Genomic DNA, 54797 nt, shown 5'->3' on the forward strand with positions numbered 1-54797 from the left:
TCCGCTTCATCTGTCCGTCCCTTTGTCGGGTCGGACTCTAGCTCCAACTGGAGGAAAAAGCGGGGGTCACGTCACCGCGGCTGTCATAGCTCAACTGCTCATAGTCGGACGAACTGCTGCCGCCGCCAGAGGTGTTGGGAAAGCGCGTCTTCGACAGGCGGTCGAAGCCATCATATTCGTATGTCGTCACATGGCTCTCGCCGTCGGTCAGCGTCGCCTGCTTGCCGTTGACGGAATAAGTGGTGGCGGCGAGGACGCGTTGATAGGTCATGCCATAGGCGGAGATCTCTGACAGCGCGGGTGCGCAGGAGATCGTGTCCGCGATCCGCCGGCGCTGGCCATGGCTGAAGCACCTGTTCGGCGACGGCGCCTACAACCGCACCAAGCTGCTTGGATGCGGCCGCTCTGCGCGACTTCACCGTTGAGATCATCCGGCGGTCGGATGACGTGTCCGGCTTCAAGGCGCTGCCCCGGCGCTGGATGGTCGAGCGGACCTTCCGCCGGATGACGCGCTGGCGACGGCTGGTCCGCGACTATGAGAAGCGCCTAGACGTGTCAGAGGCGATGATCCATCTAGCAACCTGCTCCGGCGGCTCACCCCTTGAACGGACGTGCCATGCAGAAGCCTGAGGTCGCCACCACCGATAACGGCTTCGCGATCGTCACGGCCAAGGGAGCCGATGCAATGTCCTTCGCCGAGGTGAGCGCGATCGTCGCCTACAAGCTCGACGAACTCACGACCGATCTGGTCTGCTGCGGGTCTGCTGCGACATCGTAACGGGCGCAGGCGACGGCACGCAAATACGCACCATCCACGAAGAACTGCTCGGCTTCGATGCCGTCATGAAGGCTTTTGAGGCTCTGCCCGGCTTTGATCGCCAATGGCGCGACGCGGTGGTTCTCCCACCCTTCGCTACGAACCGGACCGTCGCCTACGACCGCGATGCCTGCGCCTGACCCATTCTCAAACGAACTCTCAGAAAAATTTTCTAAAAATCACGGCAGCAAGAAAAACGATTGATATCGATAGCAATATGGAAGCCAATCGCCCTGTAAATTCACTTAATGATAAATATGAAATCCAGAACAATGCAACACTGATAAAATATAAAAAGAATTTTGTCAATGACAAGATCCTTCTCCTTTGTATCCTTGGTATCCATTTACGGCGCCAGTGAAAAGTATTCCAACAGCGAATCCGATACCGCTGAATTTATAGTTACCAATTCTTGACATTGCATAATTTACACTTCTGGCTGAATATCCTGCTTCTGCAACTGCTGGGGCCAATGAGCCTGCGATTCCGGCGGCGCTTGTAAAACCATCGGCGAAAGCATTAATAATGACAATTCCGCAAAGGTAGTTTTTTGACTGCTGCATTCTTCTCTTTATTTCTTCTATTTCTTTTTGACGACGTTTCTTTTCATTCGCATCGTCACTCTTATTTGCATCGTAGGATCCCGGCCCTGAACCGCTATCTCCGCCTGGCCCGGGGCCTGCGCCGGTGACCATGCCCGGGTTTCTGTCTAGGAGCCCGTCTGCATTGTCCGCCCCGTAATTGTGCCTTCTCGCCGTGACGCATATGTCCCCGACCGGGCAAACCGCTTGAACATGCCCGCGATCGCCAAATACTTCAAACAAGCCTGTCGGATCGGTAAAGTTCACTGGATCGCCACCCACATATCCGTACATGTTCGTTCCGGGCCCATATCCGATGGGATCAGTCTGCATAAATCGACCGAGCGTGGGCGAATACATTCGCGCTTTGTAATAGTAGAGTCCGATCTCGGGAAGCCAAGCCTGCCCGGTATATTGGAACCGGCCCATATTACCTGCGCCTGGCACACCATATTCGTCGTAGGTGTTGGTGCCAACCACGTTGCCGCTACCGTCGGTCACCGCATTCACGCTTCCGCGCTCATCGGCATGGAGCCAATATTTCTGACTGGTGCCAGCGCCCTCATACCAGACGATCGGCTCGTCCTCGCCGGGGCCGTAAACATAGCGGCGCTGGATCGCACCTGTCGCGGTTTCAGTTTCCGCTGCCAGCTGCGCTCCATCATAATAGAAGCGCATCGAAAGGCTGGTGTCATACTGGGCGAGCCGTCCGACAGGATCCATGTGCATCGTCGCACCGGGCGAAGCCACCTTGAGCTGATTTTCGGTCCAGTAGGCATAAGTCGTAGTGCCCGAGCTGGTCAGATTGCCGCGCCCGTCATAGCCCATCGACACGGCGCCGGCAGAGGTCATCTGGTTGAGGCCGTTGTGAGCATATGTGCGGTTAGCGTCATAAGCGCCGCTCCAGGCATAGGCATCGTTCGAGCGGGTGTTGGACGCAATCTGGCTTGCGGGATTGTATGAGAAACCGAGCGTCTGATCGTAGGTGGTTCCACCGAGATCCTGCTGCAGGCTCGTCAGCCGCGAGGCCGCATCCCAGCCGTAAGCGGTCGTGGTTCCGTTGCCGCGTGACAGGGACGTGCGCCGACCGAGATTATCGTATCCGTAGGTCGCCAGCACGCCGCTCCCGGATGTCGCGCCATTCTCGCGGATCGCAGTGACCTCGCCGGTCACCAGATATTCGTAGTTGATCGTCAGCCCATCGCCATGCGTGAGGCTCGTCCTGCGTCCAGCCAGATCGTAGCCCGAACTGATGCTGCCGAACAGTTGCGACTCCAGCGTTAATCGCCCAAGGGCGTCGTAGCTGTAAGTCAGCGTGCCGGCGAATGGCCAAGGCTGATTGATCGATACGACGTGCCCGAGATTGTCGTAACCATAGTTGATCGCGCCTTCAGGCGAAGGTAGCGTTTTTACCGTCAGCCGCGAAAGGTTGTCATAACTGTAGGAAATCGTTTGACTGTCGCGTAGCTGGCGCTGCGTCACGTTGCCGCGGCTGTCGTAGCTCAGCTGCTCATAGTCGGACGAACTGCTGCCGCCGCCAGAGGTGTTGGGAAAGCGCGTCTTCGACAGGCGGTCGAAGCCATCATATTCGTAAGTCGTCACATGGCTCTCGCCGTCGGTCAGCGTCGCCTGCTTGCCGTTGGCGGAATAAGTGGCGGCGGCGAGGACGCGTTGATAGGTCATGCCATAGGCGGAGATAGTCTGGGTCGGCCGGCTCGCTGCATCATAGCTGTTGCGAATGATGCGATCGGGGCCGAACGACCCTTCGGAACCGAGCGTGCAGGCACCGGGCAGTGACGAGAAGGTCGCGGGGTTCATCCGCGTCGTGGCGCAATCCAATCGTCCAAGCGCATCGTAGCTATATTGCGCGTAGGACTGGGTCGTGCCGCCGGCGATGAACTGGCTCGATGTTTTGCGTTTGGCGGCGTCATAGCCCGTATATTGCGACTGGAGCGTTGTGAACGACCCAAGATCGGTCGCTCCGCTCGGCACGGTCCCGATTTCGACCCAGCTCACATCGCCATCGGCGTCGTACGTGATCTTCCGCGCGCGCGGGACCAATGTTCCTGAACCGTCAGGATCGGGCCCGATGGTCCCAACCACCTGCCGGTCTGCATTGTAGATTGCGCGGTTCGTATCGTTGCTCCCAGGCAAGGGGCCGTCCACGGCCGTGACATTGCCGATCGCATCATAATAGGCGGTCGTGGTAGCTGCGAGCGCACCGTCGCCCGAGCCTTTGGTGACGCTGACCGGCGAAAGATTGTTCGCGGTGCCGGCCGATTGCGGGCCATAGCTGATCGTCGATTTGACCTCGCTCGCCGTGCCCGTGCAGCTGCTGCCTGTCATGCAGGCGGATGTGCTGGTGAGCTGATAGGTCGGATAGCCCGAGGCGACGATCGATCCGCTGCCGTCCTTATAATAGGCCTCGTAAGCGGTGTAGCCCAAGCGGGTCTGTGGTCGCGCCGCACCCGAGCTGGGCGCGGGCGCGGTGATCGTCAGCGCGCCGCCATGCGTGGCGTCATAGGTGTAATCCGTGACATTGCCGCCGGCATCGGTCGTGCTTGTCGGCTTGTTGCAGGTGATCGCCGATGTGCAGGTTGCGGGATAGCTCGCCGAGGTGGTGATGTTGGCGAGCCCCGAGCCGGCCTTGGCGACGAACGTGGTCTGCGTGACGTTGCCGCGCGTGTCATAGGCATATTGGGTCTTGTTGCCTTCGGGCGCGACGATTTCGCTCACGCGGCCATTGGCGTCGTAGGAATAGCTGGTCGTATTGCCCAGCTCGTCCTGGAACGAAGACAGCAGATTGGTGCCTGTGTCGCCCACATAGATGCGATGATTGCCGTTGGGATCGGTCACCGTCGTCGTGCGCGTCGTGCCCGAATCCACATAGCTGTAGCTGTAGGTCACGCCATCGTTGGTGACGGTCGCGACGTCGACGGTGCCTCCCGTGACGACAAGATTGTCCGTCGAAGAACTCGGGCGCCGCACCCGAAGGTCGCCATAGCCGGCGCCTTTCCAGTAGCGCGTGGTGCGCCCGGCGGGGTCGGTTACCAGCGTGGTCTCGTCACCCGTGCCGGACACCGAATAGCTGTAGGTCGCGGTCGGCCAGCTGCCGCTGAGCGTGCAGCTGTCGGCGTCCATATCGCAATATTCGACGGCGCTGTTGATCGCCTTGACGGCCGTGATCCGGTTCCAGTCGTCATAGTTGACGCCATCGAGCGTGGTCGCATTGCTGGCGTAGGTGAATTTCAGCGCATAGCCGTTGCTATTGTCGATGCCTTGCAGGCGGACGGCATAATAGGTCGGCGACTGACAGACGAGCTGAGCTGCCGGGTCGGGGATGGTGAGGCCATCCGCAGATGCCTCGCCCTCGGTCGCGGATTGGTCGGAGGCGCCGGTCTTCGCACTGCCTCCGCCAAACTCATATCCACCGGGGCAGTAGGTCTGGATCTTGTAGTAGAAATAGGTGACCGTGCCGTCCGGCGTCTCGATCGACTGCACACGTGCGACATTGGCGTTGTAGACGTTGTAATAATAACCAGAGTTGTTCGCAAAATGGACCCGTGTTCCGTCGCGGCCCGTGTACGTATAGATCGATCCGACTTTGGTCAGCGATGCGCCATTGGCTTCGGTCGGCGTGTAAGGACCGGTGAGACCGGACGATGTAAAGCTGTCCGACTGGCCGCCGACCGTCACGATATAGGTCGAGCCGACACTGACGATCGTCGCGACCGCGTCGCTGCTCCAGCCCGTACCCGTATTGACCCTCGTGTAGGACAATCCCTTGCCCTTCGGCCCGATCGACACGTCGGTCGCGCTCATGTTGAAGGTCTTGCGGAGCACATCGACACCATGCTCGTCGACCGACTGGCGCACAGGCGGCGGCTGGACCGAAGCGGTTTGAGCGCCGAGAGGCGCGGCCAGGCCGCTACACAGCGCCGTGGTGGTGATGGCGAGCTTGAGGGTTCGCGCGCGCGCCGTGGCGCGCTGCGGGAATGGCATCCGCATAGAAATCTCCAGATCGAAAAGGTCGCGCTATCGTCGGGTGAGGCCGCGCCTCAGGGGCTGTGCCTCATGTGCAGCTCCCCGAATTGACCACGGTGACGGTGATCGTGCCCGTCGCCGTGGCGCCGAGGCTGTCCTGGACGACATAGGTCGCGGTCTTGGAGCCCGTCGATGTCGTGCTTTCCAACTGAACCGAGGTGCTGCTTGCGACATAGGCGTTGATGCCGGCGCTTCCGGACGCGCTGATCACGGTCAACGGATAATTGCCGTCGGGATCGGTGTCGTTCGCGGTGACGTTGATCGTCTTGAAGCTGCACCTGTTCATCGAGCCTGCATTGTCGGCATTGGCGACAGGCGGTGAGTTCGGTGTGGGCGTTGGGGTCGGAGTGGGTGTCGGAGTCGGTGTGGGCGTAGGTGTCGGAGTTGGCGTGGGCGTTGGGGTAGGCGTCGGTGTCGGTGTTGGCGTTGGGGTAGGCGTCGGAGTTGGCGTGGGTGTTGGTGCTGGCGTCGGAGTGGGGGTAGGCGTCGGCGTACCGGTAACCGTCATGTTGGTCCGGTTGTTCGCACGGTCGAAGCTATACTGAGCGCTCAGGCCATTGTTGACCGAGCCGCTGTGATCGACCTTCGTGAGCCTTCCATCGGCGTCGTAAGTATAGGTGATCGTCTCTGTTGCGTGAGCCGTGCTCGACAAAAGACAACAAACCAGCGTGGCACCGAAACGGCGCATTTTGCCCCCTGTTCCGTCGGCTCGAATCCTCTCCCGACTTCATGAGGCTGGATCAATTCCGGATCATCGGTCAAGGCTGTAATTAATTGTATTGAATATATAATTGGTTCAAAATGGAGTAACCATTCCACAGTGAAATTATGCTTCCGAACGACGCGATTTTATCTAAGGTCGGCGGCATGGGGGCATCGATCGCAAAGCGCGAAAAGGCGATTTCAGCGTCGGCGACGGTGCTGGTGCATGCGCTGATCGCGCTGGCCCTGCTATTATCCTGGCGCGCACCGATCAGCGGTTCCCGGCACATCGGTGACGGCGGGCTTGCGACATTCGACCTTGGGAGGAGCAGCTTCGCCGCGGAGGACGCCGACGATGTCGGCGGACCAGTCGATGCGGCACCACCTTCACTGCCTCCGCCGCCATCGGTCGAAACGGACAACCCGGACCAGATCGAGGCGCGCCAGCCGCTTCCCGGTCGCGCCGAGGTGGATGCAGGCGGCAAGGCCGGCTCTGCAGCCGGGGGTGACGATCCATATGCCTATGCGTCTTTGCGGAATGTCGCCTCGACCAGCCCAGGCTCTGCCGAACCGACTCCGCTCATTGCGGCAATCGCTGCAGCTTTTGAGCGGGCAAGTGCAGGCCCATCCGGTCTGGCGAGCATTACCGTCGAGGTTGACGATCGTGGGCAGGTCGTCGCTGCTCGTTATGAAAGCGGCGGGATCGGCTCGGTGCGCGGCGCGAGGCTTGCCGGCTATTTTATGGGCTGCCCTGTCGGCGGTCCGGCTGGCGAGCGACATCTCGCGCTCCAACTCCCGTCGGACGCGGACCAGATGCCGCCCGACCAACTGATGATCGACGAGAAAGGGTGCCACATATGAAAATGTCGCGATGGGCCATCATCACTGCGATCGTCGCGATCGGTTTTGCGGTGGCGATCTTCTATCAGCGCCAGGCGGAAACGAAGCGTCAGGCAGAAGCGCTCAAGGCCGATCCCTATGCCGGTGCGAGCCTGCCATCCCGCCCTTTCAAGGGCGTGCCTTCGTCGCCAGCGCCATCAAAATAGCGAATGGTCGGCGAATGAGGCCGATGCCGACCCAGCGGCGCAAGAGAGTCCGATAAAGTGGATGGCTGACTGGGGGGCAGCGCCCCTCTGAATCCCGGCCGTCGGCAGAAAACGCAATGTTTTTGCTTGACGATGGTGACCCCTACGAGAATCGAACTCGTGTTTCAGCCGTGAGAGGGCCGCGTCCTAACCGCTAGACGAAGGGGCCGTCGCGGGGAGGACGCGCACTTATGGTGTGCGCGCCCTCCCGTCAAGCGTCAGCCTGCATCAATTACCGCGCGGGCCGCGTCGAGGCGCCTAGCATAGCGATCGAGCGCATCGGCGGTCAGCCCGGCATAGACGTTGGCGTCGTCGAAGCGGCGATCCTCGATCGCCTCACGCACGCCGGGCAGGGTCTTGGCGCCATAGCCGGTGAGGCGGCCGGGGGCGTAGACGGCGTTGCGGAACCACGGCCGGCCGGGCAGCCCGCGCTCGATGATCAGCGTCTGATCGATGTCGCGGAGCAGGGCGTTGAGCTTCGTCCGCGCGGCAGGCGACAGCGTCGCGCCCTTGGCGGCATAGGCAGCATCATAGGCCTTGGCCGAGGCCTTCAGCCGATCGACGGCATTGGCGAGCGCGGCAAGCTCGATATGCGGCGTGGTCTGCACCTTGTCGGGCGGGGCCACGGGCTTCAGGGGATCGCTGGCGATCTTGAAGCTGCCGTCGGCGATCAGCGCGTCGCGCTTCTCGTCGCCCTCGCGGCGATTGGCCGCAAGCTTCTGCACATCGTCGAAATAGCGGCCGACCGTGCCCGCGAAATCACCGAAGCGCACGGGCGGTGTGTCCGATTCGGACGTGCGCAGCACGATGCGTCCGACCGTCTTCGACAGCGCGGCGCCATATTTCAGGCCCGGATCGTCGAAGCGCGTCATGTGATCGAAGCCGTCGTAGATCGAGTGATAGACGCCGCCGCTCTCATCCTCGCCGCCGAAGCCGATGTTGAGCGAGGGAATGGCGAGGTGCTGGATGAAGACCGTATAGTCCGAACCCGAACCGAGCGGCCCCATCGGGAGGTCGGCCCCGGACTCGGCGGCGGCAAGCTCGGTCGGCGTCGCATGGCCGCCATCGGCATCGTCGGCCTTGATCTCGGCCGCGGCGCGCGCTGCGACGGTGGCGCCGGTTTCAGGGTCGATCACGTCGGCAGCCACGCTGTTCACCAGATGCTGCCAGTTGTGCGAGCCTTGCGCGCCGAGGAAGCCGCGGCCGTTGCCATCGGTGTTGATGTAGAGCACGGCCTTCTTCTGGAGTTCCTCCGCGTGTTCCTCGCCCCATTCGGTCGAGCCGAGCAGGCCGGGCTCCTCGCCGTCCCAGCTGGCATAGACGATCGTGCGCTGAGGTCGCCAGCCCGACTTGACGAGCTGGCCGAGCGCCTTGGCCTCCGACAGCATCGCGACGTCGCCCGAAAGCGGATCGGACGCGCCGAACACCCAGCCGTCGTGATGATTGCCGCGCACGATCCACTCGTCGGGATATTTGCTGCCCTTGAGCATCGCGACCACGTCGTGGACGGGGCGGAGCTGCCAGTCCGACTTCACGGCGAGATGGACCTGCGTCTTGCCGTCGCCGCCATAATGATAAGTGAAGGGCAGCGCGCCGCGCTCGGAACCCGTGGCGACCGGGCCGCCGAGATGCGCGAGAATCTTCTGCGCGTCGCCATAGGACATGGGGATGGCGGGGATTTTGAGGATGGTCTTGGCGGTCTCGCGCGTCAGGCGCTTGGCCTTCTCGGTCGCGCCGACGCCGGGGGTAAGCGGATCGCCTGGATAGATGGGCATGTCGAGCACCGATCCGCGCTGGACGCCTGCGGGCGGGCGGGCGCCGCCTTCGGGATAGATGTCGCCGATGCCGTAACCGTCCTGCGCGGGATCGGAGTAGATAATGCAGCCGATCGCGCCGTGCTGCTGGGCGAGCAGCGGCTTCAGGCCGCGCCAGCCGACGCCGTAGCGCGCGATGACGATCTTGCCCTTCACGTCGATGCCGAGCCGCTTCAGCCGCTCATAATCCTCGGGCATGCCGAAATTGACGTAGACGACGTCGCCCGTGACATCGCCGTCGCCCTGATAGGCGACATAGGGCGGCAGCGCGTCCTTGGTGTTCGACGAGGTCGCATCTCCTGCGACCGCCGGTTCCTGGCCGCCGAGCACGATTTTTTCGGGCGCGACCAGCTCGACGGTGGTGCTGATCGGGGTGGGATAGAGGACCTGGAAGGTCTCGATCCGCGCGTCCCAGCCCCATGACTTGAACTGTGCAAGCAGGAATTCGGCATTTTCACGGTCATGCGGGCTGCCGACATGATTGGGGGCGGAGGACATCCGCTTCATCCATTCGAGTTGATCGGCCGAACTGACCGCAGTGTCGAAGCGCGTTTCGAGCGCCTTGGTGTCGGCGGCGCCGGCGGCGGTCGCCACGAGTGCGAGGAGAGGAAGAGCAAGCAGAGACGAACGAACGGCCATCGACTGAAACCCCCAGACGAAAGGATGAGACGCCAAGCTATATGGCTGCCCGCCTGCCGCGTCCATGGATCGCTGAGGTCCTCCGTGCAGGCGCTGGCCCAAGCTGAAGATCAGCTGGCGTCGTCGAGGAAGCGGGCGACCTCGGCAAGATCGATCTGTTTGTCGACATAGGTCTGGCCGATCCCGCGCGCGAGCAGGAAGGGCAGGCGACCCGCCGCCATCTTCTTGTCGTGCGCCATATGCGCGACGAGCGTTTCGCCGCTTGCCGAGACGCCCGCTTCGGCAAGCGATGCGGGCAGGCCCGACGCGCGCAGATGCGCGGCGACGCGATCGGCATCCTCGGGCGGGCACAGGCCCTGCCGCGCCGAGAAGGCGAAGGCGAGCGCCATCCCCGCCGCCACCGCCTCGCCGTGGAGCAGGCGATCCGAGAAGCCTGTCTCGGCCTCCAGCGCGTGGCCGAAAGTGTGGCCGAGGTTGAGCAGTGCGCGCTTGTCCGCCGTTTCGCGCTCGTCGGCGGCGACGATCGCGGCCTTGGCGGCAACGCTTTTCGCAATGGCGTGCGCACGGGCCTGCGCGTCTCCGGCGAGAAGGGCAGCGCCATTGGCCTCGCACCAGGCGAAGAAGCTGGCGTCGTCGATCAGCCCATATTTGACCACCTCGGCATAGCCGGCGCGGACCTCGCGCGCGGGCAGCGTATCGAGTACGCCGGGATCGATCAGCACGAAGCTCGGCTGGTGGAAGCTGCCGATGAGGTTCTTGCCGGCACGCGCGTTGATCGCGGTCTTGCCGCCGACCGAACTGTCGACCTGCGCGAGCAAGGTCGTCGGCACCTGCACGAAGCCGCAGCCGCGCTTGAGAATCGCCGCCGCGAAACCGACGAGATCGCCGATCACGCCGCCGCCGAGCGCGACGATATGGTCGCCGCGCTCGACCCCGCGATCGAGCAGCGCATCGAGCAGGGCCTCGAGCTGAGCCCAGCTCTTGGTGCCTTCGCCGGCGGGCAGGACGATCGGATCGATGTCGAGCGTCGCGGCGAGGCGAGGCAACTGCGCGTCGGCGACATGCGTGTCGGTGACGACGATGGCGCGGCCGCGCAGGAAGGGCGCGAGCAGATCGCCGGCGCGATCGAGCGCACCGTCCTCGATCAGGATGTCGTAGCTGCGGTCGCCCAGCGCGACCGGGACAATTGTCATTGGCGAAGCGCCTCGAGGATGGTGTTCACCGTCGCCTCGTGCGGCGCCGGCTCGCTGCGGACATGGATGTGCGCCAGCGCATAGACGGGGTTCCGCACCTTGGCCAGTTCGGCAAGCACTTCGCGCGGATCGCGGTTGCGGAGCAGCGGGCGGGTGTCGCGACGGCCGACGCGCTCCGCAAGCACGCGCACATCGGCATCGAGCCAGATCGCGATCGCCTGATCGAGAATCAGCGCGCGCGTCGCATCGTTCATGAAGGCGCCGCCGCCCGTCGCGATCACCTTGGGCATACCGTCGACCAGCCGGGCGATCACGCGCCGCTCCCCGTCGCGGAAATGCGCCTCGCCATAGCGCTCGAACATCTCGGCGATCGTCATGTCCGCCGCTTCCTCGATCGCGTGATCGGCATCGACGAAAGGCAGCGAAAGCCGCTGCGCGAGTCGGCGGCCGATGGTCGATTTACCGACGCCCATCAGCCCGACGAGCACGATGGGGCGGTCGGGCGAGGGCAGGGGATGGGTGAGCGGTGCTGTCATATTCCTTGCGGGGCTATACAGAATGGTCCGGCGTCGGGCAAAAGGCCCTCGCGACGTCGCCGTCGCCAATTGTGCAGAAGGTTTGCCCAAGGCTTATGTCCCGTTTTCTCCTCGTCCTCATCCTGCTCGTCCTGATCGTGTTCGGCGCATTGTTCGCGCTGTCGCGGATGAACAGCGAAAAGCCGCTGACCAAGGTCGAGAAGGTGGTGCCGAATGAAAAGCTCGCGCACTAAGCGCGCTTCGCCTCCGGCGGATGCGGCGCCAGCCCGCTCCCCCACCCGGCCTCCCAACGACAGTATCCTGAATGGGAGGCCGGGTGGGGGAGCGGGCTGGCGCCGTGTGCGAGCGACACGCGTAGCCGCAGCACTTCTGGTAGCGAGCGGGCTGGCGATCGCCATCCCCGCGATCGGCCAGAAGCAGACGCCCGAATCACTGCTGCCACCGGGCTTTGGCGATCCGGTGCCGTCGCCGGCGCCGAGCCAGGCCGCGCCTGCGCAATCCGCTCCGTCGCAGCCGGCCCCGGCTGCCGGGCAGCCGACGAGCCTGTTGCCACCTTCGCTTGCGACCGACCTCGGCAACGCGGCGGCGGGCGACGATCTGGCGCTGGGCAACGAGACCGAAGGCAACAGCGCCGATCCATATGACCTGCCGCCCGAAGCGCGCCGCGATGCGCGCAGGGTGGGCGTGCTCAGCGTCGACGAAGGCAGCCTTGGCGAACAGGCCTGGGGCGGCACCGACGGGCAGTTTCTCGCCCGGCTGATGCGCAGCATGCATGCGCCGGTCGCGTCGCGCTGGGCCTCGATCCTGCTGCGTCGGGCGCTGCTCAGCCGCACCGAGGCGCCACGCGGTGTCGACGGCGCGGACTGGACGGCCGAACGCGCCTGGCTGCTGCTGCGCATGGGCGAGGCCGATCCGGCAAGGATGCTGATTGCCGGGATCGACGTCGATCGCTTCAATTCGCGCCTGTTCGACATTGCGATGCAGACTGCGCTGGCGACGGGCGATCCCGCCGCGCTCTGCCCGCTGACCCAGCCCGTCGGCCCTTACAGCAAGCTCGTGTCGTGGGATCTCGCGCGCGCCATGTGCTCGGCGATGCAGGCCGATCCGGGCTCGGCGAGCGCGGTGATCGACGCGGTGCGGCGCAGCGGCGCCGCGCGCGGCGTCGATCTGCTGCTTGCGGAGAAGGTCGTCGGCGCGGGAGCCAATGGCCGGCGCGCGATCAACATCCAGTGGGACGGGGTGAACCAGCTGACGGCATGGCGCTTCGGCCTCGCCAATGCGACCGGGGTCGCGATCCCCGATCCGTTGTTCGACACCGTAGGCCCGCATGTCCGCGCCTGGCAGGCACGGTCGCCGATGATCGATCCGGCGGCGCGGTTGCCCTATGCGTCATGGGCCGTAACGCTCGGTGTCTTCTCGAGCGCCGCCTATGCCGATCTCTATGGCTCGGTGTTCGACAGCGGCGACACGGGAACGCCCCTCGTCGCGACGGCCGAGACGCTGCGCCAGGCCTTCACGGCGGACGGCGCGGCGGCGCGCGTCGCGGCGATGCGCAGCCTGTGGGACGAACCGACCGACGCGCGCGAGCGCTTTGCCCGGCTGATCCTGACGGCGCGCGCGGCGGCCTATGTCGCGCCCGATTCGGCGCTGCAAGGCGATGTCGCGCGACTGATCGAATCGATGATGACTGCCGGCTACGACATCACGGCCGCGCGCTGGGGCGAGCAAGCCAATGCCGAGGGCGGTGACGCCTGGGCGCTGCTTGCTGTCGGCGCGCCGGGGCGCCCAGTGACGATCGACGGATCGCGCACGCGGTCCTATGCCGACGCGCAGGACGACGACCACAAGGCCAAGGGCCAGTTCCTGATCGCGGCGCTGGCCGGGCTCGGCCGGCTTTCCAACGGCGACATCGAGGCGCTTGCCGCCGATTATCGCGTTCCGGTGGGCCGCGTGGACAAGTGGACACAGGCGATCGATGCCGCCGCACGTGCCGGCCAGCCGGGGACGGTGGCGCTGCTCGTCGCGGTCGGCATGCAGACGCGCGAATGGAAATCGGTGCCGCCGGCCTACCTCTATCACATGGTCCGGGCGCTCAGGGCGGTAGGGCGCGAGCCCGAGGCGCGGATGATCGCTGCGGAGGCGATCACGCGGGCTTGAGATGAGCGAGGATGCCCTCCTCATCGGGCGTTTCCTCGAAATGCTCGCGGCCGAAGCCGGGGCGGCGGGCAATACCATCGCCGCCTATGGTACCGATCTGCGCGCGGCTTCGGCCTTGCTCGAGGGCATGCTGGGGCAGGCGGGCGAAGCCGAGCTGACAAAGCTGGGCGAGGCGTGGATGCCGCTGGCGCGATCGACCGTCGCGCGCAAGTCAGCGGCGCTCAGGCGCTTCTATGCGTTTCTCGCCGACGAGGGGCTGCGCGCCGACGATCCGGGCAAGGCGCTGCCGCGCCCGGCGTCGGCACGGCCGCTGCCCAAGATACTGAGCCACGCGGACGTCGACCGGCTGTTCGCCGAGATCGACGCGCGCACGGGCGTGGAGAAGCCCCGGCCGCTCGACCTGCGGCTCGCCGCGCTGGTCGAACTGCTCTACGGATCGGGGCTGCGCGCGACCGAGCTCGTTTCGCTCCCGCGCGTCGCGATCGCGCCCGATCGGCCGTTCCTGATCCTGAAAGGCAAGGGCGGCCGCGAGAGACTGGTGCCGATTTCGGACAAGGCGCGCGCGGCCGTGGCGCGCTGGCGCGATCATGTGCCGACCGAATCGCACTGGCTGTTCCCGTCGGGCGCGAAGCATCTCAGCCGGATCAGGCTCTACCAGATGCTGAAGAGCCTCGCCGCCGACGCGGGCGTGCCGCCTGACCGGGTGGGGCCGCATATCCTGCGCCATGCCTTCGCCACGCATCTGCTGGAAGGCGGCGCGGACCTGCGCGCGTTGCAGGCGATGCTCGGCCATGCCGACATCGCGACGACGCAAATCTACACGCATGTCGATGCCCGCCGGCTGGTCGAGCTGGTCAACGCGCGCCATCCGCTCGTTGACGCAGTGCGGCGTCGCGCCTAACCCCCTCGTCCAATGATGCACTATCTGGATTTTGAGAAGCCGATCGCCGAGCTTCAGGCCAAGATCGCCGAATTGAGCGAGAGCGCCGGCGCGGCCGATATCGCGCCCGAGGTGGCGAAGCTCCAGGCCAAGTCGGACAAGATGCTCCGCGATGCCTATGCGCGGCTGACACCCTGGCAGAAGACGCAGGTCGCCCGCCATCCGCAGCGGCCGCACTTCAAGGATTATGTCGCAGGGCTGATCGAGGATTTCATGCCGCTGGCGGGCGATCGCGCCTTTGCCGACGATCAGGCGATCCTCGGCGGGCTCGGCCGCCTCGGCGGGCGGCGCGTGCTGGTGATCGGCCATGAGAAGGGCGACGATACCGCCAGCCGCCTCAGGCACAATTTCGGCATGGGCAAGCCCGAGGGCTATCGCAAGGCGATCCGCCTGATGCAGCTTGCCGATCGCTTCGGCCTGCCGGTGGTCAGCCTCGTCGATACGTCGGGCGCGTTTCCGGGGGTTCAGGCCGAGGAGCGCGGCCAGGCGGAAGCGATCGCGCGGTCGACCGAGGCCTGCCTTGCGCTTGGCGTGCCGATGGTCGCCGCGATCGTGGGCGAGGGCGGATCGGGCGGCGCGGTGGGCATCGCCGCCGCCAATCGCGTGTTGATGTTCGAACATGCCATCTATTCGGTGATCTCGCCCGAAGGATCGGCCTCGATCCTGTGGCGCACCGCCGACAAGGCGGCCGACGCCGCCGAGGCGATGAAGGTGACGGCAGCCGATCTCGCACGCCTGAAGGTCATCGATCGCATCGTGCCTGAACCGGTGGGCGGCGCGCACCGCGATCCTGCCGCCGCGATCGCCGCGCTGGGCCTGGCGATCGGCGAGGAGCTGGATTCGCTGAAAGGGCTGAGCGCGGATCGGCTGCGGTCGGACCGGCGGAACAAGTTCCTCGCGATGGGCGATTTCTAGGCGCGACCCCGACGGCAGTGCGTCATTTGCTCCGGCCGCTGCCTCGTGCGCGCTGGGCGTTGGTGATGCTTTGAGTCGCGCGCGCCATCATGCTGAGGTCGCGCTGCTCGGAATCGGTGAGTCCGTCACGGGCGTAGCGTTCGCCGATCGCATCGACGCGGTTGGCGCTTCGCTTGAGGCTTTTCGCTTCGCGTTTCGAGAGTTCGCCATTCTTCACGCCCTGCCTGATGCTGTCGCGCGCCTGATCAAGGTCATGCGCGATGGCGGGGTGACGCGGATCGACGGTCACGGTGGCAATGGTCGGCGGGCGGGTGTCGCCGGAAGGCGCAATCTGGGCGCTGACGGAGACCGATGCGGTCAGAAGGAATGGAAAAGCCGCAATGGATCGCATGACCAACCCTCGCCCTATGAAGCCCGTCCATGAAAATCCGTCGATCGCGATGAACCGCGACTGAATCGCGCGTCAGCCGCGCCGCCGCTGGTTGAGCACTTCGTAGGCCATGACCGCCGTCGCCACGGCGGCGTTCAGGCTGTCGGCCTTGCCGAGCATCGGCATCTTCACGAGCAGATCGCATTGCTGCTCATAGGCTTCGGGCAGGCCCTGCGATTCATTGCCGACGAGGATGAAGGTCGGCGCGGCATAGCGCGGCGCCTGATAATCCGTGTCGGTGTTGAGGCTGGTGCCGATCAGCTGCCCCGGGCCGGCGCGCAGCCAGGCGACGAAATCGCTCCAGCGCGTCTGGGTGATCGACTGGGTGAAGAGCGCCCCCATGCTGGCGCGCACCGCCTCGACCGAGAAGGGATCGACGCTTTCGTCGAGCAGGATCAGCCCGCCCGCGCCGACGGCGTCGCCGGTGCGCAGGATCGTGCCGAGATTGCCGGGATCGCGCAGGCTTTGTGCCACGATCCAGATATCGGCCTTGCTGCGATCGAGCGCGGCGAGCGGGGTCAGGCGTTCGGGATAGACACCGATGACGGTCTGGGGGTTATCCTTGCCCGACAGCTTGTGGAGGATGTCGGGAACCGTCTCGATCACGTCGCCGCCGGCAGCCTCGGTCGCGGCGACGAGGCGGCGGACGATCGGGTGTGCAGCGCTGTCCCTGGCGTGGAACAGCATTTGCGGCAGCACGCCGGCTTCCTCGGCCTCGGCAAGTATGCGGAGCCCTTCGGCCAGGAACAGGCCTTCCTCGCGCCTATGCCTTTTGTCGCGCAGGCCGCGGACGCGCTTGATCAGCGGGTTCGAGAAAGCGGTGATTTCGCGCGCCACGGGGCTATTCTTCCCCGAACTTGTCCTCGACGAGCCTGGCGAGCTGGGCAACGGCATCGGCCGCGCCATCGCCTTCCGCGCTGATCGTCACGCTGTCGCCCATCGCCGCGCCCAGCATCATCAGCCCCATGATCGAAGTGCCGACCACGGCCGATCCGTCCTTCTCGACCTGGACGACGGCGGGAAGGCTGCTGGCGAGAGTCACGAAACGGGCGCTGGCGCGAGCATGAAGTCCGCGCTTGTTGGTGATCAATACGGTGCGCGTCACCGCGCTCATGCGGCCTCGCCCAGCACTTCGGATGCGACCGAGATATATTTGCGCCCGGCCTCGCGCGCGGCGGCGACGGCATCCTTGACGCCCATCGTCTTGCGCGCGCCTTCGAGGCGGATGAGCATCGGCAGGTTGATCCCGGCGATCACCTCGACCTTGCCCGGCTCCATCAGCGAAATGGCGAGGTTGGACGGCGTGCCGCCGAACAGGTCGGTCAGCAGGATGACGCCACGGCCTTTGTCGACCGCCTCGATCGCCTTGGCGATGTCGCCCCGGCGCAGTTCCATATCGTCCTCAGGCCCGATGCAGATCGCCTCGACCTCGCTTTGCGGGCCGACGACATGCTCCATCGCCGTCACGAACTCGGCGGCGAGCCGTCCGTGCGTCACCAGCACAAGTCCGATCATTTAGTCCTCTGGAAAATATGCATACCCGTTCAACGCCTGCTCTTGCGCCCGTCTTCTACCGCATCCTTGGGCGCGGTGGCGAGATCGCGATGCTGAACCGTGGGCGAAAAACCGGCCGCGCGCAAGCGCGCCGCGACCCGCTCGGCCACGTGGACCGACCGGTGTCTCCCCCCGGTACAGCCGAAAGCGACGCTTACATAGGACTTTCCCTCGGTCTCGTAGCGCGGGAGCAGAAGGAGAAGAAGCGATTCGATTTGTGACAGCGCTGGCTCATAGGCCACGTCTTCGGCGACATAGGCGCCGACTTCGGGATCGAGTCCCGTCAGCGGGCGCAGTTCGCGATCCCAGTGGGGATTGCGCAGGAAGCGCATGTCGAAGACCAGATCGGCGTTGCGCGGCAGGCCGCGCGCAAAGCCGAAGGACTGGACGACCAGCGTCGTCGTCGCGCCCTTATGTCCTGCAAAGCGCGCGCGGATGTCCTGCTGGAGATCGTTGCGGCTGAAGCTCGTCGTATCGAGGATATGATCGACGGCGATGCGTAAGGGGGCGAGCAGTTCACGCTCGCGCGCGATGCCATCGGCCGCCGGGCGATCGAGTGCTTGCGGGTGGCGTCGCCGCGTCTCCGAGTAGCGGCGCTCAAGCTCGGCGCCGGCCGCATCGAGGAAGAGCGTGACGACGTCGAGCCCCTGACGGCGCAGTGCCTCCACGCGCTGGATGATCGCCTCTGCATCGAAGCCGCGCGTGCGGCTGTCGATCCCGAAGGCGAGGGGGCGATCGTCCTCCGCACCCTCGGGCGCGGGTGTCCCGAGCAGGCGATCGAGCAGCGCGAGCGGGAGATTGTCGACCACTTCCCAGCCCATATCCTCGAGCGTGTCGAGTACGGTCGATTTCCCCGCGCCTGACATGCCGGTGATGATCAAGATCTTCCTGGGTTCGCTCATGCAGGCAGTCCGTGGAGGGAAAGGGCGAGCTCGACCTTGATCGGGGCCGAAGCCTCGAACGGGGCGAGCGCGACAACGGGAATGGCGATGCCGGCGATCGTGCGGCTGACGGGCGCATCCGGCATGCGATCGACCGTGCCGTCGAGGTTGACGATCAGCGCGACGGGCGACGATCCCATATGATCGCGCTCGACGATGCCGAGGCCGCGCACTTCCATCTTGCCGGCGATCGTCGCGGGTGGGGTAGCGATCAGACGGTCGCCGTCGCGGGTCAGCAAGGCCTGGTCGTCGGTGACGAGGGTCGCCCCGCGATCGATGAGGCGGAGCGCAAGGTCCGATTTGCCGGCTCCCGAAAACCCTTCGATCATCACGCCGCGTCCATCGATGGCGACGACGGTGGCATGGGCGCGCTCGGTCGAAACCGCACTCATTCGCTCGGCTCGTCGACGGCGGGCAGGCGGATGACGAAGCTGGCGCCGGGAAGGCCGTCGGCACGATCCTCGGCGGTGATAGTGCCGTCATGCCCCTCGATAATCGTGCGCGCGATGGCGAGGCCGAGGCCCGAATGGCGGCCAAAGCTCTCGTCGCTCGGGCGATCGCTGTGGAAGCGGCGGAAGATGATCTCGCGCTGGTCGGGCGGCACGCCCGGGCCTTCGTCCTCGACCTTGATGATGACTTCGTTGCCGACGCGCGTGGCGAGGACGCGCACCACGCCGCCTTCGTGCGAAAAGGATATCGCGTTGTCGATCAGATTCTCGAACACGCGGACGAGGCGCTGAGGCTCGCCCATCACCACAGCGACGCCCTTGCGCGGGCGGGCGAAGGCGATGCGCGCCCCGCCCGCGGGGTGGCGTTCTTCCCAGTTACGGATGATCTGTTCGATATGGCTGCCAAGGTCGATCGGCTCGAACTTGACGCGCGAAAGCTGGGCGTCAGTGCGCGCCGCCTCCGCGATGTCGGTGATCAGCCGGTCGAGGCGGCGGATATCGTCCTGGATAATCGCCATCAGCTGGTCCTGCGCCGCCGGATCCTTGACGCGCGCAAGCGTATCGGTGGCCGATCGCAGCGAGGCGAGGGGGTTTTTCAGCTCGTGCGTGACGTCGGCGGCGAAGGCTTCGGTCGCGTCGATGCGCTGGCGGAGCGCCTGGCTCATGTCGGATATGGCGCGGGCAAGCATGCCGATCTCGTCGCGGCGCGAGGGCAGGCGCGGCACCACCACCTCGCGCGCGCGCCCGAGCCGCACCCGGACGGCCGCGAAGGCCAGCCGGCGCAACGGGCGGACGATGGTGCGCGCGAGGAACAGCGACAGCAGCACCGAGACGATGATGATCAGCGCGAGGACCACGCCCAGCCGGAAGCGTTCGGCGCGGACCGAGCGCGTGATCGCGCGTTCGTTGGCGGTGACGAGCAGCGCGCCGCCATCGGGCAACGGGGCGGCGGCGGAGATCATCGGCGTGCGATCGGGGGCGAGCGAGATGGCGGCGTCGATCTGCTTGCGGTTCCGCGCCTGCATCACGATCGGCCAGCTTTGTGCGCGATCGATCGCGGGTTCGTCGAATTCGGGCGGCTCGTCGGCGCCGACCACGAAGTCGATCACGCGGTCGAGAAAGCGCGCGACATGGCGCTGCCACACCTCCTCGGCGGGATCGCGGAGGATATAGTTGGGAGGCGTCAGCCGCCAGCTGTCGATGATGAGCCGACCGTCGGGCGCATAGAGGCGCAGGCGGTTGCCGCTGTCGGAGATCAGGCGCGCGACCATCGCGGGGCGCTCATTTGGCTCCTCGGCGCCGATCGCCTCGGCCATCAGCCGCGTCTCGCGCTCGGCGCGGCTCAGGCGATAGTCGATTTGCCGCGAGCGATAGGAATCGAGATAGAAGAATCCGCCCGCCAGCATCGCGAGCGCGAAGATATTGACCGCGAGGATGCGCCACGCCAGCGACAGGCGCGACGTCCAGCGGACCGTGAGATCGCGGTCGTCAGTCATCCGAGAATCGATAGCCCGCGCCGTAGAGTGTCTCGATCGCGTCGAAATCGCCGTCGACCTGACGGAACTTGCGGCGCAGGCGCTTTATGTGGCTGTCGATCGTGCGATCGTCGACATAGACGTCGTCCTGATAGGCGGCGTCCATCAGCTGGTTGCGCGACTTGACCACGCCGGGGCGCTGCGCGAGCGATTCGAGGATCAGGAACTCGGTCACGGTCAGCGTCACGTCGCCGCCCTTCCACGTCACCTTGTGTCGAGCCGGATCCATTTCCAGCGCGCCGCGCACCAGCGGCTCGGCTGCTACGGCTTCGCTGTCGCCCGGTTGCTGGCGCGACAATTCGGTGCGGCGCAGGATGGCGCGGATGCGCGCGATGAGCAGGCGGAGCGAGAATGGCTTGGCGATATAATCGTCCGCGCCCATCGCAAGGCCTAGCGCCTCGTCCAGCTCGTCGTCCTTCGAGGTCAGGAAAATGACGGGCAGGTTCGATTTCTCGCGTAGCCGGCGCAGCAGTTCGAGCCCGTCCATGCGCGGCATCTTGATGTCGCACACGGCAAGGTCGGGCGGATTCTCGATCAGCGCCTTCAACGCGCTTTCGCCGTCCGAATAGAGCCGCGTAACGAAACCCTCCGCCTGGAGCGCGATCGAAACCGACGTGAGGATGTTGCGATCGTCGTCGACCAGCGCGATCGTTGCCGACATCCGGTTCTCCAGAAATGCGTCACGCGTCTGCTAGACCAAGCCGCGCCGTGCGGCAATCGGGCCGATTAAGGACGTTGGACGTTTGATCATGGCTTGTGCATGGACTAATGCCCCAATGCTATGAACGTTGATCTGCCCGACGGATGCGCAAGCCATTCGCGGGATGAGGAGAGAGAAGCCATGTCACTGCCCGTTCCCATCCATGATCTTGCGGCACAGGGGATCGCCACCCGCGCGACGCTCCACTGGAACCTGCTGCCGCCCCAGCTCGTCGAGCATGCGATTCGGCGGGGCGAGGGCATGATCGCCAAGGACGGGCCGTTAGTCGTCGCGACGGGCAAGCACACCGGCCGTTCGGCCAGCGACAAGTTTATCGTCCGCGATGCCGAGACCGAGAGCACGGTCTGGTGGGGCAAGACCAACAAGGGCATGACGCCGGAGCATTTCGCCGCGCTCAAGGCCGATTTCCTCGCTGCCGTCGCCGCCAGGGGCGAGCTGTTCGTGCAGGACCTTTTCGGTGGATCGCAGCCCGAGCATCGCGTCAAGGTGCGCGTGGTCACTGAGTTCGCCTGGCACAGCCAGTTCATCCGCACGATGCTGGTGCGCCCGGAAATCGCCGATCTGGCGGGATTCCTCCCCGATTATACGATCATCGACCTGCCGAGCTTCGCTGCCGACCCCGCGCGCCATGGCACGCGATCCGAAACGGTGATCGCGGTCAACCTGACCGAGAAGCTGATCCTGATCGGCGGCACCGCCTATGCCGGCGAGATGAAGAAGAGCGTCTTCGGCATCCTCAACTATCTGCTGCCCGCGCACGGCGTGATGCCGATGCACTGCTCCGCCAATATCGGGCCGAATGGCGATACCGCCGTCTTCTTCGGGCTTTCGGGCACGGGCAAGACCACGCTTTCGGCCGATGCCTCGCGCACGTTGATCGGCGACGACGAGCATGGCTGGTCGGACACGGCGGTCTTCAACTTCGAAGGCGGCTGCTACGCCAAGATGATTCGTCTTTCGCCCGAGGCCGAGCCCGAGATTTTCGCGACGACCAAGCGCTTCGGCACGATCCTCGAGAATGTCGTGATCGATCCCGATACGCGCGCGATCGACCTCGACGACGACAGCCTGGCCGAGAATAGTCGCGGCTCCTATCCGATCGATTTCATCCCCAATGCCTCGGCCGAGAATATGGGGCCGGTGCCGCGCAACGTGATCATGCTGACGGCGGATGCCTATGGGGTGCTGCCGCCGATCGCGAAGCTGACGCCAGAGCAGGCCATGTATCACTTCCTCTCGGGCTATACCGCGCGCGTCGCGGGGACCGAGATCGGCGTGACCGAGCCGACGGCGACCTTCTCGACCTGCTTCGGCGCGCCGTTCATGCCGCGCCACCCCTCGGTCTATGGCAATCTGCTGAAGGAGCGGATCGCGAAGGGCGGGGTGGATTGCTGGCTGGTCAACACCGGCTGGACAGGCGGCAGCTATGGCGCTGGCAGCCGGATGCCGATCAAGGTGACGCGCGCGCTGCTCAATGCGGCGCTCGACGGCAGCCTCAATGACGCCGAGTTCCGCGTCGATCCCAATTTCGGTTTCCGCGTACCGGTGAGCGTGCCGGGGGTCGACGACAAGATCCTCGATCCGCGCGAAACCTGGGCCGACAAGGCGGCCTATGACGCGACGGCTCGCAAACTCGTCCAGCAATTCATCGACAATTTCGCCGAATTTGCGGAGCATGTGGACGAAGGCGTCCGCCAATCCGCTCCCAAGGCAGCATAACAGGCCCGGCCATCGGTCGGGCGCTTCAGGAAAGCCCGACCGATGACCGAAGATCATTCTCCAAGACTGTTTGCCGACGCCGCCGCGGTTCGCCATGTGGGTGAGGGGCTGCTCGCGCGTACACTGCCGCGCGCCGAATGGACGCATGAGGCCCATCTCGCCGCGACCTTGTGGCTGGTGGTCGAACGGCCCGACATCGATCTCGATGCCGATCTGCGCGAGATCATCTCACGCTATAACGAGAGCGTCGGCGGGATAAACGACGAAACCCAGGGTTATCATCACAGCATCACCTGCTGCTTCCTTGCCGCAGTGCGCGATCACGCGGCCGAGACTACGGGCATGGAACTGGCTGCGCGCGCCAATGCGCTGCTGCTGTCGGAACGCGGCGGGCGCGGCTGGCCGCTTGGCCTCTACAGTCGCGGACGGCTCTTTTCGGTTGAGGCCCGGCTGAGCTATGTCGCGCCGGACCTCGCCTGAAACGGATCGTCAGTCGGTCAGCGCGGTGGGAACCTTGCCGCCATTTTTGGCAAGCTCGTTCATCACTGCCTTGTGCAGCCAGACGTTCATCTCGGCGCTGCCGCTGAGTTCGCCGGCATAGCCCAGCTCCTTGGCCAGCTCCTCGCGGTTGGCGAGGCTCGAATCGATCCCGACGAGCTTCATCAGATCGACGATCGAGGTGCGCCAGTTGAGATCCTTGCCGTCGGCCATCGTCGTCAGCACCGCTTCGACGTCGACCGGCTCGGCCGGCGTCGATGTGGCCACGGGGGCGAGGTTGGTCGGGTCGATGCCCGTCGTTTCGGGCGCGAAGATTGGCGGGCTGGAGTCGCCGGTGGCGTCAGGGGCCGTCTGCGCGGCGGGTTCCGCCTTCTTGCCGAAAATCGCGTCCTTGATCCGTCCGAAAATGCTCATGTCGATACTCCTTCCCGATGCACCGACACTACGCGTCCAATGTGACGCCCCGGCAATGGGCGCGAGTGCCATTTTACACTTGTTGACTGGGAGAGACGCGCCGGGTGGGGAAAGGGGCGAATGCGCTGTCGGCGGCCCCGGCTATGCGTTAGATTCGATGCGGTCGCCGAATCCGGCGCGCCGCCTGTGACGTAAAAGGAGCAGCTTCATGTCTCTACTCGACGGACTTCTTGGTCAGGCCGGGAATATCGATCTCGGCGCGCTTGCCGGACAGCTTGGGCTTTCGACAGACGAGTTGAAGGCCGGTGGCGAATCGATGCTGGGCAAGCTGGCGGGCGGCGGTGTCGATGCCGGTGGCGCTGCGGCCGACGCGGCGGCCGAAACCGGGATCGACGTATCGAAGCTTCAGGCGCTGCTGCCGGCGCTCGCCGCGCATTTCGGCGAGGCCGATGTCGAAGGCCTGCTCGGCAAGATCGGGCTGACCGGCGGCGACGGTATGATGGGCAAGCTGGGATCGATGCTGGATCGCGACGGCGACGGCAATCCGATCAACGACATCGCCGGCTTCGCCAAGGGGCTGTTCGGCAAGAGCTGAAATCAGCCCTGCGGCAAGGCGTTCTCGCGATCGACGAGGAGGACGCCTTGCTCGCAGCCGACGACGCGCAGCTGCGTGCCGACCGGGCAATCTGGGCCGTGCGCGGCCCAGCTGCCGTCGCCCACCTTCACGCGCCCCTGACCGCCCACGATTGCAGTCTCGACGGTCACGAGCTTGCCGAACAGGCGGGCGCCGCGATCGTTGAGCAGCGGATCGGCCGTCTCCACCGGATTGGCGATGTACCAGGCGCGGCCGGCGGCGACCGCGGCCACCGCGCTCGCGCCGAAGACCAGCAGCTGCATCGGGATCGACGGCTCGAAGATCAGCGTGGTCAGCCCCGCGACGATCGCGGCGGCGGCGAACCAGATCAGAAAGACGCCGGGTATGATCAGCTCGGCCACCGCGAGCAGCGCGGCGAGGATCAGCCAGAGCCAGTGCGGGCTGAGATCCATGGTCAGGCCTTGGGCTCGAAGGGGCTGATGCGCTTGGCGGCGGGCGCAGCTGGCGTCTTGTCGTCACCGCCCTTGATCGCCTCGCGCGCAAGCTCCCCGATGCCGCCGAGCGTACCGATGAGCTGGGTGGCCTCGACCGGGAAGAGGATCGTCTTGGCGTTGGGCGAGGTGGCGAACTGGCTGACCGCCTCGACATATTTCTGCGCGATGAAGTAGTTGATCGCCTGCGCGTTGCCGTCGGCGATCGCCTCCGACACCATCTGCGTCGCCTTCGCTTCGGCCTCAGCCTCGCGCTCGCGCGCCTCGGCGTCGCGGAACGCGGACTCGCGGCGGCCCTCGGCCTGCAGGATCTGCGACTGCTTCTGGCCTTCGGCGCGCAGGATTTCCGACGCGCGCAGGCCTTCTGCCTCGAGGATCGCCGCGCGCTTCTCGCGTTCGGCCTTCATCTGCCGGGCCATGGCGTTGACGATATCCGACGGCGGGCGGATGTCCTTCACCTCGACGCGGGTGATCTTCACGCCCCATGCCTCGGTGGCGTGATCGACGACGCCGAGCAGGCGGGCGTTGATCTCGTCGCGCTTGGACAGCGTCTCGTCGAGGTCCATCGATCCCATCACCGTGCGCAGGTTGGTGGTGACGAGGTTGAGGATCGCGACGTAAAGATCCGACACCTCATAGGCCGCCTTGGCCGCATCGAGGACCTGGAAGAAGACGACGCCGTCGGTCGAGACCATTGCGTTGTCACGCGTGATGATTTCTTGCCCGGGAATGTCGAGCACCTGCTCCATCATGTTCACGCGCCGGCCGACGCGGTAAAAGAAGGCGGGAAAGAAGTTGAAGCCCGGCCGCGCCACGCCGGTGAAGCGCCCGAAATGCTCGATCGTGTACTGATAGCCTTGGCGGACGATCTTCACGCTCGACCCCAGATAGAAAAGCACCATCAGAACAACGAACAACGCCGCAGTTGCAGCCATCGAAAATCTCCCTCCTCCAACCAATTCAGTCTAGGCGCATCATATCGCGCGCCCAAGCGGAATCGGGGCTGGCGCTCGGCCAGCGCAGTGATTACATGGCGCGCCTTACCTAAACCGGCGGTAAAGGCAGCAGGCAGCATATGGACATCGAACTCGGCCTCACTTTCGACGACGTCCTGCTGCGCCCGGCCGAATCCGAAGTCCTTCCCAGCCAGGCCGATACGCGGACGCGGGTGACGCGGGAGATCGCGCTCAACATCCCCGTCATGTCCTCCGCCATGGACACGGTGACCGAAGCCGACATGGCGATCGTGATGGCGCAGATGGGCGGGCTGGGCGTGCTCCACCGCAACCTTTCGATCGAGGAACAGGCCGCCGCGGTCCGCCAGGTCAAGCGCTTCGAATCGGGCATGGTCGTCAATCCGATCACGATCGCGCCGGGGCAGACGCTGGCCGAGGCGCAGGCGCTGATGGCGCATCATCGCATCTCGGGCATTCCCGTCGTCGAGGCGAGCGGCAGGCTGGTCGGCATCCTCACGCATCGAGACGTGCGCTTCGCCGAAAATCCGAACCAGCCGGTTTCCGAGCTGATGACCAGCCAGAATCTGGCGACGGCGCCCGCCGGCGTCAGCCAGGATGAGGCGCGCCGCCTGCTGCACCAGCGCCGGATCGAGAAGCTGCTGGTCGTCGACGACGCCTATCGCTGCGTCGGGCTGATCACGGTCAAGGACATCGAGAAGGCCGTCACCTATCCCAACGCGACCAAGGATGCATCGGGCCGCCTCCGCGTCGCCGCTGCGACGACGACGGGCGACGCGGGCTTCGCACGGACCGAGGCGCTGATCGATGCCGGCTGCGACCTGATCGTCGTCGATACCGCGCATGGCCATTCCAAGATGGTCTCGGCGGCGGTCGAGCGGATCAAGCGCCTGTCCAACGCCGTCCAGATCGTCGCCGGCAATGTCGCGACCGCCGAGGCGACGCGCGCGCTGATCGATGCGGGCGCCGACGGCATCAAGGTCGGCATCGGGCCGGGCTCGATCTGCACCACGCGCGTCGTCGCGGGCATTGGCGTGCCCCAGCTGACCGCAGTGCTCGAATCCGCTGCCGAGGCGCGCAAATCTGGCGTGCCGGTGATCGCGGACGGCGGCATCCGCACCTCGGGCGACGTCGCCAAGGCGCTGGCCGCAGGCGCGGGCAGCGTGATGATCGGGTCGATGCTGGCGGGTACCGAGGAAGCGCCGGGCGAGACCTTCCTCTATCAGGGCCGCGCCTATAAATCCTATCGCGGCATGGGCTCGGTCGGCGCGATGGCGCGCGGATCGGCCGACCGCTATTTCCAGCAGGACATCAAGGACCAGATGAAGCTGGTGCCCGAAGGCATTGAAGGCCAGGTGCCGTTCAAGGGCCCGGCCAAGGATGTCATCCACCAGCTGGTCGGCGGCGTGCGCGCTGCGATGGGCTATACCGGCGCGAAGACGATCGACGAGTTGCAGGAACGCGCGAAGTTCGTCCGCATCACCAATGCGGGCCTGCGCGAAAGCCATGTCCACGACGTCACCATCACGCGCGAGGCGCCCAATTATCCGACGCGCTGATCGGCCGAGCGCATGACGCCCGCCGCACGCATCCAGGCGGCGATCGAGCTGCTCGACGCGATCATCGTCGCCGCGCGCGACGGCGGAGCAGCGGCCGACACGCTCATCGCGCGCTATTTCAAGACGCGCCGCTATGCCGGGTCGAAGGATCGGCGCGCGGTGCGCGATCTCGTCTATGCCGCGATCCGGCGATCGGGCGACCGTCCGGCATCGGGGCGCGTCGCGATGATCGGCGTGGCGCGCGAGGACGAGACGGTGGCCGCCGGCTTCGACGGCTCGTCGCACGGCCCCGCGCCGATCGGGACAGGTGAGGCGGGCGCGGAGCGATCGGCGGTGCCGATATGGATCGCGCCGTCGCTCGCTGACTATGATGTGGCGGCGATGCTTGCGCGTGCGCCGCTCGACCTGCGCGTCAACGCGCTCAGGGCCGACCGCGAGGCGGTGCTGACCGCGCTTCCCGAAGCCGTGCCGACGCCGCATTCACCGCATGGCGTGCGCCTGCCCGAAGGTTTCGCGATCGAGGCGCATCCGCTGTGGGCGGAAGGCGCGATCGATATCCAGGACGAAGGCAGCCAGCTTATCGCGCTCGCCTGTGAAGCGCGGCCAGGCATGACGGTTGTCGATCTGTGCGCCGGCGCCGGGGGCAAGACGCTCGCGCTGGCGGCGGACATGCGCGGCGAGGGCAGGCTGATCGCCTGCGACACCAATCGCGACCGGCTTTCGCGCCTTGCGCCGCGTGCCGAACGCTCGGGCGCTGCCGGGATCGAGCAAAGGCTGCTTGATGCCGGGCGTGAGGCGCAGGCGATCGCCGATCTTGTCGGGCAAGCCGATATCGTCCTTGTCGATGCGCCCTGTTCTGGCACCGGCACCTGGCGGCGCAACCCCGAGGCGCGCTGGCGGCTGACGCCCGAGCGGATCGCGCGACTGACGGCGACGCAGGCATCGATCCTCGACCTCGCGGCGACGCTGGTGAAGCCGGGCGGCGCGCTTGTCTACGCCGTCTGCTCGCTGCTCGATGCCGAGGGGGCGGATCAGGTTGACAGATTCATGGGCGCGCGCGCAGATTGGCACGCCGAGGAGCCTTTCGGTCCCGCCGGCCGCAGCCGGGGGAGGGGCCGGACGGTCGACCCGGCGCGCGACGGGACGGACGGCTTCTTCGTCGCGCGACTGAGACGCCCGTGATGACCGAGCATCGATCGAGCCGTTTGGAGATAGTAATGCGTTTCACGCCCACCGCCCTTGCCCTGTCGCTTGCGTTGCTGACCATGTCGAGCGCCGGGCAAAGCCAGCGCGCCGACAATCAGCTCGATCCGCGATCGGTGGCGATGGTGGTGAAGGGCGATGCGCTGCGCCGTGCCGGCGATTTCGCGGGCGCGACCGATATGTATGAAAGCGCGCTCGCCATCGATCCGCGCAATCGCCCCGCCTTCATCGCGCTTGGCCAGACCGCGCAGGCGCAGGGTTTGCCGGGCAAGGCGATCCGCATGTATCGCGAGGCGCTGAATCTCGAGCCCAATGACCTGACCGCGCTTGCCGATCAGGGCGATGCGATGGTCCAGAAGGGCGCGGTCAACAAGGCGAAGGAAAATCTCGCCAAGATCAAGGGGCTGTGCAGCAAGACTTGCCCTGAGGGCAATCGCCTGGCCGCCGTGATCGCCAAGGGGCCGCCGCCGGCGGTGCTCGCCGCCCAGGCCGCGCCGAAGGTGCCGGCGGTGGGCGAGGAAGCCAAGTCGCAGAAGCCTGAATAAGCCTCAGCGCGCGTCGAGCGCGCGGGCGATCTTCACATATTCATCGACCGAAACCGTCTCGGCGCGTCGCGTCGGATCGATGCCCAGCGCCTCGAGCGTCTCGACGGCGCCGGGCAGGCCGCGCAGGCTCTGGCGCATCATCTTGCGACGTTGGCCGAAAGCCGCAGCGGTGAGCTTCTCGATCGTCGAAACGGCCACGCTCTCGGGCGCGGCCTTGGGCACGATATGCACGACCGCCGACATCACCTTGGGCGGCGGCGTAAAGGCCGAGCGGTGGACGTTCATCGCGATCCGTGCCTCGCTGCGCCACTGGGCGAGCACCGACAGCCTGCCATAGGCATCGCTGCCCGGCGCTGCGACGATACGCTCGGCGACTTCCTTCTGGAACATCAGGGTCAGGCTTTTCCACCAGGGAAGCCAATCCTCGGTGGTCAACCAGGCGACGAGCAGCGCGGTGCCGACATTGTAAGGCAGGTTAGAGACGATGTGCGGCGGCCGCCCGATTGCGACGCGCGCATCGAAGCCGAGCGCATCGGCCTCATTAACATGAAGCTTGCCGGGCGCGGCGGCGGCCAGCTCGGCAAGCGCGGGGATGCAGCGCGCGTCGCGCTCCACCGCCGTCACCTCCGCGCCCGCACCGATCAGCGCGCGCGTCAGGCCGCCGGGGCCGGGGCCGACCTCATAGACCGCTTCGCCTTCGAGATCGCCGGGAACGCGCGCGATCCGATCGAGCAATTGACTGTCCAACAGGAAATTCTGGCCCAGCGCCTTGCTCGCGCGCAGCCCGTAGCGCGCGATGACATCCCGCAACGGGGGGAGCGGCGTCACGCCAATGCGCGTTCGAGGCGCATCCGCGCGGCGGCAGCGGCCATGCGGATCGCCGCGATCATCGCGCCCGGATGCGCCAGATCATGCCCCGCAATGTTGAAGGCGGTGCCGTGATCGGGCGAGGTGCGGACGATCGGGAGGCCCAGCGAGATGTTCACGCCATCGTCGAAATAGAGCGTCTTGATCGGGATCAACGCCTGATCGTGATAGAGGCACATGGCGACGTCGTAGAGTTCGCGCGCGCGCGGGTGGAACATCGTGTCGGCGGCAAAGGGGCCGGTGACATGGATGCCCTCGGCGCGGAGGATCTCCATCGCCGGGCCGACAATGTCGATTTCCTCATGGCCGAGCTTACCGTCCTCGCCCGCGTGCGGGTTGAAGCCGGCAAAGGCGAGGTGCGGGCGTTCGATCCCAAAATTGCGCTGGAGCCCGCGCGCGGTGACGATCGATCGCGAAACGATCAGGTCGACGGTCAGCGCCTTGGGCACATCGGCGAGGGGCATATGCGTGGTGATCGGCACCACCTTCAGTCCCGGGCCGGCGAGCATCATCACGACATTCTCGCGCGCGATGCCGCAGCGCTCGGCGACGAATTCGGTCTGGCCGGGATGCGTGAAGCCGACGGCATAGAGCTGCGACTTGGACACCGGACCGGTCACCAGTCCGCCGACCGCGCCCGACCGTGCCAGCCCGACCGCCAGCTCGAGCGAGTCGAGCGAGCATCGCGCGCCTTCGAAATCGGGATGGCCCGGTCGAATGTCGCCGGCATCCTCGACCTGGATGATCGGCAACGCGGTCGGGAAAACGCGCGCTGCCTCCGACGGATCGTAGATGCGCTCGACCGGGCCGTCCCAAACGGCCTCGATCGCGCGTGCGTCGCCGACAGCAAGAAAAGGCGGACAGTCGTCGAGATCGCGGCAGGCCATCCACGCCTTGGCGGTGACCTCGGGGCCGATCCCCGCCGGATCGCCGAGCGCGACGACGAGCGGGTCGAGAAGGGGCATCGGATCCTCAGCGATAATCGACCACCGCATCGCGCCGCAGATCGCGCAGATAGCGCTGGGCGCGCCTGTTCACCCGCTCTTCCTCGAGCTGGGCCATGATCTGGTCGCGCGACGGCCCTGAAGCCGCCTGCGGATCGTCACGACCGCAAAGCACGAGCACCCGCACACCGTCCTGTATCGAGCCGAAGGGCGGCGTCGACTGGCCGATCGACAGGCCGAGCAGGGGTTGCTGAAGCTGCGGCGGCAGATCGCGGACGCGGACCTGATCATTGTCGACGATCTCGGCGCCGATGTCCTTCGCCACCTTGTCGGCGGTGCCGCAGCCCTGGATCGCCTTGGTCGCAGCCGCAAACGCCGCGGCGCGCTTGCCCGCCTCGTCCTGCGAGATACCCGCGGGGAAGGCGAGCGAAAGCTGGCGCAGGCTGAGCACGGCGTCGCGCGGATCGGCCATAAGAACCTGACGCTTGTCGACGAGGTAGAGGATCGAGAAACCGCCGGGAACCTCGATCGGGCCGGCGATCTGCCCGACCTGCATTTGGCTGATCGCCTCGCTCAACTGGCCGGGAAGCTGTTCCGAACGCACCCAGCCGAGGTCGCCGCCGACTGCGGCGGTCGAGGCCTCGGAGAACTGGCGCGCATAGGCGGCGAAGGAGCCGCCCTGATGCACCTGCTCGATGATCTTGCCGGCATTGTCGAACACCTGCTGCTTCGCCTCGGGCGCCGCCGACAGGTAGATCTCCCCGACCTTATATTCGGATGCGCCCTTGGAGGCTTCCAGCCGGTCCATGATCGCTTGGACTTCCTCGTCGCCAATGTTGACGAAGGGTTCGACGCGGCGGCGCAGCAGACGCTGCCATGCCAACTCGCCCTTGATCTGGCGCTTGATCGAGGCGTCGGAGGAGCCGATCGACGCGAGATAATCGGTCATTTGCCTGGGCGTGCGCTTGAAGTTCTGCGACACGCGGTCGTAGCTCTGCTGGATCTCCTTGTCGGTGATCTCGATCTCGTTGGCCTTGGCCTCCTGGATCTCCAGCGTCTCGTCGATCATGTTGCGCAGGACCTGCAGGCGCAGCCGGTCCATTTCTTCGGGCGGCACGCGCCCGCCGTTGGCGGCGACGACGAGCGCTAGGCGCTGATCGACGTCAGTGCGTGTGATGATCTCGCCGTTGATGATCGCCGTGGGCTTGCGCACCGCAGGATCATCCTTGCTGAACAGCACGACGTCATTCGGGATGTTGAGCCCCGTATCGGTCGCGGCTGCCGCGCCTTCGGGCGCGGTTTGCGCCAGCGCAGCCGTGGCGGTCGCGATGATGAGCGGAAGAGCGACGAAGCCGATGGCCCGATTCGCGCGCTTGTATCTGAAAAGGGTCAAGTTCCGATTCTATCCCAAGATTTCCGAAACGACGGTCAGCCTGCGCGCCGCCGCCTGAACCTAGGCTTAGCTGCCAAGATTCTTGAACGCCAGCCGCAACAGGAAGCTGTTGCCCCGCCGCGCGTCGCCCGTATCCTCATAGTCGCGTCGCCACGTCAGGCCAACCTCAAGGCAGTCATCCTCGTAAGAAATGCCGAGACGGTGGCGGATCGGCTCGAAACCGTCGCTCGACGACAGCGGATCCTCGTTGCGATCGGTCAGGTCGACGATCGCCGATCCGAACAGCGACCAATATTTCGCGAACTGGATGCGCCCCCCCGCGCGAAGCTCCTCGCGGTCGCGCAGATCCTCGATGCTCGGGTCGATGTCGCGGTTGAGCCGCAGATAGCCGAACATGACATAGGTCTTGCGCGATCCGATGGTGGCGTCGACCTCGTTGCGGCGGATCGCCAGCGTATCCTTGTCGAGGCGGAAACGCTCGGTGATCTTCACGAAATCGCGGAAGCGGACTTCCGCGCGGCCGACGATGTCGGAGGTGCGGCCCGAAAGCCCGGTGCCGTCGGGGAAAAGCTGAGGTTTGCTGTCCAGCCGGTAGCTCTGCCCGACATTGGCGTCGATGCTGAAGCCCGGCAGCGTCAACGCATAGTCGACGCCATAGGTGATGCGCTGGCCGTCCTCGTAACGGTCGTAGCCGGGGAAGCGATTGAGCGCGAAGAGGTTGCTGTCCTCGAGGTCGAAGGCGCGCGAATCCTCGTTCGGGATCTTGAGGTTGCTGATGTTCGGGCTGGCGACGATCTGAACGCGTGGCGTGATCTGCTGGGTGCCGCCGAGGAACTGGCCGACGAAGGGCCATTTCACGTCGACCGCGACCGTCGCGATGGCGCGCGCGTGCCAGCCCGGATCGCCGCGATAGATCACGGTCGGCGTCGCGAGCGTGTCGTCGGTATGATAGACGTCGCCCCGGGTCAGCGCCGTGAAGGTCACTTCCTGGCCGAAGGGCGTATATTTGCGCAGGTCCCACTTGAACTCGGCGAAGGCGCGCTGCGTATCCTGCCCGTCCGTCCGCGTGATGCCGAGGCTGTTGAGCTGGAGCTGAAAATTGCCCCCCAGCACCGGATCGGCGAAACGGCGGCGATAATCCAGTTCGGGCAGCGCGATCGGCTGCTGGCCCTGCGGATCGTTGGCGCGCAGCGTCTGCGTCACCCAGCCGGCAAGCGAGAAATAGCTGTCGGAGCCGATACGCTCGAGCCGGACCGTCGAGCGCAGCCGGTCGTCGTAGGAATAGTTGTAGCGTCGCAGGAAGGTGCGGTCGGTGACGACGCGGATCGATCCGCTGATGTCCCAGTTGGGGTCGAGTTGGAACCGGCCGCTGGCGTCGAGATAGCCGCGAAACCTCTTCGATCCGTCGGTGATCGGCGTGTTGACGCCAGCGGGCTGCACCATGCTCGACGTGCCGAGCATCGTGATCTGATAGGCGCCCTTGCTGGTCAGCGCGCGATATTTGAGGTCGAGCAGCGGCAGCACGCTCGTGTAGATGTGCGGCGTGATCGTCAGGTCGCGGTTGGGCGCGATCTGCAGGTAATAAGGCAGGGCGACGTCGAATCCGTTTACCCGGTTGTACTGCATGTCGGGCACCAGCAGGCCGGATCCCGCGCTGTTGTCGCTGGGGCTTGAAAGTCCGGGCAACGGAATCAGCGGCAACCCGAACAACTCGATCCGCGCGCCGTGATAATAGATGCGCCCCTTGTTGGGGTTGTAGACCACGCGCGCCGCGCTGACCTTCCAGGTCGGGTTCTTGGGGCAGCCCTTGTCGTCCACCACCGCGCAGGGCGTGTAGGCGGCGTGATCGAGTGTCGAGATGTTGTCTTTGCGCGTGCCGCGCAGCGCGGCAAGCCGCCCGCCATCCTCCATCACGATCAGCAGATTCTCGACCACGCCGTCCTTCAGCGTGTCGGTCAGGTCGGTTGAATCGCCGTAGGCGACATCGCCCTGCGGATTGGTGATGGCGACGTTCCCCGTGGCGGTCACCTGGCCCGATTTGCGGTTCCACACCACCTTGTCGGCGCGCAGCCTGTTGCCTTCGCGGAACATGCGTACATCGCCCGAGGCGGTGACGATGTCGTCGTCGCGGCCATAGAGAATCTCGTCTGCGCTGAACTCGACGATATTGTCGTCATCGGTCGCGGCCGTCGGCGAGGGCGGAGGTGGCGGCGGGCTCTGGCGTGGTCCCAGGTCCTGCGCGTTGACGGCGGACGAAGCGAGGCCGGCGGCGACGGGCAGAGCCATAAGAAGAAACGACCGACTGCTCGACACACCAACCCCTTTGACCGTCTTCGACGGCGTCTGAAACGCCGCCTATCGCACCGGAAAGGGCGGCCCGCAATCTCTTGGGATACAGCGGTTCAATTTCGCGCCATGCTGTCCTACATGGTCGCCACATGCCCAAGGGCGAAAAAGAACAAGTAAGGAAGAATGATGCGTTTGAGCTTCGCCGCCGCGCGCCCCGAAGGCGCCTTCGATCTCGCCATCCTGTCGCCGAGCGGGGGCGCGCAGCCGCCCAAGGTTTCCGGGCTCGATCCGCAGGATGAAGGGCTGCTGGCGACGGCGGTCAAGGCCGCGCGCTTCGAGGGCGAAGCCGGTGCGATCGCCGAGCTTTTTGCGCGCGTCGGCGGTGAGTCGCGCCGCCTGCTGGTGGCAGGCGCGGGCGCGGGCTCGATCCGTGACCTCGAGCGCGTCGGTGCGGCGCTGACCGCGCGCCTGCTGACCTCGGGCACCGAGAAGCTGGTCGTCGATCTGACGGGCGCGACGCTGACCGCCGAGAGCGTAGCCTCGCTCGCAACCGGCCTGGTGCTGCGGGGCTGGCGTTACGACGTCTATCGCACCAAGCTGCCCGCCAAGGCGAAGCCGACGCTCGACGAGCTCGTGATCGTCGGCGCGCCCGAGGGCAGCGAAGCAGCGTGGGAAATCGCCAAGGCTGTGGCCGATGGCGTCGCCTTCACGCGCGAGCTGGTCACCGAGCCGTCCAACATCATCTATCCGGAAAGCTTCGTCGAACGCTGCCTCCACCTGCGCGAACTGGGCGTGGAGATTGAGGTTCTCGACGAGCCGGCGATGCGCAAGCTCGGCATGGGCGCGCTGCTTGGCGTCGCGCAGGGCTCGCGTCGTGCGCCGCGCCTGCTCGTGCTGCGCTGGGACGGCACCGGCGGTGCCGAGAAGACCCCGGTGGCCTTCGTCGGCAAGGGCGTGACTTTCGATACCGGTGGCATCTCGATCAAGCCGGCCGCCGGCATGGAAGACATGAAATGGGACATGGGCGGCGCCGGTGCGGTTGCGGGCACGATCAAGGCGCTCGCGCTGCGCAAGGCGAAGGCGCATGTCGTCGGCGTCTGCGGCCTTGTCGAGAATATGCCCGATGGTAACGCGCAGCGCCCCGGTGACGTCGTCACCTCGATGTCCGGCCAGACGATCGAGGTCATCAACACCGATGCCGAGGGGCGGCTCGTGCTGTGCGACGCCCTCACCTGGGTGCAGCAGAACTATGCGCCCAAGACGATCGTCGACCTCGCGACGCTGACCGGCGCGATGATCATCAGCGTCGGCAGCGAGCATGGCGGGCTGTTCTCGAACGACGATTCGCTGGCCGACGAGCTGCTTGCGGCGGGCAAGGCGGCGGGCGATCCGCTGTGGCGCTTCCCGCTCTCCGACGCCTATAACAAGCTGATCGACAGCCCGATCGCCGATATGAAGAATGTCGGTCCGCGCGGCGCCGGCTCGATCACCGCGGCGCAGTTTCTGAAGCGCTATATCGACGACGGCGTGCGCTGGGCGCATCTCGACATCGCCGGCATGGTCTGGGCCGACAAGCCCGGCGCGGTCTGGGGCAAGGGCGCGACCGGTTTCGGCGTGCGCCTGCTCGATCGTTTCGTCGCCGATAATTTCGAGAAGTGAGCTCCGGACGGTGCAGGTCGATTTCTACCACCTGACCGCCCGCCCGATCGAGGCGGTGCTGCCACGCATCGCCGAACGCGTGGTCGAGGGTGGCGGCCGCCTGCTGGTGGTCGCTGCCGACGCGGCGCAGCGCGACGCGCTCGATCGCACGCTCTGGTCATACGCGGCCGACAGCTTTCTGCCGCACGGCCAGGCCGGCGGGGGCGACGAGCCCGATCAGCTGGTGTTGATCGCGCCCGATCCCGTGCCGCTCAACGCTGCGCGCAACATCGCGCTGGTCGACGGCCTGTGGCGTGAGGAGGCGACCGGCTTCGATCGCGCCTTCCACTTCTTCGACGATGAGGGGATCGAGGCGGCGCGCGCGGCGTGGCGGTCGCTTGCCGATCGCGACGGGATCGAGCGCCGCTACTGGAAGCAGGACGAATCGGGCCGCTGGAGCCAGGTCGCCTGAAGCCTGCGCTTGCGGAAGCGCGCCCGAGCGACTAGGGGAGCGCCACTTTTCCCTAATCCACACTCAACCAGACATGGAGCCCAACGGCCATGGCCGCGACTCGCACCTTTTCGATCATCAAGCCCGACGCCACGCGTCGCAACCTGACCGGCGCCGTCACCAAGATGCTTGAGGAGGCCGGCCTGCGCGTCGTCGCCTCGAAGCGCATCCAGATGACCAAGGATCAGGCCGAGGGCTTCTACGCGGTCCACAAGGAACGCCCCTTCTTCAACGATCTGGTCAGCTTCATGATCTCGGGCCCCGTCGTCGTGCAGGTGCTCGAGGGCGAGAACGCCGTGCAGCGCAACCGCGACATCATGGGCGCGACCAACCCGGCCAATGCCGAGCCGGGCACGATCCGCAAGGAACTGGCCGAATCGATCGAGGCGAACAGCGTCCACGGTTCGGACAGCGAAGAAAATGCGGCGATCGAGATCGCCTACTTCTTCAAGCCGGAAGAAATTGTCGGCTGATCCTACGCCGCGCGGCATCCGCCGCTGCGGCCCGCAGGATGCGGCGGCGCTGGCTCTGGTCGGCGCCGCCACTTTCCTCGAAACCTATGCATGGATGATCGCGGGCGACGACATCGTCGCGCATGTCCGCGATCGCCACGACGCGGCGAGCTATGCCGCCTTCCTCGCCAATCCCGAATGCGCCTTGTGGGTTGCCGAGGCGGATCGCGGCGCAGCTATCGGCTTCGCGCTGCTCACCCCGCCCGACTTGCCGGTCGAGACCGGCCCCGACGATGCCGAGCTTCGTCGCATTTACCTCCTGTCGCGCTATCAGGGTGGCGGCACCGGCGCGCGCCTGTTCGCGGCGGTCGCCGACGAGGCGCGTGCGTGGAGCAAAAAGCGCCTGCTGATCGGCGTCGCCAAGCAGAATGAAAAGGCGATCGCCTTCTATCGGCGCCAGGGCACCGCCATTATCGGCGAGCGCGCCTTCCGCGTCGGCGATGAGACGTTCGAGGATTTCGTACTGGCACTGACGCTTTAGGCTAGCCTCACTTCGCTGATGAAATCGCTTTCCAGCGCGCATCGATCTTCTTGCGCGCGTCGTCCTCGTCGACATGCTCGATCAGCGACAGGCCGCGCAGGCGGATCGTGGCCCCGCCGAACATCTTGCCGTCGAGTACATAGCCGATGTCGTAGATGGCGACGTCGCTGTGCGGGGCGCCATCGACCAGATAGCGCGTGGTGATCGCGACGGGAAGGCGAGCGTCGCCGCGCGTTTTCTCGTTCATTCCGGCGTCGGCGCGCGCCTTCTTCAGCCGGTCGTCGAACCATGCGGAATCGATGCGCGCGTCGCCCGCCGTTTCGACGGAGCGCACATCGAGCGGCGTCGGGAAGGCGATATTCTGGCCCTGGATCACCTGATCGCCCTTCACCGGGCTGAGCGTCAGCGCCTTGCCGCCGCGAATTATGCTGGCCTTCAGAGCGAGCGTCGCGGCCTTCGCGTCGGCGGCCTGCTCGTCATGCTGCTTGTCGGCGCGCTGGGCGGTGCGGTCGGCATAGTTGTTCCACAGCGTCAGCGCCGAGATGATCACAGCGACCACGCCCAGAACCTCGCCCAGCGTGATCCAGCGCCGCCGGATCGCCGCCGCTTCGGCCGCCTGTTCCTTGTGCGCCTGCGGCTCGGGCGCCGGTCCGTCGCTCATCGTCCGCCTGCCTCCAGCAGTCGCGCGGGCGCGACCAGTTCCCAGCTCTGCGCGATGCGATCGCCGATGCGGTCCCAATCGGTCTCCGCCGCGCCGACGCGCATGGCCACCCAGCCGGCGGGGCCGAGATAGGGCGGCACATAATAGAAATCGGGATCGGCCTCGACCAGCATAGCCTGTTCCTCAAGCCCGGACGTCTTCACCATCACCGCCGTTTCGCCGTCGCCATGATGATCATGCCACAGATAGGCGAAGAACTTGCCCTTCACGATGTGGAAGCCCGGCGAACCGTGCGAAAGCCGCTCGGCGGAGTCGGGCAGCGCCCGCGCGATGGCACGGACGCGCTCGAGTGTCGCTTCAGGATCGGAACTGAGCACGCGACACGAACTCCCCAAGCGCCCTCGGGTACAGCCTATGTTCCTCGATCAGCACGCGCGCGGCAAGGCTTTCCGGCGTGTCTCCCGCAAGAACCGGAACCTCGGCCTGCGCCAGCATGGGGCCGTCGTCCAGCTCCGCCGTCACTTCGTGCACCGATACGCCGTGGACCGCATCGCCCGCCTCGATCGCGCGTGCATGGGTGTCGAGACCCTTATATTTGGGAAGGAGCGAGGGGTGGATATTGATCATCCGGCCCGCCCATTTCTCGACGAATCCTGGCGATAGCAGGCGCATATAGCCGGCCAGCGCGACGAAGGAGACGCCGGCCTCGCGCAGCGCCGCATCGACGAGGGAGTCGAACTCGGCGCGCTTCAGGCCGACGTGGCTGTGCGCCCAGGTCGCGATGCCCATCGCTTCGGCCGCCTGCAGCCCGGCCGCTTCGGGATCGTTCGATCCGACGAAGACGATCTCATAAGGGCAGGCCGGATCGCGCGCCGCCTCGACGAGCGCGATCATATTGGACCCACGCCCGGAAATGAGAACGCCGACCCTGGCGCGATCAGGCGTCATGCGTCGCCGACCATGCGGCGCGCGCGCTCCACGTCTCGGCGCCGCCCGCAACGGTGCAGCCGCGTGTGCCCGTATCGATGCGGCCGATGTCGAACACCGTCTCGCCCGCCGCGGTCAGCGCGGCGCTGACAGCGGCGACATCGCCTTCGGCGACGACGATCGCCATGCCGATCCCGCAATTGAAGGTGCGGGCCATTTCCTCGGGCTCGATCGCGCCCTGCGCCTGCAGGAAGGCCATCAGCCGCGGCTGCGGCCACGCATCGGCATCGATATGCGCATGAAGCCCTTCGGGCAGGACGCGCGGGATATTCTCGAGCAGGCCGCCGCCCGTGATATGCGCCATCGCCGCGACCTTGCCCGCGCGGACGAGGGGGAGGAGCGACTTCACATAGATTCGCGTCGGCGCCATCAGCGCGTCGATCAGCAGCGTCTCGATATCGAAGGGGGCCGGGCGATCGAGCTTCCAGCCCTTGTCGGCGGCGAGGCGGCGAACGAGCGAGAAGCCGTTGCTGTGCACGCCCGACGAAGCGAGGCCCAGAATCGCGTCGCCCGCCTTCACCCGGTTGCCGGTCAGCGCCTGCGATCGTTCGACCGCGCCGACGCAGAAGCCGGCAAGATCATAATCGCCCGCCGCATACATGCCGGGCATCTCGGCCGTCTCGCCGCCGATCAGTGCGCAGCCGGCGATTCGGCAGCCCTCGGCGATGCCGGCGATCACGCGCTCGGCAACGCCGGCCTCCAGCTTCCCGGTCGCATAATAATCGAGGAAGAACAGCGGCTCCGCGCCCTGCACGATCAGATCGTTGGCGCACATCGCGACAAGGTCGATGCCGACGCCGTCGTGCCGGTCGTGCTCGATCGCGAGCTTGAGCTTGGTGCCCACGCCGTCGTTGGCGGCGACGAGCAGCGGATCGTCATAGCCCGCCGCCTTCAGGTCGAAGAATCCGCCGAAGCCACCAAGCTCGGCATCGGCACCGGGACGGCGCGTGGCTTTCGCCAGCGGCGCGATCGCCTTCACCAGCGCGTTTCCGGCGGCGATCGAGACGCCCGCCTGGGCATATGTATAGGGCTTGTCGTCGGTCATCTGTGCCGCCTAGCCACAACGCGCTTGGATTTCCACCGCCAACACGCCAGAAGGGCGCCGTGATCGCAATGCCGCGCTTGTCCAGACTGATCCCGCCGCTGGTTGCCCTCTCGCTTTTGGCGGGGCTGAGTGCGGTGGTGCGCGCCCAGCTGGAAGGCTCGAACCGCGGTGTTCCGCCGATCGACAGCTCCTCGAGCCTTGAGGTGAGCGGGGTCGAGGTCGACGTTTCGGCCCCCACCGCCGATGCCGCGCGACTGGGCGGCTGGCGGCTGGCGCAGCGCAAGGGCTGGCAGATGTTGTGGCAGCGCACGCACGGCGGCGCGGCGCCCGCGCTGTCCGATTCGGCGCTCGACGGCATGGTCGCGGGTATCGTCGTCGAGGATGAGCAGATCGGCCCGCACCGCTATGTCGCGCGGCTGGGCGTGCTGTTCGATCGCGCGCGCACCGGCGAGGTGCTGGGCATCGGCGGGCGGGCCTCGCGCTCGGCCCCGATGCTCGTCATCCCGGTGGAATGGAGCGGCGGCGCGGCGCAGAGCTTCGAGGTGCGCAATCCCTGGCAGGAAGCCTGGGCGCGTTTCCGCACCGGCAACAGCAGCATCGATTATGTCCGCGCGACGGGCACCGGCGTCGATCCGCTGCTGCTCAACAATGCGCAGACGCTGCGCCCTGGCCGCGGCTGGTGGCGCTTCCTGCTCGACGGCTATGGCGCGGCTGATGTGCTGGTGCCGCAGGTCGAGCTTCAGCGACTGTGGCCCGGCGGCCCGGTGATCGGGCGCTTTACGGCGTTTCATGGCCCCGACAAGCGCCTGATCGGCCGCTTTGCGCTGCGCGTCGAAAATCCCGATGCGCTGCCCAAGCTGCTCGACGAAGGCGTCCGGCGGATCGATGCGTTATACGCGCAGGCGTTGGCGATGGGGCAGCTTCGCCCCGATCCCTCGCTGGTGATCGAGGAACCGGTCGATACCGAGGCGCTGGAGGACAGCCTTGCGCTGGCCCCCGAGGAGAATACTGCGCTGGTCGGTGCCACACCCGCAGCAGGCACTGCGACGGTGACAGTGCAGTTCGACACGCCGGACGCGGCTTCGGTCGACGCCGCGGAGACTGCGCTGCGCGGCGTGCCCGGCGTACGGTCGGCGGCGACATCGAGCCTCGCGCTCGGCGGCGTTTCCGTCATGAAGGTGGTGGTGCAGGGCGATGGCGCCGTGTTCCGCGCAGCGCTCGCCGCGCGCGGCTGGCAGGTGCAGGGCACCGGGGACACGATCCGCATCCGCCGCGCCGCCGCGCCGCCGTCGCCAAGCCCGAGCACGACTGGCCGGCAATGAGCCAGATCGCCCTGCCGCTCGACTGGCCAGCCGGCGAGACCCAGCAGGATTTCATCGTCGGCGACAGCAATGCCGCCGTCGTCCGTCACCTCGACCATTGGGGCGCCTGGCCGGTGATGGCGACCATCCTCACTGGTCCGCGCAAGTCGGGCCGCAGCTTGCTCGGGCGGCTTTTCGCCAAAAAAAGCGGTGGTCAATTGATCGACGAAGCCGATCGCCGCGACGAGGAAGAGCTTTTTCACGCCTGGAACGCCGCGCAGGAGCAGCGCCTGCCGCTGCTGATGATCGCGGATCAACCGCCGCCTGCCTGGCGCGTGCGCCTGCCCGATCTGCGATCGCGCCTCGGCGCGACGCCGGCGGTTGCGCTCGCTGATCCCGACGATCAGCTTGCCGGCGCGCTCGTCGAAAAACTGCTGGTCCAGCGCAACCTCATGCCGCCGCCCGACCTTATCCCCTGGCTGATGCCGCGCATCGAGCGCAGCCATGTCGGGCTGATCCGTGTCGTCGATGCGCTCGATCAGGCTGCACTTTCGCGCCGGACGCGCTTGTCGTTGAAACTTGCCCGCGCCACATTGGCGGAACTTCGACTGATCGACGGACAAGAGGATTCGGCCTGATGGCAACCGCCCTACCGATAATGGAAAGCGATGCCCCCGCCGATGGCGGTTCGCGATATTTCAATCGCGAGCTGAGCTGGCTCGCGTTCAACCGTCGCGTGCTCGAGGAAGCAGGCAATCCCTCGCATCCGCTGCTTGAGCGGCTGCGCTTCCTGTCGATCTCGGGCAACAATCTCGACGAGTTCTTCATGGTCCGCGTCGCGGGCCTCAAGGGGCAGCAACTCCAGCAGGTCGAGGAGCGTTCGCCCGATGGCTTGACCGTCACCCAGCAGCTTTCCGCGATCGCCGAGAGTGCGGATTCGCTGATGTCCGCCCAGCGCGCCGAATGGCGCAACCTGCGCGAGATGCTGCGCGAGAACGGCATCTTCGTGCTGCGCGCCAGCGAGCTGGATGGCGAGGCGCTGAGCTGGCTCGAAAGCCATTTCCGCGACCAGATATTCCCGGTGCTCACGCCGCAGGCGCTCGATCCCGCGCATCCCTTTCCCTTCATCCCCAACAAGGGGCTGTCGATCATCCTCGATCTCGTCCGCCTGTCGGACCGGCAGGAGATCAGGGAACTGGTCATGCTCCCCGCGACGCTCCAGCGCTTCGTCCGTCTGCCCGGCGAACAGGCGCGCTATGTCGCGATGGAAACGCTTATCCGCTGCTTCCAGCACCTGCTGTTCCCCGGATATGAGGTGCTGGGTTCAGGCTGCTTCCGCATCATCCGCGACAGCGACATCGAGCTTGAGGAAGAGGCCGAAGATCTCGTTCGCTATTTCCGCAGCGCGATCAAGCGCCGGCGGCGGGGCAGGGTGATCCGCCTTGAGCTTGAGACGGCGATGCCCGATCATCTCGAGACGCTGGTCAATACCGAGCTAGGCGGCAATGATGCGATCGTCACCGAAACGGGCGGGTTCCTCGGCATCGGCGACCTCGAGCAGCTTGTCGAGGAGGACCGGCCCGATCTGAAATTCCCGCCCTTCTCGCCGCGTTTTCCCGAGCGTATCCGCGAGCATGGCGGCGACTGCTTTGCAGCCATCCGCAGCAAGGACATCATCGTCCACCATCCTTATGAGACGTTCGACGTCGTGCTCGCCTTTCTCAAGCAGGCGGCTGCCGATCCCGACGTGGTGGCGATCAAGCAGACGCTCTACCGTGCGGGCAAGCAGTCGGCGGTCATCAACGCGCTGATCGCGGCAGCTGAGGCGGGCAAGTCGGTGACGGCGGTGGTCGAGCTCAAGGCGCGCTTCGATGAGGAGCAGAACCTGCTCTGGGCCTCGGCACTCGAACGTGCGGGCGTGCAGGTGGTCTATGGCTTCATCGACTGGAAGACGCACGCCAAGATATCGATGGTCGTGCGGCGCGAGGGCGGCAGCTATCGCACCTACTGCCATTTCGGCACGGGCAATTATCATCCGATCACCGCGCGCATCTATACCGATCTCAGCTTCTTTACCGCCGATCCGCGCGCCGGGCGCGATGCGGCGCAGCTGTTCAACTACATCACCGGCTATGTCGAGCCGAGCGATCTTGAATTGCTCACCATGTCGCCGCACGGATTGCGCGAGAAGCTGTCGGCGCTGATCGATACCGAGATCGATAATGCCCGAGCGGGCAAGCGCGGCGGGATCTGGGCGAAGATGAACTCGCTGGTCGATCCCGCGATCATCGAGAAGCTTTATGCGGCAAGCGCCGCAGGCGTGGAGATCGATCTGATCGTGCGCGGCATCTGCTGCCTCCGACCCGGCGTGCCGGGGCTGTCCGATCATATCCGCGTGAAGTCGGTCGTCGGACGCTTCCTCGAGCACAGCCGCATCTGGGCATTCGGCAATGGCCGGGTACTGCCCAATGACGGCGCCAAGGTCTTCATTTCCTCGGCCGACTGGATGCCGCGCAACTTCGACCGGCGCGTCGAATATATGATGCCGATCCTCAACCCGACGGTGCACGATCAGGTGCTCGATCAGGTGATGGTCGCCAATCTGATCGACAATGAGCAGAGCTGGGAGCTTCATCCCGACGGCAGCTATGAGCGTGATCAGCCGGGCGACCGGCCCTTCAACCTCCACCGCTATTTCATGACCAATCCGTCGCTTTCCGGGCGCGGACAGGCGCTTGAGCATAGCGATGCCGTGCCCAAGCTCCACCTGCGGCGGCGGCGTGGCTAACCTGCTGTTCCGCAAGCTCGAGCGCGAGGCGGAACCGGTGCATGCATCGGCCGCCCGCCGTTCCGCGATCATCGATATCGGGTCAAACTCGATTCGCCTCGTTGTTTATGACGGGCCGCCGCGCGCGCCCGCGATCATGTTCAACGAGAAGGTGATGGCCGGTCTCGGTCGCTCGCTGGCCGAAACCGGCGCGATCGATGCTGCGGCGATGGACATGGCGACCACCGCGCTGGGCCGCTTCAGGCAGCTTTGCGTCGGCATGGGCGTTAGGCAGCCGCGCACCGTCGCCACTGCGGCCGTGCGCGACGCCTCCAATGGCAGCGAACTGATCGCGCGCGCCGAGGCGCTGGGACTGACGGTCGATCTGCTGTCGGGCGAGGAAGAGGCGGAGGCGGCGGCCAATGGCGTGATCTCGGCGATCCCCGAGGCGGACGGCGTGGTGGGGGATCTTGGCGGCGGCAGCCTCGAGCTGGTGCGCGTGAAGAAGGGTGCGATCCTCGATCGCGTCTCCTTCCCGCTTGGCGTGCTGAGGATCGAGGGCGTTCACAAGAAGGGGCATGGCGCGCTCGATCGCCGCGTCGCTCAATATTTCAAGACTGCGCCGTGGCTGGACGCCGCGCAGGGCCTGCCTTTCTACATGGTCGGCGGATCGTGGCGCGCGCTGGCGCGGCTTGATATGCACCTCAGCGAATATCCGCTGCCGATCATCCACCAATATCAGATGGACCCGCGCACGCCGCAGCGGCTGGTCCGCGTCCTCGCCCATATCGACCGGCCCCGGCTGAAGCAGGTGCCTTCGCTGTCGGGCGGGCGCATCGGGACGATGGGCGAGGCGGCGGCCTTGCTGTCGTCGCTGGTCCGCCACCTCAAGCCGAACGGCCTCGTCGTCTCGGCGCATGGATTGCGCGAAGGGTTGCTGTTCGGTGCCCTGTCGGGCGAGGAGCAGGCGATCGATCCGCTGATCGCGGCCTGCCGTGACGAAGGCGAGCGATCGGGCCGTTTCCCCGAGCATGGCGATCTGCTCAATCGCTGGATCGCACCGGTCTTCGCGCGGGAAAAGGCGGCGGATGCCCGTATCCGTCATGCTGCCTGCCTGCTTGCCGATGTCGCATGGCGCGCCAATCCCGAGTTCAAGGCCGAGCGCGGGCTGGAGATCGCGGTGCATGGAAACTGGGTCGCGATCGATCCGCGCGGGCGCGCCATGCTGGGGCAGGCGCTGTTCAGCAGCTTTGGCGGCGGCGCACTGCCGCTGCCGGGCTTCGACCGGCTGTGCGCGCCTGCCGATTTGCAGCGCGCCGTGCAGTGGGGGCTGGCGATGCGGCTGGGGCAGCGGCTGTCGGGCGGCGTCGCCGATCCGCTGCGCCACAGCCGGCTGTCGCTGGGCGAAGGATCGATCGACCTGCTGCTCTCGGGCGACGAGACGCTGCTTTACGGGGACGCGGTCGTGCGCCGGCATCGCCAGCTTGCGACGGCGATGGGGCTGGAAGCCAAGCTGGTCGGCTGAGCCGAGCTCAGCCGCAGTCGAAGCCGGTGACGAGGTTGTTCGCGTCGATCGCGATGTTCAGCCGGTCGGCGCGATAATCCATCGTCATCGCCATGCCCGGAGCTTTCCAGCGGATGCTCCGCGCGCCGGTGCGCTTCAGCGCGTCGGCGGCGAGGTCCTGCGTCGCGGGCTTGCCGACGAGATCGGAGAGGCTGCCGAGATCGCACTTGGCTTCCGTCGGCGGGGGAGGGGTTTCTGCTACCTTGTCAGGGGAAACACAGGCGGTGAGGGCAATAGCTGCAGCGGGGATCAGTGAAATCGATTTCATCGTCACTCTCCTCATTCGGCGCGCGTCATGAGCAATTTGCCGTTCTTCACCCCGAAGGCCAGCCGTCCCTCGACCAGCGCCAGCGCGTCGCGGCCGAACTGTTCGTAGCGCCAGCCGTCGAGGATCGCCAGATTGGCGCGTTCGCCCGCCGCCAGCCGTTCCAGATCGTCGGTCCGCGCGAGCAGGCGCGCCGCGACGTTGATTTCCTTCGACCGGATCTTGAGCAGCAGCTTGAGCAGGTCCGCGACGAGGATGCCGTCCTTGCCCAGCCCCGGCTTGCGATCGTCGCGCCCCGGCATCTCGGCGGCCGACAGCGGCTCAGCCTCGGCCAGCGCCTTCATCAGCCGCCCGCCGATATCGTTGCTTGCCCAGCTTGCGGACAGGCCGCGCACGCGCGACAAGTCGGCCTGCTCGCGCGGCGGATGCGCGGCGAGATCGGCGAGCGTCTCGTCCTTGACGATGCGGCCGCGCGGAATGTCCTTGCCCTGCGCCTCGCGCTCGCGCCAGGCGCCCAGCGCCTTCAGCCGCCCGAGCGTATCGGGCTTGCGGCTCGGCGCCTTGATCCGCTCCCACGCCTCATCGGGATCGTTGTGATAGTTGGACGGATCGGCCAGCCGCTCCATCTCCTCGTCGATCCATTCGCCGCGGCTGAGCTTCCTCAGCCGTTCGAGGATCATCGGAAAGACGCGGATCAGATGCGTCACGTCGCCGATCGCATAGTCGATCTGGCGCTTGTCGAGCGGGCGGCGGCCCCAGTCGGTGAAGCGCGCGCCCTTGTCGAGCTGGATGCCCAGCCAGCTGTCGATCAGGTTGGAATAGCCGATCTGCTCGCCCTGGCCGATCGCCATCGCCGCGATCTGCGTGTCGAAGATCGGGTGCGGCGTCTTGCCGGTTAGGTTGTAGACGATTTCCACATCCTGCCCGCCGGCGTGGAAGACCTTCAGCACATCCTCATTGTCGACCATCAGATCGAGCAGCGGCTGCAGGTCGATGCCGGGCGCCTTGGGATCGATCGCCGCCGCCTCGTTGGCGTCGGCGATCTGGATCAGGCAGAGATCGGGCCAATAGCTGTTCTCGCGCATGAATTCGGTATCGACCGCCACATAGAGCGAGCGCGCCAGCCGGGCGCAGAGATCGGCGAGAGTCTTGCTGTCTGTGACAAGCGGATGAATGTGCATGTAAAGCCCATAGCGCCGCGCTGCGCCTTGACAAACACTCATCCCGTGTCTGTAGCGCCCAGCACGCACAAAAACTGATTTTCCCAAGCCCGGAAGCCAAAAGATGCACGCCTATCGCACCCACAATTGCGCCGAACTGCGCGAAACCCATGTCGGCGAAACGGTTCGCCTTTCTGGCTGGGTCCACCGCAAGCGCGACCATGGCGGGCTGCTGTTCGTCGATCTGCGCGATCATTACGGCCTGACCCAGATCGTGACCGACGTCGATTCGGAGGCCTTCAGGGTGCTGGAGCGCGTGCGCGCCGAGTCCGTCGTCACCGTCACCGGCCGCGTCGTGAAGCGCGCCGACGAGGCGATCAATCCCAACCTGCCGACCGGCGCGATCGAGATCCGCGCCGACAGCGTGACCGTCCAGTCCGCCGCGCAGGAACTGCCGATGCCGGTCGCGGGCGAGGCCGAATATCCCGAGGATATCCGCCTGCGCTATCGCTATCTCGATCTGCGTCGCGAACGGCTGCACAACAATATCGTCCTGCGCTCCAACGTGATCGCGTCAGTCCGCCGCCGGATGATCGAGCAGGGCTTCACCGAGTTCCAGACGCCGATCCTGACCGCCTCGTCGCCCGAAGGCGCGCGCGACTATCTCGTCCCCAGCCGCGTCCATCCGGGCAAGTTCTACGCGCTTCCGCAGGCGCCGCAGATGTTCAAGCAGCTGCTGATGGTCGCGGGCTTTGATCGCTATTTCCAGATCGCACCCTGCTTCCGCGACGAGGATGCGCGCGCCGATCGTAGCCCGGGCGAGTTCTACCAGCTCGATTTCGAGATGAGCTATGTCACGCAGGATGACGTGTTCGCGGCGATCGAGCCGGTGCTTCACGGCCTGTTCGAGGAATTCGCCGACTGGCAGGGCAAAGGCCGCACGGTCAGCGCCCTGCCGTTCCGCCGCATCCCCTATCGCGAATCGATGCTGAAATATGGCAACGACAAGCCCGACCTGCGCAACCCGATCCTGATCTCGGACGTGTCGAGCCACTTCGTCGGATCGGGCTTCGGCCGCTTCGCCTCGATCGTCGAGAGCGGCGACGTGGTGCGCGCCATCCCCGCGCCGGGCACCGCCGAGAAGAGCCGCAAATTCTTCGACGACATGAACGCCTGGGCGCAGTCGGAGGGCTTTGCCGGCCTTGGCTACGCCACACGCAAGGGCGGGGAATGGGGCGGCCCGATCGCCAAGAACCACGGTGAGGACAAGATGTCGGCGCTGGCCGACAGCCTTGGCCTCGGCCCCGACGACGGGATCTTCTTTGCGGCGGGCAAGGAAGCGCAGGCGGCCAAGCTGGCCGGCCTCGCCCGCACCCGCGTGGGCGAGCAGCTCGACCTGATCGACGGGAACCGCTTCGAGTTCTGCTGGATCGTCGACTTCCCGATGTTCGAATATGACGAGGATGCGAAGAAGATCGACTTCTCGCACAATCCCTTCTCGATGCCGCAGGGCGAGCTGGAGGCGCTGGAGAGCAAAGATCCGCTGGATATCCTCGCCTACCAGTATGACATCGTCTGCAACGGCGTCGAGCTGTCGTCGGGCGCGATCCGCAACCATCGCCCCGAGATCATGTACAAGGCGTTCGAGATCGCCGGCTATACGAAGGAGCAGGTCGACACGAATTTCGCGGGCATGATCAATGCCTTCAAGTTCGGCGCGCCGCCGCACGGCGGATCGGCCCCCGGTATCGACCGCATCGTCATGCTGCTGGCCGACGAGCCGAACATCCGCGAGGTCATCGTCTTCCCGATGACGCAGAAGGCCGAGGATCTGATGATGCAGGCCCCGGCGCCCGCGACGCCCAAGCAGCTTCGCGAGCTCAGCATCCGCGTGATCGAGCCGCCCAAGGCGGGGTGAAGGGCGGGGGCTTTCCGCCAACGGGCGGGGACAGCTTCTTCGTCATTGCGAGCGTAGCGAAGCAATCCAGACGATGCCAGGCATCGCGCGGCTGGATTGCTTCGTCGGCTTCGCCTCCTCGCAATGACGGGGTGTGGCACCGAAACTGTCCCAAAACCGTTCGGGCCGGTGGCATCGAAGCCTCTTTTCCTTTTCGCTTTGTTAGCGAAAAGGGGGGAGAGAAGGCCTTCGACGGGCTCAGGCCGAACGGAGTGGCGGATGGCGATCGACCTCAGGGATTATGAGAAAGGCGAGAAGTATGACGGCGACTATGCCGTCGCGCTCGCCGAGGTGCAGGAACGACTGGCGCGCATCCAGGTCGCCTATATCGTCCACAAGCGTCGCGCGATCGTGATGCTCGAGGGCTGGGATGCCGCCGGCAAGGGCGGGATCATCCAGCGCCTCACCGCCAAATGGGATCCGCGCTATTGCGAGGTGTGGCCGGTCGGTGCGCCGTCGCCCGAGGAGAAGGACAAGCATTTCCTCTGGCGTTTCTGGACCCGTATTCCGGGCAGCAGCGAGATCAACGTCTTCGACCGAAGCTGGTATGGCCGCGTCCTCGTCGAGCGCGTCGAGGGCTTCTGCACCGAGGCCGAATGGAAGCGCGGCTATGACGAGATCAACGAGTTCGAGGCGCAGCAGAAGGAAAACGGGACCACGCTGGTCAAGCTGTTCGTCCACATCACCCAGAAGGAACAGGACGAGCGATTCCTCCACCGCTTCGGCGACCCGTGGAAGCGCTGGAAGACCGGCGCCGAGGATTATCGTAATCGCGCCCGCCGCGCCGATTATCTGAAGGCGATGCACGACATGTTCGAGCAGACCAACACGCGCTGGGCACCCTGGCACGTGATCGACGGCAACAACAAGAAGGCGGCGCGCATCGCCGCCCTCAACCTGATCGCCGAACGCCTCGAAAAAGGCGTCGACATGCGCCCGCCGCCCTGCGACCCCGAACTCGAACGGCTGGTGAAGGATAATCTGGGGTAGGGAGCGCCGCCGTGCTCCTGCGAAGGCAGGAGCCCAGTGGGGCGAGGTTCGGTGATTGGGACTCCTGGGCTCCTGCTTTCGCAGGAGCACGGCTGTTTCCTTGGCCGTTGTCCCGCATCACCCGTCATTGCGAGCGCGGCGAAGCAATCCAGACGATGGCAGGCATCGCGCCGCTGGATTGCCGCGCTGCGCTCGCAATGACGGGGTATGAATCAGGCCGGATATTCGATCCCCATGACCTCATATTCGCGTTCGCCCCCCGGCAGCATGATGCGGCGCAGATCGCCGACGCGCCCGCCGCGCAGCGCGCGTGCGATGGGGGAATCCCATCCGACGCGGCCGGCGCCTGCATCGGCCTCGTCATTGCCGACGATGGTGACGGTGCGATGGCTGTCGTCCTCGTCGGCGATGGTCACGGTCGCGCCGAAGAAGATGCGGCTCTTGTCGGGCTGGGCGGCGGGATCGACGATCTTGGCCGCCTTCATCTTGCGCGACAGGCGATCGAGCGTGCGATCGATCTCGCGCAGCCTTTTGCGGCCGTAGATATAGTCGCCATTCTCCGATCGGTCGCCATTGCCCGCCGCCCAGCTGATCGTCTCGACAAGCTGCGGCCGTTCGACCGTGAACAGCGCGTCATATTCCGCCCGCATCGCCGCATAGCCGGCGGGGGTGATGTAATTGGGCCTGTCGAGCGTCAAAGTTTCACAGCCCGCCCGACGCGCCCTTGCCGAGATAATAGGAGAGCGGCGCATTGGCCGCCTGCCGTTGCCGCCCCGGGTTGAGGGTGTCGTAGACGACGGCGTTTTCCAGCACGCGCTGCACATAGTTGCGCGTCTCGGAAAAGGGGATCTTCTCGATCCACAATGTCCAGTCCACCGACGAATCGCGCGGGTCGCCATTCGCCCTGATCCATTTGTTCACATTGCCCTGGCCGGCATTGTAGGCGGCGACGGCAAGAGGATAGCTGCCCCCGAAATAGTCGAGCAGCCGCTGGAAATGCGCCGAGCCGAGCTGGATGTTATAGCCGCTGTCCTTGGTCAGCGCCGTCGCGTCGAAGCCGACGCCGATCTTGCCCGCCGTCTCGCGCGCGGTCGCGGGCATGAGCTGCATCAGCCCGCGTGCGCCGGCATGGCTCACGATCTCGCGATCGAACTGGCTTTCCTGCCGCGCGATGGCGTGGATCATCGTCCATGACGGCTGGTTGGCCGGGGGCACCGGCACCTGCGGGAAGCCGACGAGCACATAATCGCTGCGCCCGTCGTTGCGCTGCGCGCGCGCGACCATCACGGCAAGGTCGGGCCGGCCGATCCCGCGCGACAGATCGTCGGCAAGCGCATGTTCGGTCGGGCTTTCGACGCTGGTCGCAATAGTGCGGACGAACTGGGTCTGATCCTGCCAGCGCCCGTTCATGCCCAGCCAGCGCACGGCCTGAACGATCTCGCGATTGAGGAAGGCCTGGCGCTCGGCCGGCGTCGGCCGTTCGGCGGCGAGCGCAGGGGGCGCGGGGACCGGCCGGCCCAGCCGCTCGAGCGCGAGCTGGCCGTAAAACTGGTCGGCGAAGGCGGCGGCCTGGGTGAAATAGGGCAGGGGATCGCGCCCGGCGGCCTGTGCGGCGCGCCCCGCCCAATAATAGCCCTTGGTCCGCGACTGCGGCGATTTGGCGCCGTCGGCATAGCGCTGGAACAGGCCGATCGCATCGGCGGGACGGTTGAGATCGGCAAAGGCGATCATTCCCGCGCGCCAGACGAGGCTCGTATAATCGTCGCGCACGCCATAGGGCTGGTCGCGCACGATCGTGCCGGCGGGCAGCGCATCGTCGACCTGCCGGCCGATGTTCCACGCGGTCAGATATTGCCCGCTATCCTGCGCCTCGCGCGTGAAGGACAGCAAGGTTTCATACCATTTCTCGGGATCGGCCGGCCGCGTCGTCAGCCGGCGCGGCGCGGCGAGCAGGGCCTGCGCCTCGGCGGTGCGGCCGGTGGCGCGGAGCCACAGCGCGCGATCGGCGACATAGCCTGCGTCGCTCATCCCCACGGCCTGCGTCTGCGCGACGAGCATCTCGGCATCGGGCGCGCGCGTGCGCATCGCGAGGCGCGCGGCGAACAGGTCGCGCCTGTTCAGCGAGACGAGCTGGAGCTGGCGCTGCGCCGCCGTGGTCGAATTGGCCCACAGCAGCCGGTCCATCCGCTCGTCCTGATCGGCGGGCGTGAAATAGCTGCCGAAAGCCGCGAGCAGGCGCCCTTCGTCGAGCGTGGAAAGCGATCCCGATGTCCACGCCTTGCGTGCGGCGGCTTGGGCTTCGTCATTGCGGCCGAGGGCGGCGAGCGCGTCGGCATAGCGCGCCTGGCCGACATTCGTCAGCGGCGGGAAACGGTCGAAGAAGCCCGCGACCTGACGCGGTTCCATCACATCGGGGTTGAGCGCGCGTTCGGCGGCGCGGCGCATCGCGCCTTCGCCCGGCCAGCCGGGATGCACGGTCAGGAAGGTCGCATAGTCGGAAAAGGCGAACGAATCGCTCTGCCGCAGCCGGTCCCACTCGGCGATCGCCTGCGCGATCCGGGGTGAGGGCGGGGGCAGCGGCGTCATCGTCTGCTGCGCGGCGACGGGCTGGAGCGTGGGGGGCGAAGGGGCGGCGAGCAGGAGCGCCATCAATGAAACACGAACGAGCATGCTGGACAGCCTGCCCCTCGGCTCCTTATCTGGCGATGAACGAACAGACCGCCTCATATGCGCACTATGCCGCATGGAGGTTAAGAAGTGAAGGATTCTCGTGATGTTTTCCGGGTCCATTCCGGCCCTGTTGACGCCGTTTCGCGACGGGGCGGTCGATGAGGCAGGCTATGCCGCGCTGATCGACTGGCAGATCGCGCAGGGCAGCAGCGGGCTCGTGCCGTGCGGGACGACCGGCGAAAGCGCGACGCTGAACAATGACGAGCACCACCGCCTGATCGCGCTGTGCATCAGGACGGCGGCAGGGCGCGTGCCCGTGATCGCGGGCTGCGGATCGAACGACACGATGACCGCGCTCGATCATATGCGCTTCGCCAAGGCCGAGGGTGCGGATGCCGCGCTGCTCGTCGCGCCTTATTACAACAGACCCAATCAGGACGGGCTTTACGCCCATTTCGCCTTTCTTGCCGAGAAGTGCGACCTGCCGATCATCCTCTACAACGTTCCCGCGCGCACGGTGACGGACATCTCGGTCGACACGCTCGGCCGCCTTGCGCAGATCCCGACGATCGTCGGCGTCAAGGATGCGACGGGCGTCGCCGGCCGCGTCACGGCGCAGCGCATCGCCTGCGGCGCCGATTTCTGCCAGCTTTCGGGCAATGACGACATGGCGCTGGGCTTCATGGCGATGGGCGGGCGCGGCTGCATCTCGGTCACCGCCAATGTCGCGCCGCGCCTGTGCGCCGAATTCCAGTCGGCCTGCCTTTCGGGCGACTGGGAAGTCGCGCGCGAGCTTCAGGACAGGCTCTATCCGCTCCACGATGCGCTGTTCGCCGACGCCTCGCCCGGCCCGGTCAAATATGCGCTCAACCGCATCAAGCCCGAGTTCAGCGCCGAGCTGCGCCTGCCGATGACACCGCCTTCGGCTGCCGCGCGTGCGCGCGTCGACAAGGCGCTGGAGATTGCCGGGCTTATCTGATGGCGCGTCCCAAACCCGCAACGTTCGAAAAAGTGAAGATCGCGGCCGAGAATCGGCGCGCGCGGCACGAATATTTCCTCGAGGATTTCTACGAGGCCGGCATCGCCCTGACCGGCACCGAAGTGAAATCGCTGCGCTTCGGCGAGGGATCGATCGCGGAAAGCTATGCCGAGCTGAAGGACGACGAGGTCTGGCTGATCAACGCCAACGTCCCCGAGTTCAGCCACGGCAACCGCTTCAATCACGAGCCCAAGCGTCCGCGCAAGCTGCTGCTCCACGAGCGCGAGATCAACAAGCTGAGGAACGCCGTCCAGCGCGAGGGGATGACGCTCATCCCGCTGTCCATCTACTTCAACCCGCGCGGCCGCGCGAAGGTCGAGCTCGCGCTCGCCAAGGGCAAGAAGATGCACGACAAGCGCGCAACCGAGAAGGAGCGCGACTGGAAACGCGAGCAGTCACGCCTGCTGAGGGACCGTGGCTAGGAGTAAGACCTGGGCGGCGGACAAGATCCGCGCCATGCTCCCCACGCGCGAGGAGATGGAGGCCAATCGCTGGCTGCGCCCGGTCGCGCACCTGCTGCTTCGCCCTGCATTGTGGCGTTTTACGCGCCGGTCGGTGCCACGCGCGATCGGGCTGGGGCTGTTCATCGGCATCCTCGTGATGGTCCCGGTCATCCAGCCGCTGAGCGCCGCGCTGCTCGCCATTCCCCTGCGTGCCAACGTCCCGCTTTCGGCGGGTACGACGCTGCTCAGCAACCCGGTGACG

The 54797-nt window shown here is 66.0% G+C and carries 53 protein-coding genes, 1 tRNA gene and 2 pseudogenes (1 of these 56 running past the window's edge); 27 read left to right on the forward strand and 29 right to left on the reverse strand.

Features of this window, described 5'->3' with window-relative positions:
• Nucleotides 1–37 precede the first annotated feature (37 nt).
• A complete protein-coding gene (locus AC3WT0_RS16395) occupies nt 38–271 on the reverse strand; it encodes a hypothetical protein (protein WP_492754522.1) in 234 nt (77 codons plus the stop codon).
• 7 nt (nt 272–278) lie between these two features.
• Here AC3WT0_RS16395 and AC3WT0_RS16400 point away from each other — a divergent pair.
• Nucleotides 279–630: pseudogene (locus tag AC3WT0_RS16400) on the forward strand (transposase); the annotation flags it as partial.
• Complete coding sequence (locus AC3WT0_RS16405) at nt 617–778, forward strand: hypothetical protein (protein ID WP_492754523.1); 162 nt, start codon at nt 617–619, stop codon at nt 776–778. The pseudogene AC3WT0_RS16400 and the gene AC3WT0_RS16405, both read left to right, overlap by 14 nt.
• A 344-nt stretch (nt 779–1122) precedes the next feature.
• On the opposite strand, the gene AC3WT0_RS16410 is transcribed toward AC3WT0_RS16405, so the two are convergent.
• The gene (locus AC3WT0_RS16410; protein ID WP_492754524.1) at nt 1123–5400 is read right to left on the reverse strand and encodes an RHS repeat domain-containing protein; all 4278 of its coding nucleotides are present in this window, start codon (nt 5398–5400) and stop codon (nt 1123–1125) included.
• A gap of 70 nt (nt 5401–5470) precedes the next feature.
• Nucleotides 5471–6130 carry an Ig-like domain-containing protein gene (locus tag AC3WT0_RS16415; protein WP_492754525.1) on the reverse strand — a complete coding sequence of 220 codons (660 nt, stop codon included), beginning with the start codon at nt 6128–6130 and terminating at the stop codon, nt 5471–5473.
• Nucleotides 6131–6270: 140 nt separating this feature from the next.
• Here AC3WT0_RS16415 and AC3WT0_RS16420 point away from each other — a divergent pair, with 140 nt between their 5' ends.
• Together AC3WT0_RS16420 and AC3WT0_RS16425 are read left to right on the forward strand one after the other, a co-directional pair.
• Entirely contained in the window at nt 6271–7005 is a 735-nt protein-coding gene (locus tag AC3WT0_RS16420; RefSeq protein WP_492754526.1) for a hypothetical protein, read from the forward strand.
• Entirely contained in the window at nt 7002–7190 is a 189-nt protein-coding gene (locus AC3WT0_RS16425) for a hypothetical protein (protein WP_492754527.1), read from the forward strand. Before AC3WT0_RS16420 ends, AC3WT0_RS16425 begins: the two co-directional genes overlap by 4 nt.
• A 133-nt stretch (nt 7191–7323) precedes the next feature.
• Here the strand turns inward: AC3WT0_RS16425 and AC3WT0_RS16430 are convergent.
• From AC3WT0_RS16430 to AC3WT0_RS16445, 4 genes are all read right to left on the reverse strand, one after another.
• Nucleotides 7324–7398 (reverse strand) — tRNA-Glu (locus AC3WT0_RS16430).
• Nucleotides 7399–7447: 49 nt separating this feature from the next.
• Complete coding sequence (locus AC3WT0_RS16435; RefSeq protein WP_492754528.1) at nt 7448–9682, reverse strand: transferrin receptor-like dimerization domain-containing protein; 2235 nt, start codon at nt 9680–9682, stop codon at nt 7448–7450.
• A gap of 110 nt (nt 9683–9792) precedes the next feature.
• A complete protein-coding gene (gene aroB, locus AC3WT0_RS16440; protein WP_492754529.1) occupies nt 9793–10875 on the reverse strand; it encodes a 3-dehydroquinate synthase in 1083 nt (360 codons plus the stop codon).
• Nucleotides 10872–11411, reverse strand: coding sequence for a shikimate kinase (locus tag AC3WT0_RS16445; RefSeq protein WP_492754530.1), 540 nt, complete (start codon nt 11409–11411; stop codon nt 10872–10874). Before AC3WT0_RS16445 ends, aroB begins: the two co-directional genes overlap by 4 nt.
• A 95-nt stretch (nt 11412–11506) precedes the next feature.
• Here AC3WT0_RS16445 and AC3WT0_RS16450 point away from each other — a divergent pair, with 95 nt between their 5' ends.
• The 4 genes from AC3WT0_RS16450 (at nt 11507) to AC3WT0_RS16465 (ending at nt 15423) form a co-directional block, all read left to right on the forward strand.
• Complete coding sequence (locus AC3WT0_RS16450; protein ID WP_492754531.1) at nt 11507–11644, forward strand: hypothetical protein; 138 nt, start codon at nt 11507–11509, stop codon at nt 11642–11644.
• A 106-nt stretch (nt 11645–11750) separates the two neighbouring features.
• Complete coding sequence (locus AC3WT0_RS16455) at nt 11751–13568, forward strand: hypothetical protein (protein ID WP_492754532.1); 1818 nt, start codon at nt 11751–11753, stop codon at nt 13566–13568.
• 1 nt (nt 13569) lies between these two features.
• Complete coding sequence (locus tag AC3WT0_RS16460; protein ID WP_492754533.1) at nt 13570–14469, forward strand: tyrosine-type recombinase/integrase; 900 nt, start codon at nt 13570–13572, stop codon at nt 14467–14469.
• A 12-nt stretch (nt 14470–14481) separates the two neighbouring features.
• A complete protein-coding gene (locus AC3WT0_RS16465) occupies nt 14482–15423 on the forward strand; it encodes an acetyl-CoA carboxylase carboxyltransferase subunit alpha (protein WP_492754534.1) in 942 nt (313 codons plus the stop codon).
• Nucleotides 15424–15445: 22 nt separating this feature from the next.
• On the opposite strand, the gene AC3WT0_RS16470 is transcribed toward AC3WT0_RS16465, so the two are convergent.
• From AC3WT0_RS16470 to AC3WT0_RS16505, 8 genes are all read right to left on the reverse strand, one after another.
• Complete coding sequence (locus AC3WT0_RS16470) at nt 15446–15814, reverse strand: hypothetical protein (RefSeq protein WP_492754535.1); 369 nt, start codon at nt 15812–15814, stop codon at nt 15446–15448.
• A gap of 72 nt (nt 15815–15886) precedes the next feature.
• A complete protein-coding gene (locus tag AC3WT0_RS16475) occupies nt 15887–16690 on the reverse strand; it encodes a TrmH family RNA methyltransferase (RefSeq protein ID WP_492754536.1) in 804 nt (267 codons plus the stop codon).
• A 4-nt stretch (nt 16691–16694) separates the two neighbouring features.
• Entirely contained in the window at nt 16695–16967 is a 273-nt protein-coding gene (locus AC3WT0_RS16480) for an HPr family phosphocarrier protein (RefSeq protein ID WP_492754537.1), read from the reverse strand.
• Nucleotides 16964–17368 (reverse strand): PTS sugar transporter subunit IIA, encoded by a 405-nt coding sequence (locus tag AC3WT0_RS16485; protein WP_492754538.1) that lies wholly within the window; start codon nt 17366–17368, stop codon nt 16964–16966. Before AC3WT0_RS16485 ends, AC3WT0_RS16480 begins: the two co-directional genes overlap by 4 nt.
• 29 nt (nt 17369–17397) lie before the next feature.
• Nucleotides 17398–18309, reverse strand: a complete 912-nt coding sequence (gene rapZ / locus AC3WT0_RS16490; protein ID WP_492754539.1) for an RNase adapter RapZ — start codon at nt 18307–18309, stop codon at nt 17398–17400.
• On the reverse strand, nt 18306–18740 hold the full coding sequence (locus tag AC3WT0_RS16495; protein ID WP_492754540.1) for an HPr kinase/phosphorylase: 435 nt from the start codon (nt 18738–18740) through the stop codon (nt 18306–18308). Before AC3WT0_RS16495 ends, rapZ begins: the two co-directional genes overlap by 4 nt.
• Nucleotides 18737–20293, reverse strand: coding sequence for a sensor histidine kinase (locus tag AC3WT0_RS16500; protein ID WP_492754541.1), 1557 nt, complete (start codon nt 20291–20293; stop codon nt 18737–18739). Before AC3WT0_RS16500 ends, AC3WT0_RS16495 begins: the two co-directional genes overlap by 4 nt.
• Nucleotides 20286–20993 (reverse strand): response regulator transcription factor, encoded by a 708-nt coding sequence (locus tag AC3WT0_RS16505; protein ID WP_492754542.1) that lies wholly within the window; start codon nt 20991–20993, stop codon nt 20286–20288. Before AC3WT0_RS16505 ends, AC3WT0_RS16500 begins: the two co-directional genes overlap by 8 nt.
• Nucleotides 20994–21173: 180 nt before the next feature.
• Between AC3WT0_RS16505 and AC3WT0_RS16510 the strand changes: the two genes are divergently transcribed.
• Entirely contained in the window at nt 21174–22772 is a 1599-nt protein-coding gene (locus tag AC3WT0_RS16510) for a phosphoenolpyruvate carboxykinase (RefSeq protein WP_492754543.1), read from the forward strand.
• Between the two features lie 42 nt (nt 22773–22814).
• The gene (locus AC3WT0_RS16515) at nt 22815–23252 is read left to right on the forward strand and encodes a hypothetical protein (RefSeq protein WP_492754544.1); all 438 of its coding nucleotides are present in this window, start codon (nt 22815–22817) and stop codon (nt 23250–23252) included.
• A gap of 9 nt (nt 23253–23261) precedes the next feature.
• Here AC3WT0_RS16515 and AC3WT0_RS16520 read toward each other — a convergent pair whose 3' ends face one another.
• Entirely contained in the window at nt 23262–23684 is a 423-nt protein-coding gene (locus tag AC3WT0_RS16520) for a DUF3597 domain-containing protein (protein ID WP_492754545.1), read from the reverse strand.
• A 208-nt stretch (nt 23685–23892) separates the two neighbouring features.
• Between AC3WT0_RS16520 and AC3WT0_RS16525 the strand changes: the two genes are divergently transcribed.
• Nucleotides 23893–24279 (forward strand): hypothetical protein, encoded by a 387-nt coding sequence (locus tag AC3WT0_RS16525; protein WP_492754546.1) that lies wholly within the window; start codon nt 23893–23895, stop codon nt 24277–24279.
• A gap of 2 nt (nt 24280–24281) precedes the next feature.
• Here AC3WT0_RS16525 and AC3WT0_RS16530 read toward each other — a convergent pair whose 3' ends face one another.
• Together AC3WT0_RS16530 and AC3WT0_RS16535 are read right to left on the reverse strand one after the other, a co-directional pair.
• Nucleotides 24282–24731, reverse strand: a complete 450-nt coding sequence (locus AC3WT0_RS16530) for an NfeD family protein (RefSeq protein WP_492754547.1) — start codon at nt 24729–24731, stop codon at nt 24282–24284.
• Nucleotides 24732–24733: 2 nt separating this feature from the next.
• Entirely contained in the window at nt 24734–25705 is a 972-nt protein-coding gene (locus AC3WT0_RS16535) for an SPFH domain-containing protein (RefSeq protein WP_492754548.1), read from the reverse strand.
• A 140-nt stretch (nt 25706–25845) separates the two neighbouring features.
• Between AC3WT0_RS16535 and guaB the strand changes: the two genes are divergently transcribed.
• Genes guaB through AC3WT0_RS16550 form a run of 3 tightly spaced genes read left to right on the forward strand, consistent with a single transcriptional unit; the run spans nt 25846 to nt 29051 of the window.
• Nucleotides 25846–27303: an IMP dehydrogenase gene (gene guaB, locus AC3WT0_RS16540; protein WP_492754549.1), complete on the forward strand. Its 1458-nt coding sequence runs from the start codon at nt 25846–25848 to the stop codon at nt 27301–27303.
• Nucleotides 27304–27315: 12 nt separating this feature from the next.
• Nucleotides 27316–28485, forward strand: a complete 1170-nt coding sequence (locus AC3WT0_RS16545; RefSeq protein ID WP_492754550.1) for an RsmB/NOP family class I SAM-dependent RNA methyltransferase — start codon at nt 27316–27318, stop codon at nt 28483–28485.
• A gap of 35 nt (nt 28486–28520) precedes the next feature.
• Nucleotides 28521–29051, forward strand: a complete 531-nt coding sequence (locus tag AC3WT0_RS16550) for a tetratricopeptide repeat protein (protein WP_492754551.1) — start codon at nt 28521–28523, stop codon at nt 29049–29051.
• 3 nt (nt 29052–29054) lie between these two features.
• On the opposite strand, the gene rsmA is transcribed toward AC3WT0_RS16550, so the two are convergent.
• The 4 genes from rsmA to AC3WT0_RS16570 form a co-directional block, all read right to left on the reverse strand.
• The gene (rsmA, locus tag AC3WT0_RS16555) at nt 29055–29879 is read right to left on the reverse strand and encodes a 16S rRNA (adenine(1518)-N(6)/adenine(1519)-N(6))-dimethyltransferase RsmA (RefSeq protein WP_492754552.1); all 825 of its coding nucleotides are present in this window, start codon (nt 29877–29879) and stop codon (nt 29055–29057) included.
• Nucleotides 29876–30883, reverse strand: a complete 1008-nt coding sequence (gene pdxA / locus AC3WT0_RS16560) for a 4-hydroxythreonine-4-phosphate dehydrogenase PdxA (RefSeq protein ID WP_492754553.1) — start codon at nt 30881–30883, stop codon at nt 29876–29878. The genes rsmA and pdxA overlap by 4 nt, the downstream gene beginning before the upstream one ends.
• Nucleotides 30884–30890: 7 nt before the next feature.
• The gene (locus AC3WT0_RS16565; protein ID WP_492754554.1) at nt 30891–32255 is read right to left on the reverse strand and encodes a peptidylprolyl isomerase; all 1365 of its coding nucleotides are present in this window, start codon (nt 32253–32255) and stop codon (nt 30891–30893) included.
• Nucleotides 32256–32321: 66 nt separating this feature from the next.
• Nucleotides 32322–34541 carry an LPS-assembly protein LptD gene (locus AC3WT0_RS16570; protein WP_492754555.1) on the reverse strand — a complete coding sequence of 740 codons (2220 nt, stop codon included), beginning with the start codon at nt 34539–34541 and terminating at the stop codon, nt 32322–32324.
• A 189-nt stretch (nt 34542–34730) separates the two neighbouring features.
• On the opposite strand from AC3WT0_RS16570, the gene AC3WT0_RS16575 reads away from it, so the two are divergent.
• The 4 genes from AC3WT0_RS16575 to AC3WT0_RS16590 all read left to right on the forward strand — a co-directional run bounded on the left by AC3WT0_RS16575 (nt 34731) and on the right by AC3WT0_RS16590 (nt 37686).
• Entirely contained in the window at nt 34731–36203 is a 1473-nt protein-coding gene (locus AC3WT0_RS16575; protein WP_492754587.1) for a leucyl aminopeptidase, read from the forward strand.
• Nucleotides 36204–36213: 10 nt separating this feature from the next.
• Nucleotides 36214–36654 (forward strand): DNA polymerase III subunit chi, encoded by a 441-nt coding sequence (locus tag AC3WT0_RS16580; RefSeq protein WP_492754556.1) that lies wholly within the window; start codon nt 36214–36216, stop codon nt 36652–36654.
• Nucleotides 36655–36743: 89 nt separating this feature from the next.
• Nucleotides 36744–37166, forward strand: a complete 423-nt coding sequence (gene ndk / locus AC3WT0_RS16585) for a nucleoside-diphosphate kinase (RefSeq protein WP_492754557.1) — start codon at nt 36744–36746, stop codon at nt 37164–37166.
• Entirely contained in the window at nt 37156–37686 is a 531-nt protein-coding gene (locus AC3WT0_RS16590; RefSeq protein WP_492754558.1) for a GNAT family N-acetyltransferase, read from the forward strand. The genes ndk and AC3WT0_RS16590 overlap by 11 nt, the downstream gene beginning before the upstream one ends.
• A 7-nt stretch (nt 37687–37693) precedes the next feature.
• Here AC3WT0_RS16590 and AC3WT0_RS16595 read toward each other — a convergent pair whose 3' ends face one another.
• The 3 genes and pseudogenes from AC3WT0_RS16595 to purM form a co-directional block, all read right to left on the reverse strand.
• Complete coding sequence (locus AC3WT0_RS16595; RefSeq protein WP_492754559.1) at nt 37694–38347, reverse strand: hypothetical protein; 654 nt, start codon at nt 38345–38347, stop codon at nt 37694–37696.
• A pseudogene (gene purN, locus AC3WT0_RS16600) lies at nt 38344–39295 on the reverse strand (phosphoribosylglycinamide formyltransferase). Before purN ends, AC3WT0_RS16595 begins: the two are co-directional and overlap by 4 nt.
• On the reverse strand, nt 39285–40379 hold the full coding sequence (purM, locus tag AC3WT0_RS16605; protein ID WP_492754560.1) for a phosphoribosylformylglycinamidine cyclo-ligase: 1095 nt from the start codon (nt 40377–40379) through the stop codon (nt 39285–39287). Before purM ends, purN begins: the two are co-directional and overlap by 11 nt.
• Before the next feature lie 68 nt (nt 40380–40447).
• Between purM and AC3WT0_RS16610 the strand changes: the two genes are divergently transcribed.
• The 4 genes from AC3WT0_RS16610 to AC3WT0_RS16625 are packed head-to-tail and all read left to right on the forward strand — an operon-like array spanning nt 40448 to nt 45972.
• On the forward strand, nt 40448–41701 hold the full coding sequence (locus AC3WT0_RS16610; protein ID WP_492754561.1) for a heavy-metal-associated domain-containing protein: 1254 nt from the start codon (nt 40448–40450) through the stop codon (nt 41699–41701).
• Nucleotides 41698–42318, forward strand: a complete 621-nt coding sequence (locus AC3WT0_RS16615; protein WP_492754562.1) for a P-loop NTPase family protein — start codon at nt 41698–41700, stop codon at nt 42316–42318. The genes AC3WT0_RS16610 and AC3WT0_RS16615 overlap by 4 nt, the downstream gene beginning before the upstream one ends.
• Complete coding sequence (locus AC3WT0_RS16620; RefSeq protein ID WP_492754563.1) at nt 42318–44468, forward strand: RNA degradosome polyphosphate kinase; 2151 nt, start codon at nt 42318–42320, stop codon at nt 44466–44468. Before AC3WT0_RS16615 ends, AC3WT0_RS16620 begins: the two co-directional genes overlap by 1 nt.
• Nucleotides 44461–45972, forward strand: coding sequence for a Ppx/GppA phosphatase family protein (locus AC3WT0_RS16625; RefSeq protein ID WP_492754564.1), 1512 nt, complete (start codon nt 44461–44463; stop codon nt 45970–45972). Before AC3WT0_RS16620 ends, AC3WT0_RS16625 begins: the two co-directional genes overlap by 8 nt.
• Nucleotides 45973–45979: 7 nt before the next feature.
• Here AC3WT0_RS16625 and AC3WT0_RS16630 read toward each other — a convergent pair whose 3' ends face one another.
• Entirely contained in the window at nt 45980–46279 is a 300-nt protein-coding gene (locus AC3WT0_RS16630; protein WP_492754565.1) for an I78 family peptidase inhibitor, read from the reverse strand.
• Nucleotides 46280–46290: 11 nt separating this feature from the next.
• Nucleotides 46291–47457: a ribonuclease D gene (rnd, locus tag AC3WT0_RS16635; protein ID WP_492754566.1), complete on the reverse strand. Its 1167-nt coding sequence runs from the start codon at nt 47455–47457 to the stop codon at nt 46291–46293.
• A gap of 103 nt (nt 47458–47560) precedes the next feature.
• Between rnd and aspS the strand changes: the two genes are divergently transcribed.
• Nucleotides 47561–49354: an aspartate--tRNA ligase gene (gene aspS, locus AC3WT0_RS16640; RefSeq protein ID WP_492754567.1), complete on the forward strand. Its 1794-nt coding sequence runs from the start codon at nt 47561–47563 to the stop codon at nt 49352–49354.
• 258 nt (nt 49355–49612) lie between these two features.
• Nucleotides 49613–50383 (forward strand): polyphosphate kinase 2 family protein, encoded by a 771-nt coding sequence (locus AC3WT0_RS16645; protein ID WP_492754568.1) that lies wholly within the window; start codon nt 49613–49615, stop codon nt 50381–50383.
• 212 nt (nt 50384–50595) lie between these two features.
• Here the strand turns inward: AC3WT0_RS16645 and greB are convergent, their stop codons facing one another.
• Both greB and AC3WT0_RS16655 read right to left on the reverse strand, forming a co-directional pair.
• Nucleotides 50596–51081, reverse strand: coding sequence for a transcription elongation factor GreB (gene greB / locus AC3WT0_RS16650; protein ID WP_492754569.1), 486 nt, complete (start codon nt 51079–51081; stop codon nt 50596–50598).
• A gap of 4 nt (nt 51082–51085) precedes the next feature.
• Entirely contained in the window at nt 51086–53053 is a 1968-nt protein-coding gene (locus AC3WT0_RS16655; protein WP_492754570.1) for a lytic transglycosylase domain-containing protein, read from the reverse strand.
• A gap of 103 nt (nt 53054–53156) precedes the next feature.
• Between AC3WT0_RS16655 and dapA the strand changes: the two genes are divergently transcribed.
• The 3 genes in view from dapA to AC3WT0_RS16670 are tightly spaced (each overlapping or abutting the next) and all read left to right on the forward strand, a layout consistent with a single transcriptional unit that may run on beyond the window.
• Nucleotides 53157–54032: a 4-hydroxy-tetrahydrodipicolinate synthase gene (dapA, locus tag AC3WT0_RS16660; RefSeq protein ID WP_492754571.1), complete on the forward strand. Its 876-nt coding sequence runs from the start codon at nt 53157–53159 to the stop codon at nt 54030–54032.
• Nucleotides 54032–54514 (forward strand): SsrA-binding protein SmpB, encoded by a 483-nt coding sequence (smpB, locus tag AC3WT0_RS16665; RefSeq protein WP_492754572.1) that lies wholly within the window; start codon nt 54032–54034, stop codon nt 54512–54514. The genes dapA and smpB overlap by 1 nt, the downstream gene beginning before the upstream one ends.
• On the forward strand, nt 54507–54797 hold the 5' portion of the coding sequence (locus AC3WT0_RS16670; RefSeq protein WP_492754573.1) for a DUF2062 domain-containing protein. It continues 276 nt past the right edge of the window; the window shows 291 of its 567 coding nt (coding positions 1–291); it begins with the start codon at nt 54507–54509; its stop codon lies off the right edge, out of view. Before smpB ends, AC3WT0_RS16670 begins: the two co-directional genes overlap by 8 nt.

It is taken from the genome of Sphingomonas sp. EU05-FHT14C10, from assembly GCF_058790595.1.

What these genes read in the sequence shown, in the direction of transcription:
- AC3WT0_RS16395 (WP_492754522.1), bottom strand. Translation starts at nt 271, where the DNA reads ATGACCTATCAACGCGTCCTCGCCGCCACCACTTATTCCGTCAACGGC.
- AC3WT0_RS16405 (WP_492754523.1), top strand. Translation starts at nt 617, where the DNA reads ATGCAGAAGCCTGAGGTCGCCACCACCGATAACGGCTTCGCGATCGTC.
- AC3WT0_RS16410 (WP_492754524.1), bottom strand. Translation starts at nt 5,400, where the DNA reads ATGCCATTCCCGCAGCGCGCCACGGCGCGCGCGCGAACCCTCAAGCTC.
- AC3WT0_RS16415 (WP_492754525.1), bottom strand. Translation starts at nt 6,130, where the DNA reads ATGCGCCGTTTCGGTGCCACGCTGGTTTGTTGTCTTTTGTCGAGCACG.
- AC3WT0_RS16420 (WP_492754526.1), top strand. Translation starts at nt 6,271, where the DNA reads ATGCTTCCGAACGACGCGATTTTATCTAAGGTCGGCGGCATGGGGGCA.
- AC3WT0_RS16425 (WP_492754527.1), top strand. Translation starts at nt 7,002, where the DNA reads ATGAAAATGTCGCGATGGGCCATCATCACTGCGATCGTCGCGATCGGT.
- AC3WT0_RS16435 (WP_492754528.1), bottom strand. Translation starts at nt 9,682, where the DNA reads ATGGCCGTTCGTTCGTCTCTGCTTGCTCTTCCTCTCCTCGCACTCGTG.
- aroB (WP_492754529.1), bottom strand. Translation starts at nt 10,875, where the DNA reads ATGACAATTGTCCCGGTCGCGCTGGGCGACCGCAGCTACGACATCCTG.
- AC3WT0_RS16445 (WP_492754530.1), bottom strand. Translation starts at nt 11,411, where the DNA reads ATGACAGCACCGCTCACCCATCCCCTGCCCTCGCCCGACCGCCCCATC.
- AC3WT0_RS16450 (WP_492754531.1), top strand. Translation starts at nt 11,507, where the DNA reads ATGTCCCGTTTTCTCCTCGTCCTCATCCTGCTCGTCCTGATCGTGTTC.
- AC3WT0_RS16460 (WP_492754533.1), top strand. Translation starts at nt 13,570, where the DNA reads ATGAGCGAGGATGCCCTCCTCATCGGGCGTTTCCTCGAAATGCTCGCG.
- AC3WT0_RS16465 (WP_492754534.1), top strand. Translation starts at nt 14,482, where the DNA reads ATGATGCACTATCTGGATTTTGAGAAGCCGATCGCCGAGCTTCAGGCC.
- AC3WT0_RS16470 (WP_492754535.1), bottom strand. Translation starts at nt 15,814, where the DNA reads ATGCGATCCATTGCGGCTTTTCCATTCCTTCTGACCGCATCGGTCTCC.
- AC3WT0_RS16480 (WP_492754537.1), bottom strand. Translation starts at nt 16,967, where the DNA reads ATGAGCGCGGTGACGCGCACCGTATTGATCACCAACAAGCGCGGACTT.
- AC3WT0_RS16485 (WP_492754538.1), bottom strand. Translation starts at nt 17,368, where the DNA reads ATGATCGGACTTGTGCTGGTGACGCACGGACGGCTCGCCGCCGAGTTC.
- rapZ (WP_492754539.1), bottom strand. Translation starts at nt 18,309, where the DNA reads ATGAGCGAACCCAGGAAGATCTTGATCATCACCGGCATGTCAGGCGCG.
- AC3WT0_RS16495 (WP_492754540.1), bottom strand. Translation starts at nt 18,740, where the DNA reads ATGAGTGCGGTTTCGACCGAGCGCGCCCATGCCACCGTCGTCGCCATC.
- AC3WT0_RS16500 (WP_492754541.1), bottom strand. Translation starts at nt 20,293, where the DNA reads ATGACTGACGACCGCGATCTCACGGTCCGCTGGACGTCGCGCCTGTCG.
- AC3WT0_RS16505 (WP_492754542.1), bottom strand. Translation starts at nt 20,993, where the DNA reads ATGTCGGCAACGATCGCGCTGGTCGACGACGATCGCAACATCCTCACG.
- AC3WT0_RS16510 (WP_492754543.1), top strand. Translation starts at nt 21,174, where the DNA reads ATGTCACTGCCCGTTCCCATCCATGATCTTGCGGCACAGGGGATCGCC.
- AC3WT0_RS16515 (WP_492754544.1), top strand. Translation starts at nt 22,815, where the DNA reads ATGACCGAAGATCATTCTCCAAGACTGTTTGCCGACGCCGCCGCGGTT.
- AC3WT0_RS16520 (WP_492754545.1), bottom strand. Translation starts at nt 23,684, where the DNA reads ATGAGCATTTTCGGACGGATCAAGGACGCGATTTTCGGCAAGAAGGCG.
- AC3WT0_RS16525 (WP_492754546.1), top strand. Translation starts at nt 23,893, where the DNA reads ATGTCTCTACTCGACGGACTTCTTGGTCAGGCCGGGAATATCGATCTC.
- AC3WT0_RS16530 (WP_492754547.1), bottom strand. Translation starts at nt 24,731, where the DNA reads ATGGATCTCAGCCCGCACTGGCTCTGGCTGATCCTCGCCGCGCTGCTC.
- AC3WT0_RS16535 (WP_492754548.1), bottom strand. Translation starts at nt 25,705, where the DNA reads ATGGCTGCAACTGCGGCGTTGTTCGTTGTTCTGATGGTGCTTTTCTAT.
- guaB (WP_492754549.1), top strand. Translation starts at nt 25,846, where the DNA reads ATGGACATCGAACTCGGCCTCACTTTCGACGACGTCCTGCTGCGCCCG.
- AC3WT0_RS16545 (WP_492754550.1), top strand. Translation starts at nt 27,316, where the DNA reads ATGACGCCCGCCGCACGCATCCAGGCGGCGATCGAGCTGCTCGACGCG.
- AC3WT0_RS16550 (WP_492754551.1), top strand. Translation starts at nt 28,521, where the DNA reads ATGCGTTTCACGCCCACCGCCCTTGCCCTGTCGCTTGCGTTGCTGACC.
- pdxA (WP_492754553.1), bottom strand. Translation starts at nt 30,883, where the DNA reads ATGCCCCTTCTCGACCCGCTCGTCGTCGCGCTCGGCGATCCGGCGGGG.
- AC3WT0_RS16570 (WP_492754555.1), bottom strand. Translation starts at nt 34,541, where the DNA reads ATGGCTCTGCCCGTCGCCGCCGGCCTCGCTTCGTCCGCCGTCAACGCG.
- AC3WT0_RS16575 (WP_492754587.1), top strand. Translation starts at nt 34,731, where the DNA reads ATGCGTTTGAGCTTCGCCGCCGCGCGCCCCGAAGGCGCCTTCGATCTC.
- ndk (WP_492754557.1), top strand. Translation starts at nt 36,744, where the DNA reads ATGGCCGCGACTCGCACCTTTTCGATCATCAAGCCCGACGCCACGCGT.
- AC3WT0_RS16595 (WP_492754559.1), bottom strand. Translation starts at nt 38,347, where the DNA reads ATGAGCGACGGACCGGCGCCCGAGCCGCAGGCGCACAAGGAACAGGCG.
- purM (WP_492754560.1), bottom strand. Translation starts at nt 40,379, where the DNA reads ATGACCGACGACAAGCCCTATACATATGCCCAGGCGGGCGTCTCGATC.
- AC3WT0_RS16610 (WP_492754561.1), top strand. Translation starts at nt 40,448, where the DNA reads ATGCCGCGCTTGTCCAGACTGATCCCGCCGCTGGTTGCCCTCTCGCTT.
- AC3WT0_RS16615 (WP_492754562.1), top strand. Translation starts at nt 41,698, where the DNA reads ATGAGCCAGATCGCCCTGCCGCTCGACTGGCCAGCCGGCGAGACCCAG.
- AC3WT0_RS16620 (WP_492754563.1), top strand. Translation starts at nt 42,318, where the DNA reads ATGGCAACCGCCCTACCGATAATGGAAAGCGATGCCCCCGCCGATGGC.
- AC3WT0_RS16630 (WP_492754565.1), bottom strand. Translation starts at nt 46,279, where the DNA reads ATGAAATCGATTTCACTGATCCCCGCTGCAGCTATTGCCCTCACCGCC.
- rnd (WP_492754566.1), bottom strand. Translation starts at nt 47,457, where the DNA reads ATGCACATTCATCCGCTTGTCACAGACAGCAAGACTCTCGCCGATCTC.
- aspS (WP_492754567.1), top strand. Translation starts at nt 47,561, where the DNA reads ATGCACGCCTATCGCACCCACAATTGCGCCGAACTGCGCGAAACCCAT.
- AC3WT0_RS16645 (WP_492754568.1), top strand. Translation starts at nt 49,613, where the DNA reads ATGGCGATCGACCTCAGGGATTATGAGAAAGGCGAGAAGTATGACGGC.
- AC3WT0_RS16655 (WP_492754570.1), bottom strand. Translation starts at nt 53,053, where the DNA reads ATGCTCGTTCGTGTTTCATTGATGGCGCTCCTGCTCGCCGCCCCTTCG.
- dapA (WP_492754571.1), top strand. Translation starts at nt 53,157, where the DNA reads ATGTTTTCCGGGTCCATTCCGGCCCTGTTGACGCCGTTTCGCGACGGG.
- smpB (WP_492754572.1), top strand. Translation starts at nt 54,032, where the DNA reads ATGGCGCGTCCCAAACCCGCAACGTTCGAAAAAGTGAAGATCGCGGCC.